Source organism: Photobacterium sp. TY1-4, assembly GCF_025398175.1.
Lineage (GTDB): Bacteria > Pseudomonadota > Gammaproteobacteria > Enterobacterales > Vibrionaceae > Photobacterium.
In genome coordinates, this window is the sequence record NZ_CP099734.1 from 2,300,145 (window position 1) to 2,357,815 (window position 57,671).

Here is a 57,671-nt window from a genome sequence, read left to right on the forward strand (position 1 = left end):
CCGGGCATTGCCGCTTCAATGATCAAAATTTCCAATACCATCATGTTCAACCGCCGCAACGTGGTTTGCCATGACATCCAAACGGCTGTCAGCCGGCTCGGGATCATGCGGGTGCGCGATATTGTGACAGCAAAAGCCATCGAAGATCTCAAGACTTATGGCCATTTTGACAGCCGGTGTAACCAGTTGCTCCAGCAAAGCGCTTTGCGTTCAAGACAGCTCGCAGCCACCATGGCGGTCATCAGCCAGGGCTTGCTGAGTCATCCGGACAGCACGGCACGGATCGAACCGGAAAAAGCCTTGCTGGCAGGCCTATTTGCCGACATCGGTTTATTCAGTCTGATTCACGAATATCAGGCCTATCTGGAAAATGGCAACTACCTGGACCTGAACGTCGCCAAGTTCGTGTTTGAACATTGCTGCCAGGACGCCAGCTTGCTGATCCTCCGGCACTGGGGCTTTGATGATGATTATCTGGAAGTTGCCTGCAACACCAGCATGCCTTATCGCCAGCAACAACCGGGGACCCGTTACCTGGATATCGCCCGGATGGCCAACCATTTGCTGATGTTCAAAAGCAATGACGAGGCCATTGACGATCACCATGTCGAACTGGACCTGGCCGGGGCCGACATCATGTATGACCTGACCAACATGCCGGAAGCTGAATTTAACCAACAGTTACGCGACGTCATTAAAGAAAGTGGATTCTAATCACCGCACCGCCATCAAAAACCTTTGATAGACAGCGGCTTATATTGACCTCTTCTTTCTGATACTGATAAGCTGCTTGTTTCATGGAATGAAAGCAGCTGATTGCCCTGGGTGATACCTGGACAAGCGATTCCCCCTCTCCCGACCCAATCAGCGTTGACCCCAACGATCGTAAGGATGCACATGTTTTCAGGAATGCTCTATATCTTCCTTCCGCTGGTGATCGGCTATCTGATCCCGGTGCACAAGGGATCCGTCATTGAGTTTATCAACGTCCAAACCAGCCGCCTGGTGCTGGTGATCCTCGGTCTCATGGGCCTCAGCCTGGCCGGACTTGATAACCTGGGACAAAACCTGAGCCAGATTCTCACCTATACCACGGTGTTCTTCCTGACCATCAGCGGATGCAACCTGCTGGCCCTGCCCGTGATCGATAAACTATGGCCGACCGAGACCAGTCAGGATCATCGCCGGCTGCCATTCGGCAAAATGATGATGGAATCCGTGAAGCTGATCTTCGTCGTCGCCGGCGGCTTGCTGGTTGGCCTGCTGTCCGGTATTGAACTGGGCTGGGTCGATCAGGCCAGCGAGATCATCCTGCTGTTGCTGCTGTTCCTGATTGGGATCCAATTGCGCAATAGCGGCATGACCCTTCGGCAAATCCTGTTGAATAAAAAAGGGATCACTATCGCACTGGTCATTGTAGCGACCTCCCTGCCGGGCGGTGTCATCGCTGCGGCTATCCTCGGGATCCCGCTCACCCATGGCCTGGCCATGGCTTCCGGTTTTGGGTGGTATTCGCTGGCCGGGATCCTGATGGGAGATGGCCTGGGGCCGATTTTCGGTGGCGCCGCATTCCTCAACGAGCTGCTGCGCGAACTGGTCGCCCTGACGCTGATCCCGGTCGTGATTGGTCGCTATCCCAGCACTGCTATCGGATATGCCGGCGCAACGGCAATGGACTTCACCTTACCGGTCATCCAAAACTGCGGCGGGATCCGCTGCGTCCCTGTTGCCATTGTCAGCGGGTTTATTCTCAGCTTGCTGGTCCCATTTCTGATGCTGTTCTTCCTGTCGCTCTAAACACGTAAACGGCAACACCAAAAAGGGAAGCCGAAGCTTCCCTTACTGATTGCGATCAAGACAAACCATCAGTTAGTGATTGCGGATCCACTCATCCATGTCCGACTTCAGGTTGTCCGATTTAGTCCCGAAAATCGCCTGCACACCACCACCGGCAACCACGACCCCGGCTGCGCCGAGTTTTTTCAGCTCTTCCTGATCGACCTTATCGATACTGGCAACAGCCACACGCAGGCGGGTAATGCAGGCATCCAGGCCGGTAATGTTGTCTTTGCCGCCAAAAGCCATCACCAGGGATTGTGCCAGTGCTGTACCCGTCGCCATTTCACCTTGCTCTTCGTCCGCTTCACGGCCCGGCGTTTTCAGATCCAGGGCACTGATCACCACTCGGAACACAACATAGTAAACAATGGCGTAAGCTACACCCAGAACCACCAGCAGCCCCATATTGTCAGCGTTTGGTGACTGCACCACAAAATCAATAAAGCCGTTGGAGAACGTATGGCCGTGCACCACGCCCAGCATATTGGTCAGGACATAGGCAAACCCTGCCAGCAGCGCGTGGATCACGTAAAGAACCGGCGCAATAAACAGGAAGGAGAATTCAATCGGCTCGGTGATCCCGGTCAGGAACGACGTCAGCGCCGCAGACAACATGATCCCGCCGACTTTGGCACGATTCTCCGGCCTCGCCGAATGCCAGATTGCAATCGCCGCCGCCGGCAGACCGAACATTTTGAACAGGTACCCCCCGGCCAGCTGACCGAACCCGTTCCCGGCAGCACGGGAGGCATCATCCGCGGTCAGGAAGCAGGTCATAATCCCGTTCACCACCTCACCGGACTTATTCACACACTCACCTGCTTCGTAAAAGAACGGTACATTCCAGATGTGGTGCAAGCCAAATGGGATCAGCGCACGCTCGACCACACCGTAAATCCCGAAAGCCGTCACCGGATTCTGGTTTGCGGCCCAGTCAGAGAAAGCGGCAATACCGGCACCGATTGGTGGCCAAATGAAAGAGAGCACAATACCCAGGGCAATGGCACAAAAGCCGGTGATAATCGGCACCGAACGCTTCCCGGCAAAAAAACCGAGATAGTCAGGGAGTTGGATTCGATAAAATCGATTAAATGCCCACCCGGCCAGGCCACCGACCAGGATCCCGCCCAGCACACCAGTATTGATTTCATCAACCCCGTAGGCACCCGCCATCACTTTCAGCGTGGCAACCATGATCCCGTAACCAACAATCGCGGATAACCCGGCGACACCGTCATTGTTGGTGAAACCCAGGGCCACACCAACGGCAAACAGCAATGCCATTTGGCCGAACACTGAGCCGCCTGCCTGCTCCATCAGATGAGAGACAATATCCGGCATCCAGCTAAAGTTCGCTGCCCCGACCCCCAACAGAATACCTGCGACCGGCAGAACCGAGACGGGCAGCATCAGCGCCTTACCGACTTTCTGCAGGTTCGCAAAAAGGTTCTTAAACATAGTGTGCTCCTGAATGAAACTGTTTTAGTTAGATATCAAGTCAGTGCAAGCCAACTATCCCCCGTAGTCATAATGCTAGCACCACTTTTATTTTTTATTGCCGCAAGAGTATAAAATGCGGCGCTAAATATAACTTGATACCTATCAATAACACCCACAGGTTACGAAATTAAATTTCACAAAAAAGGTTAAAATTCAGTCAAAACGTACAGCAACAACCAATAATCTGTTCATTTTCAGCGAATAAATCATTTTAGCGCTATCCATGGTTGGTAACTATATTTCAGCTTGGTAACTAAGCACCTTTTGATGAGTCACGACTTCAACGCCAGACATACTTAGCAAGCACCCAGTAACCCAGTAACCCAGTAACCCAGTAACCCAGTAACCCAGTAACCCAGTAACCCAGTAACCCAGTAACCCAGTAACCCAAGATTGTTTTTATGCACCACAAATTAAACTTGGTCTACTTTTTCAGGATGAAAAAAAAAGAGGGGAAATTTGCATCTTTAACCAACCAACTTCTTTTCCGACCATGAACAAGCTGCCGCAGACAGATACCTGAGTGGTAACGACGGATAGCGCTTATTCACACTGATGGCAGAAATGTAGGAAATGTAGGAAATGTAGGAAATGTAGGATTGGACCTGCGGCGGCTTGATTCGGCACCATCCGGGCCAAATAAAAAAGGAGCCGAAGCTCCTTTGGGTTCAGACAGAAAGTTCTTTTAGCGCTGGGCGCGCGAGAAAAGCGAGAAGAAATTCTCCGTGGTAACCCGCTCAACCTCTTCGACGGAAACGCCTTTGAGCAGAGCAATATACTCGGCGACCTCTCGGACATAAGCCGGTTGGTTTTGTTTACCGCGATGTGGCACGGGTGCCAGGTACGGTGAGTCGGTTTCCACCAGCAGGCGCTCTAGTGGGATCTGGTGAACCACATTTTTCAGTTCGCTGGCCTTGTTAAAGGTCACGATTCCGGAAATCGAGATGTAGAAGCCAAGCTCAATCGCGGCCTGGGCCATTTCCAGACTTTCAGTGAAGCAGTGCAGCACACCCCCACACTTTTCCGCCCCTTCTTCACGCAAAATACGCAGCGTATCTTCACGTGCCATTCGGGTATGGATAATCAACGGCTTGTTCAGCTCGACGGCTAAACGAACATGCTGGCGGAAAATCTCCTGCTGCTGCTCGGCCAGCTCCGGCTGGTAGTGATAATCCAGGCCGGTTTCACCGATGGCAACCACGCGCTCATGCTGTGCGTAAACCCGCAACTGTTCGTAATCAAAGCCGGCTTCAATATCCAGGGGATGCACACCACAAGTTGCAAAGACGTGCGGATAAGGTTCAATCAGTTCCATCATGGTCGGAAAGCTTTTCAGCGTCACCCCAACCGACAGGAAGTAATCGACACCTCTGGCCTTGGCTTTAGCCAACACATCATCAACCCCAGTATGTAATTGCTCGTAATCCAGTTTGTCCAGGTGACAATGTGAATCAACTAACACAAGATGCTCCTCAAATTTTTCGGACGGTTAATCGGGCATAAACCCGGTTAACCAGTTAACAATCAACAACTCTTCATTCAACCCGCTGTGGGTCTCCAGCTGCCTTTGCAAGGCATTGACCTGATGCGCCTGACGCAGCAGTACCGCCGGGCTGAGCTGGGCTGCGACAGCCTGTACCTTCGCGACGGATTCGCAATGGATCAAATGGGCACCAGCCCCTTGCTGAAGTTTAATACAGTCGACCAGGAAATAGCTGAGCCACTTCAGGCTGAGCGTGCCTTCAGCGACGCACATGCCCGCCACATCGTACAGGCCCAGATGAGGCGGCTTGGCAAACGCACAAAACGCGTCCAGCAGGTTGCCGTAACGAATGTCCTGCCCCTGCTCAATAAATGCGACCGTCGCCAGCGGCGAACCACGATTGAGCCGGATGACTTCCCGCTTGACGCTTTGCATCAACTGCTGTTCAACCCAACGCTGGGTTTGCCCTTCATCCGGGGTCGGCAGCCGCCATTGATTACACCGGCTGGTGATGGTCGGAAGTAAGCTGTCCAGCGAGTGGGCCAGCAACACAAACTGACATCCGGACGGCGGCTCTTCCAGGGTTTTCAACAGCGCATTGGCCGCAGACTCCCCCATCTGATCCGCCGGATCAATCATGATCACCCGCTGGCCCGCCAGCTGAGAGGTTTCTGTGGCCCAGCGGTTACATTGGCGAATTGCATCCACTCCGATCTGCTTGCCTGCTTGCGCCGGCGTCACGGCGTGGTAATCCGGGTGGTTCCCGGCATCGAAGAGCTGGCAGCTATGACAGTGTCCACAGGGATCCGTCTCACTGTGCTGGCACAGCACGGTTTTCGCCAATTGTCTGGCCAGCGCCTCGCGCCCACTGCCGCCCGGCGCCACCAGCAACACGGCATGATGCAAGCGGCCCTGACGCAACAATTGCTGCCAGTTTAGCCAGACAGACTCCTGCCATGGATACAACATGTTACTGCCGCTCCAGCCAGACGTTGAGTGCCTGGGTGATCGCAGCCGAGACGTCCGCGAGCGACTGCCCGGCGTCAATGATCACCACGCGCGGATCCTGCTCGGCCAGCGCCAGGAATCGCGCCCGGGTCCGGTGGAAAAAGTCGATATTCATTTGTTCGATCCGATCCAGCTCGCCACGACCGCGCGCACGCTCCAGGCCCAGCACCGGATCGATGTCCATGTACAAGGTCAGATCGGGACGGAAATCCCCCAACACGGTATCGCGCAGGTTCTCCATCACGACCGGATCAAAACCGCGTCCACCGCCCTGATAAGCCTGTGACGACATGTCATGACGATCACCAACTACCCAACGCCCTTGCGCCAGCGCCGGCTTAATCACATTGTCCACCAGCTGAATCCGGGCCGCATACAGCAACAACAGCTCCGCCATATCGGTCAGCGGCTCATCGGGATGCCCCTGTTTAACCAATGTTCGCATCTGTTCAGCCAATGGTGTCCCACCCGGCTCACGGGTCAGAACCGGCTCGGCAATCCCGTGCTCTTGCAGTACCTTGGCCACCAGGTTGATCGCCGTACTTTTCCCGGCGCCCTCAAGCCCCTCAATTACAATAAATTTACCAGTCATTTGTTTTGCTTTAGTGTTCTCAGATAATCGCGCACTGCCCGGTTATGCTCGCGCAGTGTCGTTGAAAATTTATGACCGCCTTTGCCGTCAGCCACAAAATAGTAATAATTGCTGGTTTGCGGATTCACGGCCGCCAGCACCGAGGCCTGGCTCGGCATCGCAATCGGCGTCGGTGGAAGCCCGAAAATGGTATAGGTATTGTAAGGCGTCGGCGTACGCAGATCCCGTTTGCGGATATTCCCATCGTAGCGCTCGCCCATGCCGTAAATCACGGTCGGATCGGTCTGCAACCGCATCCCTTTCTTCAGGCGGTTCATAAAGACGGAAGACACCACGGTTCGCTCATGATCGACCGCCGTTTCCTTCTCAATAATCGAGGCCATGATCAACGCTTCATAGGGATTTTTCAGCGGGATCGCCTCATTGCGCCCTTCCCAGGCTTCGGCCAGCAGGCGGCTCATCTGACGGTATGCACGGCGCAACAGCTCCAGATCCGTTGTTCCCGCCGTATAGTGATACGTTTCCGGCAACAAATAACCTTCGAGTTTCTCAACGTCCGCGCCAATCTCAGCGGCAATTTCAGCCTCCGTCATCGCTTGGGTGGCATGCACCACATAAGGTGCTTCCTTCAGCTGCGCACGCCAGTCGACGAATCGGTCGCCTTCCAGCAGGGTGATCGCAAACTGATGCTCCCGGCCGGACACCACCAGCGTCAGGAGATCATGCAAGGCCATGGTCGGTGTGATCTGGTAAGTCCCCGATTTCAAGCGGGACAGCTGCGGCTCAAGCCGTGGGATCCACCGGGTCCAGGTCGATGCCGGGATGATATTTTCCTGATCCAGTTGCGCCAGCAGACCACGGAAGGACGTTCCGGGTTTGACAGTCAGCAACATCTTGTCCTGGAGTGTGACCGGTTGGTTCAGCGAGGCTTTCACCTGCTGAAACGACCAGCCCAATCCACCTGCAACCGCCAACACAACCAATAAGATGACGATCAGCAACTTCTTTAGCACGCGTACAACCTCTCGTTCAGTTCACGCAGCAGCGTCTGCTCCGTAAACGTTGTTCCTGCAATTTCTGATATCGGCACCAGCGCCATGAGAGCATTAGTAATAAAGACTTCATCAGCGCAACGCAACTCATCCAGGGGGGATTTGACAAACTCTGTACAATACGGGCTCTGTTTAAGCAATGCCAGCACATGGGCCCGCATCACGCCATGCACACCGCAAGTCTCCAGAGACGGCGTATACACAGTCTGCCCTTTGCGCCAGAAGATATTCGAGGCCACCGTCTCCGCGACACAACCATTCGCGTCGAGTACCACCGCATCCAGCCAGCCCCGCTCCTGCGTTTCCTGTTTCAGTAACACCTGCTCCAGCCGGTTCAGGTGCTTTAATCCAGCCAGCATCGGACTCGTCGACAGCTGTTGCCGACAGACCCCCAGAGCGATGCCGTGCTGCTGCCACTGCTGGTACTGTCTCGGCCAGGCAAAATCAGAGACGATCACCTGGGTATCGAGGCAACCGGCAGGACTGTAGCCCCGCCCGCCTGCGCCCCGGCTGATCAGCACTTTTACTCCGCCTTTGTCCGCTTTGTCCGGAAAGGCGGCTGCAAGCAGATGAACCTGCTCGGCCAGCGCCTGCCAGTCCGGCGCCGCGATCCGCAGCGCCGCCAACGTATGTTGCAACCGCTGTAAATGTAACGGCCATAACCGAGGCTGACCCTGTTCAACGAGAATGGTGGTAAAACAGCCATCGCCATACTGCAACGCCCGATCGGCCACCGTTACCGTGTCCGTCTCTACACCGTTGATCAGAATCATCCCAGCCTCCAGATAAAAAAACGGCCCGGTGCAGTGCACCGGGCCGTGTCATCATAACAGGTTCTCGTCAGATTTTCTTAAATAGCAACGAGCCGTTGGTGCCACCGAAACCAAAGGAGTTACACAGCGCGTACTCCAGGTTCACCTGACGCGCTTCACCTGGTACGTAGTCCAGATCACAGCCTTCATCCGGGTTTTCCAGGTTAATCGTTGGCGGAACCGCCTGATCAATCAAGGTCATGGCAGTAATAATGGCTTCGACCGAGCCGGCAGCACCCAGCAGGTGGCCTGTCATTGACTTGGTTGAAGAAACCAGCACTTTATCCGCTGCCGCACCCAGGGCACGTTTGATCCCCAGCGTTTCAGCAACGTCACCGGCAGGCGTCGAGGTACCGTGTGCATTGACGTAACCAATGTCTTCTGCATTGATCCCGGCATCACGAATCGCCGCTTCCATCGCCAGCGCACCGCCTGACCCGTCTTCGCTTGGCGAGGTCATGTGGTAAGCATCGCCACTCATGCCGAAGCCAACCAGCTCGGCATAAATTTTCGCACCACGTGCTTTGGCGTGCTCGTACTCTTCCAGCACCATCATGCCGGCACCGTCGCCCAGCACGAAACCGTCACGGTCTTTATCCCACGGGCGAGAAGCCGCTTGCGGGTCATCGTTACGGGTCGACAGCGCTTTCGCCGCCGCAAAACCACCCATGCCCAGCGGGGTCGATGCTTTTTCAGCACCACCGGCCAGCATGGCATCTGCATCACCATAAGCAATCATACGCGCAGCATGGCCAATGTTATGAAGGCCAGTTGTACATGCCGTAGAGATGGCGATGTTCGGACCGCGCAGACCGTACATGATAGACATGTGGCCGGCGATCATGTTGACAATTGTTGATGGAACAAAGAACGGGCTGATTTTGCGCGGTCCTTTTTCCAACAGGGCTTGATGGTTGGCTTCAATCAGTCCCAGACCACCAATGCCAGAGCCAATCGCTACACCGATTCGTGGAGCGTTTTCTTCAGTTACTTCAATACCAGAGTCTTTTAACGCCTGTACGCCTGCGGCAATACCGTATTGAATGAACAAGTCCATTTTGCGAGCATCTTTCTTGGACATGTACTCTTCACAATCGAAGTCTTTGACCAGGCCAGCAAAACGGGTCGCAAATGCGCTCGCATCAAAATGCTCAATGTTGCTAATACCACTAGTGCCTGCCAGAAGGGCTTTCCATGAAGACTCAACAGAATTACCAACCGGTGATAGCATACCCATGCCAGTAACAACTACGCGACGCTTAGACACGATTTTTTCTCCGGGAATTGAGGATAAAACAGGATTTCGAAATTAAATCAGGCGGTCATGGTGACCGCCTGGAGGGAGTTCTTTAATTACTCAGACGCGCTAACAACGTAGTCGATAGCTGCTTGAACTGTCGTAATTTTTTCAGCTTCTTCGTCAGGAATCTCAGTATCGAATTCTTCTTCCAGAGCCATTACCAGTTCAACTGTGTCCAGAGAGTCAGCACCCAGATCGTCAACGAAAGATGCTTCGTTCTTCACTTCTGCTTCGTCTACGCCTAGTTGCTCAACGATGATTTTTTTTACGCGTTCTTCGATGTTGCTCATTAATCTATTTCCTTAAAACAAGAATTCGCTAATGCGATTTGCTGTAGTTTATTCATTACGGCCAAAGTTGCAATACTCAACACGCTGGTCAAACCACGAATTTCCGTGAAAACAAGACGAGTTTGACTTGCATCATCAAGTTATGCAACTTTTTTGTTTAAATCATGTACATGCCGCCGTTAACGTGCAGTGTCTCACCGGTTACATAACCCGCATCATCCGATGCCAGGAAGGCAACAGCTGCTGCAATTTCACGCGGATCACCCAGGCGACCGGCTGGAACATTGGCAAGTGTAGCAGCACGCTGGTCATCATTCAGCGCTTTAGTCATATCGGTTTCGATAAAACCAGGCGCAACCGCATTAACTGTGATCCCGCGCGCAGCAACTTCACGTGCCATCGACTTGGTGAAACCGACCAGACCAGCTTTCGCTGCTGCATAGTTAGTCTGTCCCGCATTCCCCATGATCCCCACCACAGAGCCGATGCTGATAATCCGGCCACTGCGTTTCTTCATCATTGGGCGCAGTACGGCTTTGGACAGGCGGAAGACAGACGTCAGGTTGGTGTCCAGAATGTCTTGCCACTCTTCATCTTTCATTCGCATCAGCAGGTTATCACGCGTGATCCCGGCGTTGTTCACCAGAATATCGATTTCGCCAAACTGCTCTTTAATCGCTTTCAGGACAGATTCGATTGACTCTGGAGATGTCACATTCAGTGCCATCCCGGTGCCATTATCGCCCAGGTAGGCGCTAATGGCTTCTGCACCGTTGTCAGAGGTTGCTGTTCCGATCACGGTTGCGCCGCGCTCGACCAGAATTTCTGCGATCGCACGACCGATACCACGGCTTGCACCGGTAACCAGAGCAATTTTACCTTCAAGGCTCATTGTGTTTCCTCTTCTATAAGGGAGTCTGGGGCCTGTCCCTTAGAGCATCTTCACGGTGCAGTCATCCGACTGGCCGGCTGAGACAGGCAACAATCTTACTTCGCGGCGTCCAGGCTTGCTGGATCGTTCACCGCGGCACCACCAAGGGCACGATTAATTCGTTTGGTCAAGCCGGTCAGGACTTTACCCGGTCCCATTTCCAGCAGCGTTTCGATGCCGTCGGCGGCCATGCGCTCAACAGACTCTGTCCAACGGACCGGACCGTACAGTTGCTTCACCAGCGCTTGCTTGATCGCCGCCGGATCGGTTTCAACCGCCACATCGGCGTTGTTGATCACCGGGATCGCCGGTGCATTGAACGCAACCGCTTCCAGCGCGACCGCCAGTTTCTCCGCCGCAGGCTTCATCAGCGCACAGTGGGAAGGCACTGAAACCGGCAGCGGCAGTGCACGTTTGGCACCCGCTTCCTTACACAGGACGTTAGCACGCTCAACGGCTTCTTTATTCCCCGCAATCACCACCTGACCCGGCGAGTTAAAGTTCACCGGCGAACACACCTGGCCTTGGGCCGCTTCTTCACAGGCTTTGGCAATGGCGTCGTTATCCAGACCGATAATGGCAGACATTGCACCGACACCGGCAGGAACGGCTTCCTGCATCAGCTGGCCACGCAGCTCAACCAGTTTTACCGCGTCTTTGAAATCCATCAGTCCGGCACACACCAGCGCCGAATATTCGCCCAGGCTATGGCCCGCCAGCACAGTTGGCTGCGCGCCGCCCTGCTGCTGCCAAACACGCCAAATTGCAACCGAAGCCGTCAGTAATGCCGGCTGGGTGCGGTGCGTTTCGTTCAGTGCTTCCGCTGGTCCGTTCTGAACCAGCGCCCACAGATCATAACCCAGCGCGTCAGATGCTTCGGCAAACGTCTCTTGCACAACAGCATACTGCGCAGCCAGCTCAGCCAGCATGCCAACGGCTTGAGAGCCCTGGCCCGGGAAAACAATCGCGAACTTAGACATTCGAGAATCCTTATTCTTACGTACTGATTTTTCAGTAGATTGACAAGAGATGTGTTTTTCGGACAACAGTAATCCAGTCAAGATTACCGGTCACGACACACCCCTTCCTAAACGTTATCGAATCCAGGCAGGTGCACTGCCGGATCAGAATTTGACCAGCGCCGAGCCCCAGGTAAAGCCGCCGCCGAATGCTTCCAGCAGCAGGGTCTGGCCACGTTGGATCCGGCCGTCACGGACCGCTTCGTCCAGCGCAGTCGGAACCGTCGCGGCCGAGGTATTGCCATGGCGATCTAAAGTCACCACCACCTGATCCATCGACATCGACAGCTTTTTGGCCGTCGCTGAGATAATCCGCAGGTTGGCCTGATGCGGTACCAGCCAGTCCAGTTCGGATTTATCCATATTGTTTGCCGCCAGCGTATCTTTCACCAGATTCGACAGCTGAGTCACGGCAACTTTAAAGACTTCGTTGCCGGCCATGTACAGCCACTTGTCGTCGCTGAAGGTCTGGCCGTGCTCCGGCACCGCCAGGCTCAGCAGGCCCCCGAAGTGTCCATCGGCATGCAGATGGGTCGAAATGATCCCCGGCGCTTCACTGGCACCGACAACCACGGCACCGGCACCGTCACCAAACAAGATAATAGTCGACCGATCCTCGGGATCACATTTATGAGACAGCGCATCAGAGCCAATCACCAAGACATTTTTGGCCATACCGGTTTTAATGTGCTGATCGGCAACGCTCAGGGCGTAAATAAAGCCAGAGCAAGCTGCGGCGATATCAAACGCCGGGCAGCCTTGAATGTCCAGCATCCCCTGCACCTGGCAGGCCGCAGACGGAAACGAATGGCTGGCACTGGTGGTGGCCACAATGATCAGGTCAATCTCTGATTTATCGATGCCCGCCATCTCAATGGCGTTCAGAGAAGCCTGATATCCCATGACCGCGACAGTTTCATCAGCAGCGGCGATACGGCGCTCGCGAATACCCGTCCGCGCGACAATCCATTCGTCGGATGTATCAACCATCTGTTCTAAGTCGGCATTAGAACGTACTTGAGCTGGCAGGTAGCTGCCGGTACCTAAAATTTTGCTATACATGAAGACTAATAATGCCTCTCGAGTAAGACTGCTTCCAAACGGTCACTGATTTTTGTCGGTATTTGCCGTTTGACCTCGTGTACCGCTTCGCCAATCGCATTTGAAAAAGCGGCAATATCAGCACTTCCATGGCTTTTGACCACAATACCGCGCAATCCTAACAGACTTGCGCCATTGTACTGGTCGGGGTTCAATCGTTTGAGGCTGACGAATAGGTCATTAAACAACCATTTAGCCACCAAACGCTTTATCGGGTTCCGGGTGATTGCATTTTTGATGCTATCAATAAACAGGTTGGCAACCCCTTCGCTGGTTTTCAGGCTGACGTTGCCGACGAAACCATCACAGACAATCACATCCGCCCGTCCGGAATAAAGTTCATTACCTTCAAGATAGCCGATGTAATCAATCTCGGGGGACTCGCACAGCAGCTCGGCGCAGCGCTTGACCAGATCGTTGCCTTTGATCTCCTCTTCACCGATGTTGAGCAGGGCCACTTTCGGCGGAACGGTTAGATCCTGTTCGGCAAGAACGGCGCCCATCACGGCAAACTGAAACAGGGTATCGGCATCGCAGGACACATTGGCGCCAAGATCCAGCAGCCAGGTTTTATGCTCAGTATTGGTCGGGATCGCAGAAACCAGTGCTGGTCGGTCAACGCCGGGCAGCAGCTTGAGGGTAAAGCGCGATAACGCCATCAGGGCACCGGTGTTGCCCGCACTGACACAGGCATCGGCCTGCCCGACGGCAACCGCTTCCAGAGCCATACGCATAGACGATCCCTGACTTCGGCGTAATGCCTGAGACGGCCGGGTATCATTGGCGATCACATGCTCACAGTGAACAATGCGAATACGGGGATGCTTGAGCTGATGAAGAAGGGATAGCTGCTCGGTGATCGCTTGCTGATCACCAAATAAAATCACGTTGAGCGATGGGTATTGCAACAGTGCCTGCACGGAGGCAGGCACTGTTACTTGAGGACCGAAATCCCCGCCCATTGCATCAAGTGCAACGGTTAGACCACTCAAGGCTCAACCTTATTTGTTGATAACCTTACGGCCACGGTAGAAACCGTCAGCTGTTACGTGGTGACGTAGGTGAGTTTCACCACTTGCAGAATCTACAGATACAGCTGCAGTTGTCAGTGCATCGTGAGAACGACGCATACCACGTGCTGAACGTGATTTTTTGCTCTTTTGTACGGCCATTAACCCTACTCCTGTTAAAATTACTTACTTCAAATTTTTCAATACTGCAAACGGATTCGGACGCTCATCAGCAACGGGGATTTCACCAAAAGTCATGTTTCCGCTGGCTTTGCAGTCAGCTTCATCATGCATAGCGACTTGAGGTAATTCCAAAATCAACTCATCTTCAACAATCTGAATCAGGTTGATCTCACCATTTTCGTCGACGTCAGCCGGCTCATAAGCTTCCGGAAACTCATCAACTGCCTCAGGCTTGAGGAGCGGACTATAACAGAAATCGACACTGTATTCGTGTTCGAATCCTTCCTGGCATCGCTGACAGGTCAACATCACAGCGACATCAGCGCGACCGCGCATGAAGGCCAGATGACGTTGGTCAAAGTCAAATGATAAGGTGACGTTTGCATCACGTATTACGCTCTGGGTGGATTCAGCCAGACGCTCAAGAATTTCGGCTTTGATGATGCCATCATAGTCGAGTTTTTTCTGAGCGGCGCGAACCGGATCTACCGTTAGCGGCAATTTTACCTTTTGCATAGGGCGCGAATATTAGCCTTCTAATCTGTTTGAGTCAAAGGAAATGTGCGCGAATTAACAGCTTTTGGCCAATTCGCCAGCTACCACACGGGCAGCCATCCCGCGGCCGGGTCACTTCCCCCCTATTGGTCGCTATCTGCCTGAGTGGTAACAGGTTGCCAGCCACTCACCAAACGAACAAATAACCACCGAAGACAGACGAAATCCTGACCAGTTTTGATACCGTCAGCCACCTTCTTAGTATGGTGCCGATTCGCCTGTTGTACCGCTTTTGTCACACCGGTAGCCGAGGGGCAGATTGCACGCTAGACTACCCGGCATTGAACTCCATACTTCCCAGAGCGAGTCCCGATCCCATGACCCAACCTTTGCTGCTGGCTTCGACCTCACCGTTTCGCCAATCCCTGCTGGAAAAATTCAGCTACCCGTTCGAAACTGCCAGCCCGAATATTGATGAAACAGCGCTGCCCGGTGAAACTGCCGAACAACTTGTCATGCGACTGGCCCAGGCCAAAGCTGAAGCCTGCGCCGCCAACCATGCCGATACGCTGATCATCGGCTCCGATCAGGTCTGCGTCATTGACGGCCAGATCCTCGGCAAGCCCCACACGGAAGACAATGCTGTCCGTCAGCTGCAAGCAGCCAGCGGCCAGACCGTCACCTTCTACACCGGCTTGTGCCTGCATAACGCCCGTACCGGTCACAGTCAGGTTGTCTGCGAACCGTTTCATGTCCACTTTCGCCCGCTGACAGACGATGAAATTCGCCGTTACGTGACGCTGGAGCAACCCCTCAACTGCGCCGGCAGTTTTAAAAGCGAAGGCCTCGGCATCGCGCTGTTTGACCGCCTCGAAGGGCGTGATCCGAATACCCTGGTCGGCCTGCCGCTGATTGCCCTGCGCGAGATGCTGGCCCGCGAAGGCGTTGCGATACTCTGAGCCGTCGCAACGTGCGAATCCGGCCAGGTATCCGGACCGGCACCGCAAACTGTAGCGGACCGTCGAAAAAGGCGAACCCATTCAGATTCGCCTTTCATCCTATCGCCTGTCACAGAGGCATCAACAACGACAGCCTTCGTCCTGAAAAGCAGACTTCCTCTCCGGCTCCCTTACGATGCCTGCCGAACCGGCTTCTTGCGCAGCTGCTCAATGGCGCGAACCAGCATCGGCTCCATCGGCGCATTAATTTCCATCTCCGCTTCTGTTTTCGGGTGACAGAACTTGATGTTCGCGGCATGCAGGAACAGTCGGTTGAGGCCCACTTTTTTCGTATACGCATCAAACCGCGGATCGCCATAGCGAGCATCCCAGGCAATCGGGTGACCGGTATACTGGCAATGCACGCGGATCTGGTGCGTCCGGCCGGTCACCGGGCTGGCCTGAACCAGCGTCGCCTGCTCCAGACGCTCAATCACTTTAAACCGAGTATCTGATGCTTTGCCGTTCGGGTTCACCCGCACGATGCTGTTCACTTCATTTTTAAGCAGCGGCGCAGTCACCTGCTTGCAACTGGCCTTCCACTCTCCCATCACCAATGCGAAATAGTACTTCTGTACGGTTTTCGCACGAAACTGAGCCTGTAAATGACGCAGTGCCGAGCGCTTTTTGGCGACCAGCAGGATCCCGGAGGTATCCCGGTCAATCCGGTGGACCAGTTCGAGGAAACGCGCATCCGGGCGCAGGGCCCGCAAGGCTTCAATGGCCCCGAATTTCAACCCGCTCCCGCCGTGTACTGCGGTTCCCGAAGGCTTGTTGAGGATCAGCATGTGATCATCTTCGTAGATAATGCAGTCTTCGAGCTCTGCCACTTTATTGAGCTTAGTACTGACCGGCGCCTGCGATTCACGCTCCGGCACCGTCACCGGCGGCACCCGAACCACATCACCGTCCAGCAGCTTGTACTCAGGTTTTATACGTTTTTTATTTACTCGCACTTCACCCTTTCGCAAGATGCGGTAAATCATACTTTTTGGTACGTTTTTTAGCCGGGCTCGGAGAAAATTATCGATCCGCTGGCCTGCAAAGTCATCAGTGATCTCGATGAATTGCACTTTTGGTTTATCATCTTTCATAGGTTTCATTCTAACATGCATGCAAAGCAGATTGCCGCAAAAAAGTCACCCTGCTATGATTGCCTGCAGGAGTGGGATAAAGTGCCTACTTCTGTAACATGGTGAACAGAATATCACCTAACTGACTATCATTCATACAGCTCGGCGAGAAAGCGCAGCACATGGCATAAGACGCGATGCTTTCCGGACTGTTTTTTAGCGTGCTCGATTATAGATTTTTTACCGGTGTAAAAGATACCGCCGCGTAAATCGGTGATGACAGCTGTATATTTTCTGATCTAATCATCTTGAATACCGCTGGACAATACGTGTAGCCAGATAGCACTCCTGAATTCCAGCCGTGAGGCTGCATTAACGAACAGACTTGGAGTCAGGCACCACCGGTACAAACTCGCTAATCGGACCGCTAGCACAACGACAAAAACGAGTACAAAATAATGAAGAGAATGTTGATTAACGCAACTCAGAAGGAAGAGTTGCGCGTCGCATTAGTTGATGGGCAGAAGCTCTTCGATTTGGATATCGAAAGCCCTGGCCACGAGTCTAAAAAAGCAAATATCTACAAAGGCCGTATTACCCGCATCGAACCAAGTCTGGAAGCCGCGTTCGTTGATTACGGTGCTGAGCGCCACGGATTCCTGCCGCTAAAAGAAGTTGCCCGCGATTATTTCCCTGCCGATTACTCTTACCAAGGCCGACCTAACATTAAGGAAGTGCTGAAAGAAGGCCAGGAAGTCATTGTTCAGGTCGACAAAGAAGAGCGTGGGAACAAAGGCGCAGCCTTGACCACCTTTATCTCCCTGGCCGGGAGTTACCTGGTCCTGATGCCGAACAACCCACGGGCCGGCGGTATCTCCCGTCGTATCGAAGGGGAAGAGCGTACCGAGCTCAAAGCGGCCCTGAGCACGCTGGAACTGCCGCAAGGCATGGGCCTGATCGTGCGCACGGCCGGGGTTGGCAAATCCGGTGAAGATCTGGAATACGATCTGAACTACCTGCTCAGCCACTGGGAGCGCGTGAAAGATGCAGCGGACTCTGCACCGGCACCTTTCCTGATCCATCAGGAAAGTAACGTCATTGCCCGCGCGATCCGTGATTATCTGCGCCGTGATATCGGTGAAATCGTGATTGACAGCAAGAAAATCTACGACCGTGCCCGCGAGCATATCCAGCAGGTGCGTCCGGATTTTCTGAGCCGCGTGAAGCTGTATGACCACAGCGATACACCGCTGTTTAACCATTACCAAATTGAAAACCAGATCGAATCAGCCTTCCAGCGTGAAGTTCGCCTGCCGTCAGGTGGCTCCATTGTGATCGATCCGACTGAAGCCCTGACTTCGATTGATATCAACTCCGCCCGCGCCACCAAAGGCGGCGATATCGAAGAAACAGCACTTCAAACCAACCTTGAAGCGGCCGATGAAATCGCCCGCCAGCTGCGCCTGCGGGATCTCGGTGGCCTGGTGGTGATTGACTTCATCGACATGACGCCGGTTCGTCACCAGCGTGAAGTGGAAAACCGCCTGCGCGAAGCTGTTCGTATGGACCGTGCCCGTGTCCAGATCGGCCGGATTTCCCGTTTCGGTCTGCTGGAAATGTCGCGTCAACGCCTGAGCCCGTCTCTGGCGGAAGCCAGCCACCATGTGTGTCCGCGCTGTAGCGGGACCGGGGTGATCCGTGACAGCGAGTCCCTGTCACTGTCGATCCTGCGTCTGATTGAAGAAGAAGCGCTGAAAGACAACACCTCGCAGGTGCTGGCCATTGTGCCGGTAGCGATTGCCTCATACCTGCTCAATGAAAAACGCCGCTCGGTGCAGCATATCGAGAAGTCTCACGGTGTCCGTGCCATTATCGTGCCGAATGCCGATATGGATACCCCGCACTTTGAAGTGGTCCGTGTCCGCACCGGTGATGAGCAGGATACCCTGTCCTACCACCTGCCGCGGGCGCTGGAAGCCCTGAAAGAAGCCGAGTCTGAGCCACAGCAAGATCGCATCATCAACAAGAAGCGCGAAGAGCCGGTACTGCAAGGCTTCGCGGCACCGACTGAGCCACCGAAGCGCAAAGCACCTGAAGCAGTTGCTGCGAAACCGGTTGAAAAGCCAGGACTGTTCAGCCGTATCTTTACCGCATTGACCAGCCTGTTCGGCGGTGCTGCCGAAGCGCAACCGGAGCCGAAAGAAACCGGCAAGCGCAATGGCCGTCGTGGTGAACGCCAGGACAGCCGCCGTGGCGAGCGTCAGGACAGCCGCCGTGGTGAGCGTCAGGACAGCCGTCGTGGTGAACGTCAGGACAAACGTCAGGACAAAGACAGCCGTCGCGGCAAAGATGACACCCGTCAGGGCCGCAAGCGTCAGGACACGGAACGTGATACCCGCAACGGTGAGCGTCAGCAACGTCGTCGCAGCGACAAACCGAAGCAAGAGCGTCCGCAGGTTGAAAAAGCAGCCAAGCCAGCGCGTCCGCAACGCGATGAAGAAGCCAAAGAGCTGAAACATCAGTCGCGCCGCGAAGAGATCCGCGCGCAGAAGAAACAACGTCGCCAGGAAACTCAAGAGGCCGCCGTTGAAACACCGGCCGTTGAAGAGCAAGCGGTTCCGCAGCAAGAGCAAGAGAAAGCGACCAAGGTGAAGCAACGCCGCCAGCGTCGTCAGCTGCAGAAGAAAATCCGCATCCTTGACGCTGAGGAAGCGCAAACTCAGCAGGTTGAAGACGTAACCGCCGAGAAGCAGCCGTCACCACTTCAGGAGTTGGGGACAGCCGTCGCCAAAGAAGCACAAGCCAAATCCGTCGAATCGGATGCAGCTGAGCAAAATGGCGAGCAGGAAAACGGCCAGCGCCGCAACCGCCGTTCACCACGCCACCTGCGTGCCAGCGGCCAGCGTCGTCGCCGTATCCGTGATACCCGTCCGGAGAAAGAAGGTGTTGATTCGGCCGTAACCGAAGCGGTCGGCCATGCCGTCGAAGCCGCCACCGAGACGATGGGCGATCTGGAGAACGTGGTTTCTGCGGTTGAAAAACCGAAAGCACCACGCCTGGCTTCCGGTGTTGCATCACCAGAAATGGCGATGGGCAAAGTTTGGGTTCCGGCCCAGAAGCCATCGGTTGAAGCCGTGGTGGAAACCGCGACCGAAGCACCGGCTGAGCCAGCTGTTGCAGCGACCACAGCACCAGCCCTTGGTGGTGTCGCCATGCCGGAACTGGCCATGGGTAAAGTGTTCCCGCAACGTGCACCTGAAGTTGTTGCAGAGACCACTGAGGTTGAAACAGCGGTAGCCGTTAAAGCACCAGCTGCAGAAGCCGTTGCAGTTGAAACTGTGGAAGCCCCGGTTGCAGCTACGGAAGTCGAAGCTGAGCCAGTGGTTGCCGACGTGAAGCCGGTTGAAGACACTGTCGTTGAAACAGCTACAGTTGAAGAAGCGACAACTGAAGAAGCTGTCGTTGAAGAAACGGTAACAGCTGAGGCCGAGGCACCCGCTGAAGCGCAAGCCGAGCAAGCAGATGTTGCCGCCCCGGTTGAAGCGGTAGCCCCTCAGGCTGAGGAAGCACCAGTGGTTGAAGCCCCTGCTGCTGCCACGGCTCAGGCTGACCGCCCGGCGACTCGCATCACGACAACAGCGCCACGTGGCCACCACACCACGTCACCGATGACCAAGGCACCGGCACCGGCTGCAACTGCGGACGTCTCTGTCGTCGCGATTGCACCGATGCGTGAGCAGCGTGCGGTTACCCGTCAGGCTGGTAGCCAGACGGCGACCAGCATTGCCGGCGCGCCGATGACCAAGCCATCGATGGACTAACCGGTCTGAAACGGAACGAAAGCCATGCATTTTGCATGGCTTTTTTTTCGCCTGATGTCGACCTGAAACCGACAGGCTGCTTTTGCACCGTGAACCTAATCAACATCAAAGTTTTTTACAATTGCAGCGAATATTGTGCTGAAATGGCGCTTGAAAGTTGAACCAAATCACATATTTCTGTAGCATTCGCGTCTTTCCCATGCTCTTTTTATAACCGAAGCTGATCAAAACTGAATAAAATGTTTGAATTCCCACAATTTTCGCGTCAATCCGTCAAAAATGACGTTCTTTCAGGGCTGACCGTCGCCCTGGCTCTGGTTCCCGAAGCCGTGGCATTTGCCTTCGTTGCGGGTGTCGACCCGATGGTTGGCCTTTATGCGGCCTTCATTGTCGGTCTGGTGACTGCTGTGATCGGGGGTCGTCCGGGCATGATTTCCGGCGCAACCGGTGCCATGGCGGTTGTCATGGTCAGCCTGGTGGCTGAGCACGGGATCCAGTACCTGTTTGCCGCTATTATGCTGGCCGGTGTTTTGCAGATCCTGGCGGGGATCTTCAAACTGGGTAAATTCATTCGCATGGTTCCGCACCCGGTGATGATCGGTTTCGTCAATGGTCTGGCCATTGTGATTTTCCTGGCGCAGCTGGGCCAGTTTAAGATCCCGGATGCCAATGGCGTCTTACAGTGGATGCAAGGCTCCCAGCTGTACATCATGCTGGGTCTGGTCGCCCTGACCATGGCCATTATTCACTTCCTGCCGAAGCTGACCAAAGCAGTTCCGTCTTCACTGGTTGCGATTATCACCGTGACCGCGCTGGTCCACGGCCTGGATCTGGAATCGCGGACCGTGATCGATTTCGTCCGCGGTATGAGCGGCGATGCTTCAGCAACGCTGGCCGGTTCGCTGCCGACCTTCGCCCTGCCAGAAGTCGGCTTCAACATGGAAACACTGCAAATCATCCTGCCTTACTCTGTTGTCCTGGCGGCTGTCGGCCTGATCGAATCCCTGCTGACGCTGACCGTGATTGACGAGATGACCGGTACTCGTGGCCAAGGCAACCGCGAGTGTGTGGGTCAGGGTGTTGCGAACATGACCTGCTCCGTATTCGGTGCCATGGGTGGCTGTGCCATGATCGGCCAGTCGATGATCAACATTAACTCCGGTGGTCGTGGTCGCCTGTCGGGAATCACCGGTGCCGTGGGCCTGCTGCTGTTCATCCTGTTCGGCTCATCGCTGATTGAAATGATCCCACTGGCCGCCCTGGTGGGCGTGATGTTCATGGTGGTGATTGGCACCTTTGAGTGGGCCAGCTTCAAAATGGCGCGCAAAGTGCCTAAGCACGACTTCTTCGCGATTATTCTGGTCACCAGCGTCACCGTTGTTGCGGACCTGGCACTGGCGGTGATCGTCGGGGTGATCTACTCGGCGCTGGTATTTGCCTGGGAACATGCCAAGCATATTTTCGCCACCAGCCATATCAACGAACAGGGTTCAAAGGTATACGAAGTGAATGGTCCGTTGTTCTTCGGCTCCGTCTCGCACTTTATGGCGCTGTTTGATGCCAACAACGACCCGAGTGATGTGATTATTGATTTCGCCAACTCGCGCGTGGCCGACCACTCAGCGATTGAAGCGATTGATACCATTGCCGAGCGTTATGCCAACCAAGGCAAAACCCTGCATATCCGCCACCTGAGCCCGGAATGCCGCTCATTGCTGAAAAAAGCCGGCAACCTGGTGGAAGTGAACGTGATGGAAGATCCAAGCTACAAAGTTGCGACGGATACCCTGGGTTAATTTTCCCCTTCAAAGACTCAACAACGCCCGCACCTGCGGGCGTTGTCATATTCAGCAGTTCGTTCTCAGCAAATCAGCCACGACTCAACCGGGCCAAGAACTGCTCGCTGGCCTCTTCAATCAGATCCAATACAGTCTCAAACCCCTGCGCCCCGCCGTAATAAGGGTCCGGGATTTCCTCAATGTCCGACGATGAATAGCTCATAAACAGCGCCAGTTTTTGCTGATGCTGCGCCGGGCACTGTGCCGCCAAATCCCGCAAGTTTGCATGATCCGCTGCCAGAATATAATCAAAGCGTTCAAAATCATCCGCCACCACCTGCCGTGCCCGAATGCCGCGAAAACTATATCCCCGCGCTTCACCGGCTGCCCGGGAGCGCTCATCCGGTGAATTGCCCTGGTGATACCCAATGGTCCCTGCCGAATCAATCTCCAGTGCGACACCGGCCTGCGCCGCCTTCGCCCGCAGCACCGCTTCTGCGGTTGGTGACCGGCAAATGTTGCCCATGCAAACAATGAGTACCTTCTCGGTTTTATTGACCATCGCCCCTCCTCTTTTTCTCAACGGCATCACGCAGTCGATAACACAACAGACTGCCACTCAGCCACTATACCTGCCCCGGTCGTCGAACTAAATGCTGCTTTGTCCGGTAGCAACGCACGGCCGAACTTTCCGTGTGTTGCCATTGCCTTCCGCGCTGTGCTGGCGCAAAATTCCTGCTCATCCGTTTTTTTGCATACTGGCCGTTTGGCCCGTGCGCTTGCCACTAACAGGGAGTATCGCCACCATGTTCACCATCACCGCGCCAGATACAACGCAACTCGCTCAAGTCCGGGATAAAATCAACCATAAAACCAAACCCCTCGGCGCACTGGGCCAACTGGAGGACATCGCAACGCAACTGGCTATGATCCAGCAATCCGATGAGCTGGTCATCTCCCAACCGCATTTGCTGGTCTTTGCCGGGGATCACGGCATCGCCCAACACGGGGTCAGCATCGCGCCCAGTGAAGTCACCACTCAGATGGTGATGAATTTCCTTGCCGGCGGCGCGGCGATTAACTGTTTCTGCCGCACCAGTGATATGGCGCTCCAGGTGATTGATGCCGGAACAAAATTAGAGCCGGACGACCACCCGCAGCTGATCAAGCAGCGCTTGGGAGCCGGCACTGCGGATTTCTCCCGGCAACCTGCGATGTCCAGGGACACCGTAACCCAGGGGCTGATGTACGGCGCCGAAGCCGTCGCCCGAGTCCATCAGCAAGGATGTAACCTGGTCGGCTTTGGCGAGATGGGTATCGGCAACACCAGCAGTGCCGCCGCGCTGATGGCTGCTCTGCTCCAGCTCCCGGCAGAAGCCTGTGTCGGCCGGGGAACCGGGATCACGGATGCGCAGTATGAACAAAAACTATCGCTGATCCGTCAGGCCCTACTGCAGCACGAGGCGGCATTCGATGATCCACTCAGCATCCTCGCCTGCCTCGGCGGTTTTGAAATCACCCAAATCACCGGCGGCATGTTAAAGGCTGCGGAACTTCAGATGACGGTACTGGTTGACGGTTTCATCGCCACCGCCGCCGCCCTGATCGCCACGGCAATCCAGCCCGAGGCCCGCCATTATTTTCTCTACTGCCACTGCTCCGAAGAGGCCGGGCACCAGCGGATGCTGGAGCATCTCGCCGCCAAGCCCCTGCTGGATCTGGGTCTGCGCCTGGGAGAAGGAACCGGCGCGGCGCTGGCGCTGCCTCTGATCCGCGCGGCCTGTGAGTTTTATAACAACATGGCAAGCTTCAGCGAAGCCGGAGTGAGCGTGTGAGCGAGATCCCCCAGCAGGCAGAAGCAACGCAATCAGCACCTGACGACGCGCAAACGCCCCCGGTCAAACGCCAATGGCAGATTTTTCTGGTCGCACTGGCGTTTTTCACCCGGATTCCGATCCCGGCGAAGACACCTTACTCGTCTGAGCGGCTCAATCAGGCCAATCGCTATTTCGGCGCGGTCGGCATTGTCGTCGGCGGGATTGCGGCGGCGGTCTACCTGGTCGCCCAATGGGCCTTTACGCCACCAATCGCGGTGGGGCTGGCAATCGTCGTAACCTTGCTGCTGACCGGCGCCTTTCACGAAGACGGCCTGGCCGATGTGTTTGACGGGTTTGGCGGCGGCTGGACCCCGGCACAGAAGCTGGACATCATGAAAGACTCGCGGCTCGGGGCCTATGGCGCGGCAGCGCTATTCATGATGCTGGGCCTCAAATGGGCCACCCTGAGCGCCCTGGCCGAAGACCAGCCACTCTACCCTGCGTTGGCATTGCTGGTATTACACCCCCTCAGCCGCATTTGTGCTGCCAGCCTGATTTTCTCCTACCCGTATGTCCGAGCGGACGCACTCAGCAAGGTCAAACCCCTGGCCAACCAGCAAAGCCAACAGGATTTGTGGGTTTTAATTACCACCGGATTGATTATATTACTCCTTTTGCCCCTGTCATCCGCGCTGGCACTCGTTGTCGTCATCGCGCTGGTACGCTGGGGATGCGGTTTATGGTTTCATCGCCAACTCGGCGGTTATACCGGGGACTGCCTTGGTGCGGCCCAGCAAATCTCAGAGCTGGCCGGCTATCTGGTGCTTCTGGCACTGATGTAATCCGAGCGCAACATCACCCGTCACCCCGGTGACGAATCACATTCAACAGACATAGGATCTCCCATGGTTGATCAATCCCAGAAGGACGAACGCTATAAAGCGCGTCAGCGAAAAATTAAAGCGGAAGTCGATGCCCGCGTCGATGCCGCCCAGGAAGAAAAAGGCCTGTTTCTGATCATCACAGGCAATGGTAAAGGGAAATCAACCTCAGGCTTCGGCACCATTGCCCGGGCGGTCGGACACGGCCAGAAATGTGGTGTCGGCCAGTTCATCAAAGGCACCTGGGACTGTGGCGAGCGCAACTTGCTGGAGAAGAACGGCGTTGATTTTGCTGTGATGGCAACCGGGTTTACCTGGGAAACCCAGAACAAAGAAGCGGACACCGCTGCGGCGCAGCAAACCTGGGCTGCCTGCAAACAAATGCTGGCCGATCCGCAGTACGACGTGGTGTTGCTCGATGAACTGACCTATATGGTGACCTACGGCTATGTCGAGCTGGACGAAGTGGCCAATGCAATCGCCAACCGCCCGCCGATGCAATCTGTCGTGGTCACCGGTCGCGGTGCACACCGTACGCTGATCGATATGGCAGATACGGTGTCTGAGGTACGCAGCATTAAGCACGCCTTTGAAAGCGGGATCAAGGCCCGCAAAGGCGTCGACTGGTAATCTCCGCCTGTGCCCGACCCGCTCGGGCACAACGCAACCTGATTCAGAAGCGCTGTGCAACCCGGCGAACCCGACCTATAATGTCGGCAAAAAGTCTTCTGTATTAGGACCCTTCATGCCTTCACATTTGCCCAAAACATTCACGCGTCCGTTTCTCAAGCTCTTCCATATCCTGGAAGCTGTCCTGCTGGTTGCCATCACGCTGGCGACCCTGGCCGCCATTATCAACGAATTCATCCACGTATATACCAACAAGCAGATTTTGCTGACCGATATTCTGTTGATGTTTATCTATCTGGAAGTGCTGGCCATGGTGCAGCAGTTTGTCGCCAACGGCAAAATTCCGGTGCGCTACCCAATCTATATCGCCATTATGGCCATTGCCCGCTATATCACCCTGGGGATGAAAGATCTCGATGGGATCTACGTGGTGTGGCTGGCGCTGGCCGCCTTTATTCTTGCCGCAGCGACCCTGATCATCCGTGTCGGCCACCATTACTGGCCGTACGAAGCAGTTACTGAACCGAACAAACGCCAGCCGGAAGACTGAGCCGTTCACTCGCGTTGCCAAGGCTGGCCAGAAAGCGAGTACAAACTTTCCCCGGAACGGCCTGTATAAACTACACGCACAAACAATACGCATAGACAACACGCATAAAAAATGCCGGCATGCATGGCATGCCGGCATTGAATGCGCCCCAGCTCAATGGCCAGGTCAGCGCGCTCTCTGCTATTTCATGGACACAGCCATCACACAATCACCTGCGCAATGGTGTAGCCAATCGTACAGGCTGAGACCACCCCGATCAGGCCCGGCATCATGAAACTGTGGTTAAAGTACCACTTGCCGATCTTGGTTGTCCCGGTCACATCAAAGTTACAGGTCGCGATATCAGACGGATAGTTCGGGATAAAGAAATAACCGTAGGTTGCCGGCATCAGGCCAATCAGCAGCGCCGGGTTCAGCCCCATCGCCAAGCCAACCGGCAGCATCATCCGCGCCGTTGCCGCCTGACTGTTCACGACCACAGATACGATGAACAGAGCCAGCGCGAAGGTCCACGGATAGTTCTGCACCATTTCCGTGATCCCGGACTTAAACGACGGCATCGCGTACTGAAAGTAAGTATCACTCATCCAGGCAATCCCGAATATCGCGATCGCTGCCACCATCCCGGATTTAAAGACCACCCCTTCCGGTACTTTCTGCACGTTGGTGCGCGTCACCAGCAGGATCAGGCCACCGAACGCCAGCATCATCATCTGAATAATCACCGACATTTTAATCGGTTTGTCATCACCAATGGTACGAATTTCCGGCACCATGGCCACCAGAACAATCGAAGCCAGCGCCAGGATAAACAGCAGCACGGCATGCTTGGCTGAAGCCGGTAGCTTCTCATCCAGAGACGTTGCGGTGGTGTGTTTGATTTTATCTTTCCACAGCGGATCTCTCAGTCGGCGCTGATATTCCAGATCCTCGCTCAGCTCAGCGCCGCGGCGCACACTGTACAGCGACAGCAGCAGAGTACCAATCAGCGTTGATGGCACTGTGACCATCAGGATGGTCAGCAGGTGAATATCATCCTGGATCCCAGTCAGCTGGGCCAGGTAGTAAACCACGGCGGCAGAAATCGGGCTGGCCGTGATGGCCAATTGAGAAGCAACAGACGAAGCGGCCATCGGGCGCTCCGGACGAATGCCGTTTTTCAACGCGACATCACCGATGATCGGCATAATGGAGTACACCGCATGGCCGGTGCCCAGCATAAACGTCATGGTATAGGTGACCAGCGGCCCCAGGAACGTCACTCGCTTCGGATTACTACGTAGAATTCGCTCAGCGACCTGCAACATGTATTTCAGGCCACCGGCGGCCTCCAGGATTGACGCACAAGTCACCACCGCCAGAATAATCAACATCACCGTAATGGGCGGCGATGTCGGCGGCATCCGAAACACAAATACTTCAATTAACAAACCCAGGCCGGATACGACCCCCAAACCAATGCCGCCAAACCGGCTACCGGCGTACAACACGAGAAGCAGGAATAAAAATTCCAGGTACAACATGCTCGCTATCTCCCTATCACAGCGTCAATCCCAGCACGGGATCGCTAAAACTTTGGAGGTAGACTGCCAGTAAATCGGTGGGGTCGCTATTGATGAATGTCAACGAATCGCAGCAAAATACGACTCGATCGGGGAAATGTGAACGAGTGCTGACAAATGACGGGACGCGTAAATATATGTGCTACAAGTTTTACTGCATCATTTTACTTTTCATCTAATAATATGTAACACAGTTAGCAGCAGAAGAAGGCCCACGATCGTGGGCCTGCGGAAAGAAACAGCTAAACGCCACTTTCTTTGGTCGGAAGCGGGCATTCCTTCACGTGGCACAAATCAGCGTTAATATCCTGATTTCCCAGCAAGCGCAGCCACAATGCCGGTAAATGTTTCGGCCGCACATTGGGACTTTCCAACTGCACCGGGTGATCGGCTTGCCAGCCACCATCGGAGGTTTGGTGGGCCAGCACAAATCGGAACGGCAGGTAATCGACAATCCCCAGACGCAGATCCGTCGCCAGCAGTGCATCACCCTCCTGCTCATACTTCACAAACTGGTGGGTAAACTGCTCCAGCACCTGCAAATGTTTCGGTTTATCATCCCACGGCCACTGACCGCGCGATTTGGCAATAAAATCTATCGTCGGATCACGGTCCATCAGCGAGGTCAACCCTTCCCAGTAGGTCTCGCCATCGAGCACAATCACCCGCCACAGCACAGTGTTAACCGGGGTCGGCGTAATGAACACCGGGCGCTCTGCCAACGGCGTATTCGCCAACTGGGTTTCAACCCGGTTTTCAACAATATTCAGGGCAATCACGGACCAGAGCAGATAACAGCCGGAAATCGCCAGGCCGATCCCGCACAACTTCGCCATGTTGCGCCGCCACAGCAGGCTGGCGAGCACCATCAGCACCAATGGCACGGTGTAGAGCGGATCGATGATAAAGATACTGGACACGGCAACGCTGACCGGCAGCGGCCAAAGCAGTTGGGTGCCGTAAGCAGTAAACGCATCCAGCAACGGATGGGTGATCAAACACCCGGCAATCAGCAGCCAAAGACGACTGAATTGCCACCCGCTTCGGCCTGCCCGGAACTTGTACCACAACCCGGCCAGCAACAGTGAAAACGGCAGTAAGACCAGCAGGGAATGGCTGAACCCGCGGTGCTTTACCATATCCGACACCGGATCCCCGTAGCGGATCATTACATCCAAATCCGGGAGCGTGCCTAATGCTGCCCCGGCCAGCAGGACTTTCGGCGAACATTGCCTGCCTGCAACCAATCCTGCTACCGCAGCGCCTAACGCGGCCTGAGTCACTGAATCCAACGTTTTCTCCTTATTCTGTTCAATGTCGCCGGTCTGTCCGTGCAGCACCGACTCACTGGGGCACACCTTACCAAAATTACGACGTCAGCGGGATAAAAGCGTGTAGCTCGGGTCGGCATGAAACCCAAAAGTATGGAACCGGTCGCAGTACACCGGAACTGAATTGGTTACCTTCAATCAGGCAACATCCATTCACGCTGACCAAGGGAAGATGTCCATGCCAAAAAAAGTTTCTGAGTACATGACCCGGAAAGTCATCACGATTGAACCGCAAGCCGGTTTACGTGAAGCCTTTTTTCTGATGCGCGATGAAGCCATTCGCCATTTACCCGTCACTTCAGCCGATGGCGCGCTGATTGGAATTATCAGTGACCGCGAGCTGCGGCGGCCGGGCTGGGTTGATGAGTCCCCGGAAATCGGCCATGAATACCAGCTCACCGACGACCTGCACGTGAGCGATGTGATGATCACCGATGTCATCTCGGTCCATACTTACGAAACGCTGACCAAAGCCGTGGGCATATTGCTTGAGCACAATGTCGGCGCCCTGCCGGTGCTGGACAAAAACGGCGATTTGGTCGGCATGCTGTCCGCCGTGGATCTGTTGCGGGCATTCAAGCACAGCCTCGATGCCCAGAAATATGATAAAAAGAAAAGAGCGGTGGCGTCTTAGTCCAAACCGCACACAATTCAGTACCAATCCGAACACGCAACAAGGCTTGCCACCGGGCAAGCCTTGATTTTGTCGCCCATCGGGTTCGCTACCGGACTCCGTTCAGTTCAGTAGTTGTGGCGCAACCATAGTCGTTTATGTACGTTTGACCGTGTGTACAGGCACCCACCCAATTTCGTCCGTTGATCTCGATACTCGATACCAAGAATTGAGCTCAAAAAGTACTGATAGTTTTTCACCTATAACAGTATTGAACTCCAGATTATCATAATCTTGAAGCATGATACCCGTAGCGCTACCCTCGACATTTTCGATATATTGAATTGGGGCCCAAGCCTGCTCACCCGCATCACTGGTTATAAAAACCCAATTGGGAAACTCATCATCCATTACACCTAGAGCGACTTTATCGCCACGCTTCAAATACAGCGGATTGGGGTATTCAGAGACATGCCTTTCAGTTACAACCACTTCCATATTTTTCTCCAAAGTATAAAACGAATGATAAGGACTCTCCCTCATCAGGCTTTGCCACACTAGGTAAGTCTGAAACCATCATCATCGGAGGCCACTTTGTCAGTATCCACGGAGAGGATTATCAAGGCAAGGTATTGATCTACAAAATAATACCGCAGTCAACAGCCCTCTCGACGTTTGCCAATATCCCACCGGCGATAGTCGGGTTGGGAGCCCGTGGCGCTTTTCAGAATATGTGCCAATGGAACCCGAATTTAGGCGCCAACCCATTGAAGTGAAACACACTGTGGTCACTTCCCGGCTGCGCTCGTCCTGGAGAAAGCCGGGGGCGCAACCGGTAGTGTTCAAAGTTTTGTGTCTTTTCCTACACTTACTGAAAAAGGGAGAGACACATCATGGCTGATAAATACGAAATCGATATCCAGGCCTTTGCTAAGGCACTCCAATCCGGTCAAAATCTCAATGGCAAGGATGGCCTGCTCACGCCGCTGATCAAGCAGATCACTGAAGCTGCTCTGGGGGCAGAGCTGGACGAACACCTGACTAAAGAGACCTCGACCAACCGCAGAAATGGCTCATCTAAAAAGACCGTCAAGACATCTTCTGGTGAGTTTGAGTTGGAAACACCGAGAGACCGAAACGGCTCATTCGAGCCGCAGACGGTCAGGAAATACCAGACCCGCCTGACAGACGAAATGGAAGGTAAGATCCTCTCCCTGTTCGCTCTGGGTAACAGCTATCAGAACATCCGAGAGCATCTCTTAGATCTATACGGCATGCGCATCTCAAATGGCACGATCAACGCCATCACCGACCGCCTAGTGCCTGAACTCAGAGCATGGCAGGAAAGGGATCTGGAGCCGCTTTATCCCTTCGTCTGGTTAGATGCAATTCACTATAAAATCAAGGAGAACGGTCGCTTCATCTCCAAAGCTGTATACACCATTTTGGGCCTGACCGTTGAGGGCAAGAAGGAGCTTCTGGGACTGTATCTGTCTGAAAATGAAGGTGCACATTACTGGCTCAGTGTATTGACCGACTTGCAGAACCGCGGCGTTAAAGACATTCTGATCGCCTCAGTTGATGGCCTGAAAGGCTTCCCTGAAGCAATCGAAACCATTTATCCCGAGACAGAGGTGCAGGTCTGTGTCATTCACCAGATCCGCAACTCCATGAAGTACGTCGCTAGCAAAAACCAGAAGGCCTTTATGGCCGATCTCAAGTGTGTCTACAAGGCTGCAACACAGAATGCTGCGGAGCAGGCGCTGGACGAGCTGGAAGCAAAATGGGGCAAGCAGTACCCGTTAGTCATCAAATCCTGGCGCAGCAAGTGGGACAATCTGTCGGTATACTTCAAGTATCCCGAGCAGATCCGGCGGGCCATCTACACTACCAATGCGGTTGAGGCGGTGCACCGGCAGTTCCGCAAGCTGACTAAAACCAAGGGCGGATTCGCCAACGAAACCAGCTTGCTGAAGCTGCTCTATGCGGGGATGTTGAAGGCCTCCGAAAAGTGGACGCATCCGGTTCAGAACTGGAACCTGACACTATCCCAGTTGAGCATCCACTTCCCGGACAGGGTCGATCAATATGTGGATCTGTGACTTACACTGACACAGAACTATGAACACCCTCGCGCAACCCCCACCGAATCCCAAACGAGCAATTTGCTTAATAAGGCCGTCCGGGCTTGTTCAACACCCGGATAGAAGTGTCGGCTACGCGACACGTATCCTTATTTGTTAGCCCTGTGGTGAAAATATGCTCTTAATATACTTAGAAAACTCTCTAGGTTTCTCTTGTGGCAACATGTGGCTTTCACCACGGATTTCTTTTAGTTCCGCATTGTTTAATAGCTCTGAAGTTTTAACTGTAACCAGCTTAAAAATATCACGGGTTTTTTCGCCATAACCAAGGATAATTGGAGTACTGACTCCTGATATTGAGTCTGTATCTATCGAAGACTTCTCTTGCTGATTAAGCTGATGAACCAAAGTATAACTTTTAGCAAGTTGCAGTTCTTTTGCTTTCTTACTTTGATTTTGAAAGTATCCTTGCTTGTTTCCAGAACCATCAATCAATAACTCTACGGCCTTCTCAAGATTACCATTAGAAAAATGCTCAAAGACTGGGCCGAACATCTTGTCAGCATCAAGCTGCCAAGCACTCAAGTGAGGCTCCTGCAAGCAACCGGGATAACCTGGCTCATAAAGAAAAGCTCTCGATACGGGCAAGTCTTGCTTTGCCAGTGCATTCAGCACCACATCCGCTCCATAAGACCAGCCTACTATATTTACTGATTTATCTCTGGAGAGTTCATTAACTAAATTTGCTAAGTCTACAGCGTGAGTATTTAAACCAAAGCCCCCTACATCAGTTTCATCAAAACAACGTAGAGTAATTGATACTACTTCAAAATAAGACGATAGATACTCTAAATGGTCGTTCCACATTGAGTTATCAGCAAGCGCCCCATGCACCAAAACAAGGTAATCTCCGCTACCTTCTCGTGTAGTTTTCATTATAATTCCCCTTTAAGGGCTAACAGTGTATTAGGCTGCATGCTCGACAACACGCACTCCATCCTGATGCCATTTTAACCACCGTCGTATAAGTATCAAGCAATATCAGACACTTAAGCTATACCATGGTATCTAATAGTAGCTGTACGATTGGTAACAGCGAGCATGCTTGTATAACGAGACCTCATATGCACTCACCAATATAAAATAATACTCTTATTTTCAGTAGTATAAGGTATTAGGCCACCAGCAAAGAGCGTGGTTTTTGTCTCGTTAATACGCGTGATATCGGAAAATTTCGGGAGTTTTTACTTATAACTGTATATAAGCACAGTACTTATCAGGCTAGAGAAATTGCACGTGAATGACTGGGGGAACTTCGCACAACTGAAAAAAGAAAAAGTAAGACAAAATCAGAGGGAACAGACATAGAATCAGCGTTGACTCTAATCAGGAAGGGGCAAAACCAATAAGCGCAACCTGCCAGCTCAAATCAAGGGCAAGAAACTGACAGATTGCATCCAAGTGGTTCAGTAGAGCATTTAGTTAAACAAGCCCAAGCCTTCCAGCAGCTTATCCTTCACTTTCTGGACCTCCTCATCTTTGGCTTTCTCGCCGAGGATTTTCTCCAGTCCGCGGTCGAGTTCTTTCTTGGCTTTCTGCTCCAGCTCGTTGTTGCGCGCGAGTAAGCGCTTCATATCCAGCGACACTTTGGGCTCGGTCCAGTTGCCTTTGATATCAATCGGCACGGTGATATCAGCCACTTCATCGACTTGCTTGCCGCCCTGGCCTTTACTGGTCGCCACCAGCGAAGTATCCAGTCCGAAATCAATGGTTTCTTTCACCAGACTGGTTTCACCCGCACCGTCGACTCGCAGCAGCGGCGAATCAATATCCAGGTTGTTGGTTGACGCAATGCCTTTGCCCAGCTGGATGGTTGCCGTCATTGCCGAGAAGTCGGTTTTCTTGGCTTCATCCTCAAGCTCATCCCGCTTGCCTTTGAGGGTCGCTTTGGCTTTGCGGATCATCGCCGGAATGTTGATGCCATTGATGGCCCCGTCAGCAAAGCTGATATCGACGGTCCCGGCCACGTTCTGACGAATGCGGTTTTCGGCCAGCCCGGTTCCCCCCAGCTTGATCAGAATATCCCCTTTACCCGCCAGCACATCATTGTCGACCAGATCCACCAACAACGGCTGAACCTGAACGCCGGTGATCGTCTTGGTGACGAAGTAACGCGGCAGCTTGCCATTGGCATCGATGGTCGCTTCAGCACGGATATGACCATCATACAGATCAGCATCGAGCTGCTTTAACGTCAGTACGCCTTTGTCGATTTTGACATCCATCAACACGTTGGCCAGCTTGGCATTGGCGGCTTTCAACTTGCCCAGGCTCACGGTACCAGCGACATCCAGGGTTTTCAGCGCGGACAAGTCCGGTTCCTGGTTTTTTGCGGCCTCAGCTTTCGCCGTGTCGCTTGCTGGTGCGTCAGATGGCGTTTCTGATGACGCTCCGTTCGTTGCCGCCGTTTGCGCTTCGGCTTTGGCTTGATCCAGGCCGAGGAATGCATCCAGGTCAATGTTGTCGCTGCTCAGTGCAAACCGAATCTGCGGAATCGCTGCATTCTTGAATGAACCATTACCGGTCAGAGCCAACTCATCAACTGAGGTTTCGAAGCGGCTCAGCGTCGCCAGGCCCTGCTGCACATCATATTGCAGATCGGCATTGAGCTTTACAGCCATTTCCGGACGCGGCAACGTCGCGCCTTGCAACTTAGACGATAACACCAGCCCTTCCAGCATGACATCATTCATCGCCTGGTTGAGCTTGAGTCGGGTCTGGCCTTCGGCATCAAATGCCAGATCCGGCACCGCGCCTTTGGCTGCAAAGGTCAGGGTTGACCAATCACCCGCCTTGAACTGATCCATAGTCAGCGACGCCGATTCAATGTTCATCGCGGCATCTTTTGCTGTTGCTGCGAACTGGACATTTTTCAGCTCGGCATTATCCAGCGTCGGCACGATCAAGAGTTCGGTTTCACCCTGAGCAGTGAACGCCAACTCCCCGTTCTTGCCGGCCACATCAAAGTTCGCCTTTGCCCATTCGCCCGGGGCGAAGCGGCTGAGGGCAAAGTTCAGCGCGCTGACTGAGGTTTCGGTTCCGGCCTGATCATCGCGGATCACGGCGCTGGCATTGACCAACTCCACCCCTTCCAGGCTGATGCTCCATGGCTGGACGGCTTCTTCCGAGGCAACCGGCGCTTCCGTGACCTGCGGCTCTGCTGCCGGGGTCTCAGCCGCTTCCTGCGCAGCCTGACCCAAGCCATCCAGGTTACTGATACCGTCCAGCCGCGTCTGGATGAAGACCCGGCTGTCTTCCAGCCGAACATTGCCGATTTCCAGATGACGGGAGAGCAGCGGCAATACCGAGACCGACAGTTCCGCACTGCTGATCTGGACTAAATTCGGCTCCGCGAAACCGTCCGGGTTACGAAACTCGGTTTTGCCCAACGCCAGACCAATACTGGGGAAGAAACGCCAGCTGAGATCGCCACTAATCACCAGATCCCGTCCGGTGGCTTTCTTCACCTGCTCGGTAATTAAAGGTTTAAACTGATTAGGGTCGACCAGCGCCAGTAAAGCACCGATCCCCACCACAACCACGATGATGATCGCGAAAACGACATACAAAAGTTTTTTCATTCTGTCCTCGTGTTATCCCCACTGACGCGCAATTCGCTCAAAGCTATGATCTATGGATCTTGAGCCATAAGCCATAAGCCATAAGCCATAAGCCATAAGCCATAAGCCATAAGCCATAAGCCAGCCCGATATGAGCTATCTCTCTATGGTAGCGAATATTTTTTAAAATCATAACAGGACGTGTGAATGCCCTAAATAAAACGGGCAGCCATTTGGGCTGCCCGTTCAATCTTTTCAGCGAATGCTAAGTCGTTTGCCTGAATGGCAGCTTACGCACGAAGCAACTTCGCAATGTGTGCCTTCAGAACATCGATCGCGATACGGTTTTTACCCCCGCGCGGTACAATGATGTCGGCATATTGCTTGGACGGCTCAATAAACTGCATGAACATTGGGCGAACCGTCTTCTGATATTGTGCCAGAACCGACTCCATGGTGCGGTCACGCTCCGCAACATCGCGTTGCAGACGGCGCAGCAGACAGATATCCAGCGGCGTATCCATGAACACACTCGCATGCATGATGTTACGCAGACGCGGATCCGTCAGCAGCAGGATCCCTTCCAGAATGATCACCTTTTTCGGTGTCATGGTGGTGGTTTCCGCCATGCGCGTATGCTCGCTGTAGCTGTAACGTGGGACTTCGACCGCATTGCCCGCAATCAGCTGCTCCAGATGATCACACAGTAAATCGTGATCCAGCGCATTCGGGTGGTCGTAATTTGTTTTGACCCGCTCTTCCATGGTCAGGTGGCTTTGATCGTTATAGTAACAATCTTCCGTGATAACACCGATCTGGTGATCGCCGACTTTTTCTTTTAGCTCTTTATAAACTGTGCTGGCGATCAGACTTTTACCGGACGCAGATGCGCCTGCGATACCGATAATGACGCATTGGTGTGAGTGTTCAGACATATCAGAATGCACCTGTAAGACAACGTAGCGAGGTGGAAATACTTTTAAAACAACCTGCTGTGCTATCTACGAAGGCAGAAAACAGCGCGAACAGGTCTAAATAAACCGCCTGATTATAGGGGCTCGTCCCGCCAGATGCCAGTAAAAATGAGACATCCGGCTCATTTTGGGACGAAGCCGTTACATCGTTCACATGAAAAGGTTTACATCGTACGAATTGTGATCTGCTCGGCGACGGGCTCTCCCTGCCAGTACAACCGGCTGGCCACTTGCCCGGCCAATTCAATATAGGCCGCAGCATGTTCCGACTCCGGCGACGCTGCCACGGTCGGTTTCCCGCGATCGATATCTTCACGGATCTGAATATGCAGCGGTAACTGGGCCAGCAACGGCACGGCGTATTCCTGCGCCATCCGCTCTGCCCCCCCGGTGCCGAAAATGGCTTCGTGGTGACCACAATGGCTACAGATATGATAGCTCATGTTCTCAACCACCCCGATCACCGGCACATGCACTTTGTGAAACATGCTGACGCCTTTAATGGCATCGGCCAGAGCCAGGTCTTGCGGCGTGGTGATCACCACCGCTCCCGTGACCGGAATTTGCTGCGCCAGGGTCAACTGAATATCCCCGGTGCCCGGCGGCATATCCACCACCAGATAATCCAGATCCGGCCACCAGGTTTCATTGATGATTTGCGACAGCGCTTTCGACGCCATCGGTCCACGCCAGATCATCGCATTCTCTGCCGGCACCAGGTAGCCCACGGAGTTGGTATACAAACCGCACGATTCAATCGGCAGCATCATCTTGCCGTCCGGTGACTGAGGCTTCTCATCCACGGTTCCCAGCATCATCGGGACGGACGGGCCATAGATATCCGCATCCAGCAAGCCGACCTTAGCCCCTTGCGCCCGCAGCCCTAGCGCCAGGTTAACGGCGGTGGTGGATTTCCCGACCCCACCCTTGGCTGAGCTGACGACAATGATATTCTTCACGCCTTTCAGCGGTGCTTTCTCTCCGCTCGCCAACGGCGCAACCCGGATGTTCACCGTGAAGGTTTGCTGCTGGGCGACATGATTCATCTCCTGCTGGGATACAATCCACTGCTCGAGTAATTCCGCCACCGAGGCGGCCGCGAACGGCAAGGTGATCACCACCTCTCCGGCCGGGGTCACCGAAACGACATTCGCCGCCTCAGCCCACTCGTGATGCAGCCATGGATGTTCAAACTGATTCAGCCAGCGACAGATATCCGCCACACTTTCAAACCGGGTTTTCGGTTCATTTACCATACTTCACAGCGCTCCATTGATAGACTCCCTTTTGATCCTATCATTTATCTGTAGGCCACGCTGCTAATTGGGTTGATATTCTCCTTGCGGCGCTAGGCATTAGATGAACCATCAGGTACTATTTGGGGCTTGATATCTTTTTACCCATCATGAGCGAAATAAGAAACTATGGCTGCAAATCCAAGAAAAATTCTGGTGACCTGCGCCCTGCCGTATGCAAACGGTTCTATTCACCTGGGCCACATGCTTGAGCATATCCAGGCGGATATCTGGGTACGCTACCAGCGCCTTCGCGGCAACGAAGTCCATTTCATCTGTGCGGACGATGCCCACGGAACTCCAATTATGCTTAAGGCCCAGCAGATGGGTATGGAGCCTGAGCAAATGATCGCCGAAGTCAGCAAAGAGCACCAAACCGATTTTGCCGGTTTTGATATCAGCTTCGATAACTACCACAGTACGCACTCCGAAGAGAACCGCGAGCTGGCTTCTTTTGTTTACACCCAGTTGAAAGAGAAAGGCTACATCACCAGCCGCACCATCTCTCAGCTGTTCGATCCAGAAAAAGAAATGTTCCTGCCGGATCGTTTCGTCAAGGGCACCTGTCCGAAATGTAAAGCCGAAGACCAATACGGCGACAACTGTGACAGCTGTGGTGAAACCTACAGCCCGACCGATCTGATTAATCCGAAATCTGCCGTGTCCGGTGCGACGCCGGTCATGAAGGATTCTGAGCACTTCTTCTTCGACCTGCCGCAGTTCGAAACCATGCTGCAAGCGTGGACCAAGTCCGGCGCCCTGCAGGATGAAACCGCGAACAAGATGCAGGAATGGTTTGATTCCGGCCTGCAACAGTGGGACATTTCCCGCGATGCGCCTTACTTCGGGTTCGAGATCCCGGGCGAGACCGGCAAATACTTCTACGTCTGGCTGGACGCACCCATCGGCTACATGGGCTCGTTCAAGAACCTGTGTGACAAGCGCGATGACCTGAACTTCGACGAATTCTGGAACAAAGACAGCGCAACCGAGTTGTACCACTTCATCGGCAAAGACATTGTCTACTTCCACAGCCTGTTCTGGCCAGCGATGCTGGACGGTGCCGGTCTGCGTAAACCAAACAACGTCTTCGTCCACGGCTACGTGACGGTGAACGGCGCGAAAATGTCGAAATCAAAAGGCACCTTCATCAAGGCGGCGACGTATCTCAAGCACCTGGATCCGGAATGCCTGCGCTACTACTACGCAGCCAAGCTGAACAGCCGAATCGATGATCTGGATCTGAACTTGGAAGACTTCACCCAGCGCGTCAACAGCGATGTGGTGAACAAGATCGTCAACCTGGCTTCCCGTAACGCCGGCTTCATCAGCAAGCGTTTTGACGGCAAACTGGCCGACACCTTTGCCGAGCCGGCACTGTACGATGAATTCGCTACGGCGGCCGATCGCATTGCCGAGCTGTACGAGAGCCGTGAGTTCGGCCGCGCCATCCGTGAAATTACCGCGCTGGCCGACAAAGCCAACCAGTATGTCGATGAGAAGGCTCCTTGGGTACTTGCCAAGCAAGAAGGCAAAGATCAGGAGCTGCAAGAAGTCTGCTCGGTGGGCATCAACCTGTTCCGCGTGCTGATGACTTACCTCAAGCCGGTCATGCCACTACTGGCTGAGCGGACCGAAGCATTCCTGAACGAAACCCTGAGCTGGGAAAGCGTTGCCGAACCACTGACCGGTCACGAAATCACCAAGTTCAAGGCGCTGTTCAACCGTATCGATCCGAAGCATGTTGAAGCAATGATCGAAACCTCGAAAGATGACGCCGCAGCGGAAAAAGCCGCTGCCGAGCAAGCAGCCAAGCCAACCGGCCCACTGGCAGAAGAGCCAATTGCCGATGAGATCGAGTTTGACGATTTTGCCAAAGTTGATCTGCGGATTGCCAAGATCGTGGCTTGTGAAGCAGTGCCGAAAGCGAACAAGCTGCTGAAGCTTCAGCTGGATCTGGGCGGTGAAATCCGCCAGGTCTTCGCCGGCATTAAGTCTGCTTACAGCCCGGAAGATCTGATCGGTAAGCACACCGTAATGGTGGCTAACCTGAAACCACGTAAGATGAAATTCGGCATGTCCGAAGGCATGGTGCTGGCTGCCGGCCCGGGTGGTCAAGATCTGTGGATTCTGGAGCCGCACGAAGGCGCCCAACCTGGCATGCGTGTGATGTAATCACCGTCAGATGACAAAAAAGGAGCTTCGGCTCCTTTTTTGTTTGCCCCGCCGCCTTTTGCCAACAATTCAACTCAGCTTCCTCCCTTCCCCCCTTCACTGAAGATGTCTCACATCACTCAGAATAGTTTCACAAACGAAACAAGAGTCATCCTTCCGGGCACTCGCTCGACAATTTCTGTTCCGAAGAACTATTTTTATCTAAACAGAGTTTGATGCTGTTATCGGGAAATCACGTTTTTCGCTTCAGCCAGGGTCGGAAGATCAACAAGTTCGCCGGATGAATCCCGATGAACCGCTGAACGCGCTGTGGAACCCCTGATCCCTTCGCGACAAATTCCCGAGGCGACCGTCTGCTGACTAACATCTGTCAATACAGTGGGCAGCATTTCATCTCGCCGAAATACGGCATTGCGACTGATCATTTGCGCCTCGCCCTGCTCCAAAACGGACAGAGTGAAGTATGAGAAGGAGTATGTATTTCATGCTTACGCAAAGTAGAAAACTATCCCTGACCGGCCGGGTGATCCTCGGGATGGTGCTCGGGATCTTCACCGGATTCATCATTCGCTCCCTTTTTTCTGAAGCCTCCTGGGTTCACGAATATCTGGTCAACGGCCTGTTCGATGTCGGTGGCGCTATCTTCATTGCCAGCCTGAAAATGCTGGTTGTGCCCCTGGTGTTCATCTCCCTGGTTTGCGGGACCAGCAGCCTGAGTGATATCAGTACGCTGGGACGGCTGGGCGGGAAGACCATTTTGTTCTATCTTACCACCACCGCGGTGGCCATCACGCTGGCCCTGACCATGGGCAGCCTGTTCCAGCCCGGTGCCGGTGCCGATCTGTCTGCCGCCACCAGTTTCAGCGCCAGTGAAGCCCCGTCGCTGGGCGAAGTCATTATCGGGATGTTCCCAACCAATCCGATTAACTCAATGGCGCAGGGCAATACCCTGCAAATTATTGTGTTCGCGATTCTGTTTGGGATCGCCATCAGTGCGGCAGGCTCGGCGGGCGAACGCATTGCGGCTATTTTTACCGACCTCAACGAAGTGATCATGAAGCTGGTCGCTTTGCTGATGCACATTGCGCCGTTCGGGGTCTTCTTCCTGATGGCGAAGCTGTTTACCAACATCGGTCTGGATGCCATCTTCAATCTGCTCGGTTATTTCCTGGTACTGTCAGCGACCCTGCTGATCCATGGTCTGGTGGTGTATAGCCTGATGCTGAAAGTCTTCTCCGGGTTGAGCCCGAAAATCTTCCTCAAGAAAATGGAAGATGCCGTGATGTTTGCCTTCTCGACCGCCTCTTCCAACGCCACCATTCCAATCACGATGGAAACCGCCACCAAGCGCCTGGGTGTGAGTAACCGGATTGCCTCGTTCACCATCCCGCTCGGTGCCACCATCAATATGGACGGAACTGCCATCATGCAGGGGGTCGCCACCGCCTTTATTGCCCAAGCATTTAATATCGACCTGACGATGGGTGATTACATGGCTGTGATTGTCACCGCGACCCTGGCGTCTATCGGCACCGCGGGTGTGCCGGGTGTGGGCCTGATCATGCTGGCGATGGTCCTGAATCAGGTGGGCCTGCCGGTAGAAGGGATTGCCATTATCATGGGCGTGGATCGGCTGCTGGATATGATCCGCACGGCGGTGAATATCACCGGTGACAGCTGCGTCACCTGCATTGTCGCAAAATCAGAGAACGCCATGGATATTGCCTGTTTCAATGATCCGCAGGCTGGTGCCAAAGTCGAGCAGGTTCATCTGAACCCGCATCCGAAAGCCAGTCACATCGATTAACCGCAGGCACCTCAGCTCGAGCAACGCACCTCAGCTCGAGCAACGCACTTCAATCATCATTCCCCGGTTCGCCGGGGATCTTGGCGGTTGCTTTGCCCTCAATTTATGCACTAACGCACCAATCGGGAGCATAGTGAGTCAAATCTGTCGCTAATAACCCAATAACTAATTGATTTATAAAAGAGTTGATACAATTGTCATTCAAGGTTTTCCGGGTACAGTTCTTGCAATTTTCTTCACAGGAAACAGCAAGACCTGCCGGAGGACATCATGCTCATCATCACGATATTTATCGCCCTGTTGCTCGGGCTGGGCTACTACAGCTACCGTTCACGGCAAACCCAGGCACTGCTGGAAAGCCGGTTTAACCAGGTCATTGGCCTGCGCCAGCTGATCCACCTGCTGCGCTTTCATCGCCGCAAAACCCATCAAGTGCTGAGCAACGGGGAAAGTCGCCAACCGACATCGGCCCCGTTAAATGAAGCGCTGGCTATCCAGAGCCTGCTCAAGGCCCTCAACAATCAGGCTGAGCCGGCACAAAAGCCGATGTATCGTATTTTACGCAAGCGAACCGGCCACCTGCTCGACAGCTGGCCGAATTATTCGCTCAAACGAAACCAGAGCACCCACGGCAAAACCATCCGCCATGTGCTCTACCTGATCGATGATACCATTACCCAAAGCCTGCTGGCGGCCGATGAAGAGAAGCTATTCCAGCAATACCAATCAGCCTGGCCCGTCACCCTCAACGCAATCGACAGCCTGAGCCGGTTTCGCCATGCCATCCACAGTTTTTCGCCGGGCTCAACCAAGGTGCAGCGCGAGATGCGGCTCCACATTCAGATCCTGCACCGACGTCTGGGGCAAATGGCATTGATGAGCAGCCAACAGGTTCCGACTGTCGTGCTGGATACTTTATTTGAACAGTTTGAGCAGATAAACATGCAAAGCCAACCGCCGGCGGTCGTCAAAGCCGAATTGTATCAGCTATCGCTCCAGCTCTCGGATACACTGTTCAGCCTGTTCGATCTGGTCTTAGCCGATATCGGTGACGCGCTGTCGATCCGGCTGCCGGAGCTACCGACCGAGGCGCTCAATATCATCCAGATGCCGCATACGGCGCTGACCGGGCAGCATTACCAGAACCATAACTCCGCCAGTTAACCCGTTTCATGAGCAACGTAATCACCCAGCCCAAACGACAAAACCCGGCAGATGCCGGGTTTTATCGTCAGGTGCAACCAATCGGTCATTAACCGATGTGCGTGACACCATTCATGTACTTACGCAGCACGTGCGGGATCTCGATGCGACCATCGGCCTGCTGGTAGTTTTCCAGAATCGCGACCATGGTACGGCCAACCGCCAGACCAGAACCGTTCAGGGTATGCACCAGCTCAGGCTTCTTCTCGCCTTTACGACGGAAACGTGCCTGCATGCGGCGTGCCTGGAAGTCACCCACGTTCGAGCAAGAAGAGATCTCACGATACGTCTCTTGCGCCGGTACCCAAACTTCCAGATCGTAAGTTTTCGCCGCGCCGAAGCCCATATCACCCGTACACAGAATCACTTTACGGTAAGGCAGTTCCAGCAGCTGCAGCACTTTCTCCGCGTGACCGGTCAGCTCTTCCAGGGCTGCCATGGAGTCTTCCGGGCGAGTGATCTGAACCAGCTCAACTTTATCGAACTGGTGCATGCGGATCAGCCCGCGAGTATCACGACCGTAAGAGCCGGCTTCAGAGCGGAAGCACGGCGTGTGAGCGGTCATCTTGATCGGCAGGTCGGCTTCTTCAACAATCTCATCGCGTACCATGTTGGTCAGCGGTACTTCTGCTGTCGGGATCAGCGACATGCCCACGCCTTCTTCCGTTGCCGGCTTGGTGTGGAACAGATCTTCGCCGAATTTCGGCAGCTGACCGGTACCGTACAGGCTGTCCTGGTTGACCAGATACGGCACATACATTTCGGTATAGCCGTGCTCTTCGGTGTGCAGATCCAGCATAAACTGAGCAATCGCACGATGCAGACGCGCAAACTGGCCTTTCATCACGATAAAGCGTGAGCCGGACAGTTTCACTGCGCTGGCAAAATCCAGACCGTCACCCATTTCACCCAGATCGACGTGATCTTTCACCTCAAAGTCATAAGCCTTCGGCTCACCCCAGCGTGAAATCTCAACGTTTTCGGCTTCGTCTTTCCCGGTCGGTACCGACTCATCCGGTACGTTCGGTACAGACAGCGCAATGGCTTTGATTTCTTCCTGCAAGTCGGCCAGTGCTTTCTTGGCGTCATCCAGGTCGTTGCCCAGCGTGGCTACTTCAGCCAGGATTTTCTCAGCAGCTTCATGATCGCCTTTCGCTTTGGCCTGACCAATGGACTTCGATCGGGAGTTACGCTGTGCCTGAAGCTCTTCAGTTGTCACCTGAAGGGACTTACGTTGTTCTTCTAGGGTACGTAGTTTTTCAACATCGAGGGTAAAACCACGGCGCGCTAATTTTTCGGCTGTTGCGTCCAGCTCAGTTCGAAGTAATTTAGAATCTAGCATGCTAATCCTGTGCTCATAATGTTCTAAAGTGCACGTTATTCAGCCAACCTGGTGGCTAAATCATATTAATTCAGAATGCGTTAAAGGAACTAACGCAGACCTTAAACAATACCCAAAAAGCCTTATTATTGATAGCGCTTTAAAGCGCTTTTTGCATCTAAAGAAGCAAGATACGCCAGCTTTTCAGCGATTTTAGTCTCCAGCCCCCGATTTGTCGGGTGATAATAGCGTGTTCCGGCCAGCTCCGGCGGGAAATAACACTCGCCGGCCGCATAGGCCCCAGTCTCATCATGGGCGTAACGATACTCCTCGCCATAGCCCATCTCTTTCATCAACTTGGTTGGGGCATTGCGCAAATGCACCGGGACCTCATAGTCCGGATGGTTCTGCGCATCCGCCTTGGCCTGCTTAAAGGCGGTATACACGGCGTTGCTTTTCGGCGCGCTGGCCAGATACACAATCGCCTGGGCAATGGCCCGCTCCCCTTCGTAGGCCCCGACCCGGGTAAAGCAGTCCCAGGCTGAAATCGCCACCTGCATCGCCCGGGGATCGGCATTGCCGATATCTTCCGAAGCAATCGCCAGCAGACGCCGGGCGACATACAGCGGATCACACCCCGCCTGGAGCATGCGGGCGAACCAGTACAAGGCACCGTCCGGACTGGAGCCACGGATCGACTTATGGACGGCTGAGATCATGTCGTACCAAAGATCGCCCTTGTTATCGAACCGGGCGATCTTTTCTCCGGACACTTCCGCCAACAACGCCAGGCTGATGTGCTTCATCCCGGCACTGTCTTCATCCGCCATGTCGATCAGCTGCTCAAGATAGTTCAGGGACATCCGCGCATCCCCGTTGACCAGAGTCGCCAGCTGCACCTTCACATCATCCACAAACACCAGCTTCTCGGTGTCGCCGACACCACGTTCGGTATCCGCCAGCGCCTGCTCGATCACGGCCAGCACTTCGTCCTGCTCCAGAGATTTCAGCTTGTACACCCGGGCCCGGGATAACAAGGCGTTATTGAGCTCGAACGACGGATTTTCCGTGGTTGCCCCGATAAAGGTCACCGTACCGTCTTCGATGTGCGGCAGAAAGGCATCCTGCTGACTTTTGTTAAAGCGATGGACCTCATCCACGAACAGGATGGTCCGCCGCCCGGCCATTTTGTTTTCACGGGCTTTCTCAATCGCTGCCCGGATCTCTTTCACCCCGGAGGTGACGGCAGAGACCCGCTCCACTTCGGCGTTGGCATAGTGCGCCGCCACTTCCGCCAGCGTTGTCTTCCCGGTTCCCGGCGGGCCCCAGAGGATCATCGAATGCAAATGACCGGCTTCCAGCGCGCGCCTGAGCGGCTTCCCTTCTCCCAGGATGTGGCGCTGGCCGATGTACTCCTCGACCGTTCTGGGCCGCATCCGGGCCGCCAACGGGCGAAAATCTGAGGAAAAATCCAGGCTGAAATTATTCAAAATCGCCACTCCTTAAACGAAATTAGGCGGCATCGAAATGCCACCTAAATAGTCAAACAATGTCTGTCTCTTGGTTGAGCTTAGTTTCGTTGATCATCCAGCTCCACCCCTGTCGGTGGGGTAAAGGTGAACAGATCCCGCGACGGCTGACGCGTACTGAAGCGGCTGAACGTGAAGTTGCTGCGTTGACCGTCCTGCTCCACCACAGAAAAACTCCGGACCTGACCATTTTTCGCCACAGTCACGACAAATTTCCCCATCGACGACGTCGGATCTTTCGGCGTCAGGGTAAACGTATCCGCAGTCTGAACCACATGATATTTGGCCCAGTCCGCAGCACTGTTACGGGTCAGCAGCACAAACGGCGTTTGCTCGGTAGCATCGTTCAACCACATGGCTGTGACCTGCTCGATAAACGGGCTGTAGTACCACAGTGTTTTGCCGTCGGAAATCAGGAGGTTCTCATCCGGCAGCTCAGTATTCCAGCGAAACAGGTTCGGACGGGTGATTGCCACATCCCCTTCCCCTTCCACCAGCAAATCGCCTTCCGGACTCACCACTTTCTGCTGAAAATCCGCACTGAATGCGTTGACCTTGCCCAAGCGCGTACTCAACTCCTGCTGCGGGTTGGCCCAGGCCGTCGTTGCAAGTAAAAATGGCGCTGCAACCAGCAAACGCATCACAAATTTTTTAATCATTCTTATTCACCTAAGTGTTTTCGGGCGCGTCACGCTTCCCCGATCATATCCGTTGGCTGCTGTGCCATGACGAAGCAACAGTCGCGACAAATGACAAGCTGTAACGAACCAACTGTTGCTACCGACAAACTGTTACAACCAACAAACTATTGCAGCCAACAAACAGTTCATCCCAAACCGCCAGGCCATTAGTCCTGCGGTGGCGGCGGTGCCAGCACTTCCCGGTTGCCGTTATGACCCGGTGGACTGACAATGCCATGTGCTTCCAACTGCTCAACAATACGAGCCGCGCGGTTATAACCAATCTTAAAGCGGCGCTGGACCCCGGAGACCGAGCCACGGCGCGACTCTGCGACAAAGGCAGCGACCTGATCGAACAGCTGATCCAGTTCATCATCTCCGCCAACCGGTGCTTCACCCGGCAGCAGCCCTTCCGCACCCTGATCCGCTTCCAGAATACCTTCAATGTATTGCGGCTTACCGCGGGCCTTCCAGTCATTGACCACGTTGTGAACGTCGTCATCTGATGCAAACGCCCCGTGAACCCGGATCGGATGGTTCTGACCCGCCGGCAGATAGAGCATATCACCCATCCCCAGCAGAGATTCTGCCCCGCCCTGATCCAGAATGGTTCGCGAATCGGTTTTGGTCGATACCGTGAAGGCCATCCGGCTCGGAATGTTCGCCTTAATCAGGCCGGTGATCACATCCACAGACGGACGCTGCGTCGCCAGCACCAGGTGGATCCCGGCTGCCCGCGCTTTCTGCGCCAGACGGGCAATCAGCTCTTCGACTTTCTTACCCACCACCATCATCAGGTCGGCAAATTCATCGACCACTACCACGATGCTCGGCATCTTCTCCAGCAACGGCGGAAACTCATCCATGCTGTCACCCGGCTTCCACAACGGATCGTGGATCGGGTGACCGGCTTCTGCTGCTTCTTTCAGCTTAGCGTTAAAGCCCGCCAGGTTACGTACGCCACAAGCCGCCATCAGTTTATAGCGGCGCTCCATCTCACCCACACACCAGCGCAGGGCGTTGCCTGCATCTTTCATATCGGTGACCACTTCGGTGAGCAGGTGCGGGATCCCTTCATAAATCGACAGTTCAAGCATTTTCGGGTCGATCATGATGAAACGACAATCTTCCGGCTTACACTTGTACAGCAAGCTCACAATCATCACGTTGACCCCGACCGACTTACCCGAGCCGGTGGTACCGGCCACCAGCAAGTGCGGCGTCTTGCTCAGATCGGCGACAATCGCTTCCCCGGCAATATCATAGCCAAGCACGATTGGCAGCGCCCCTTTCATCTTCTGGAACCGCTCGCTGCCTACAACTTCTGACATGTAAACGGTCTCGCGGTTCACATTCGGCAGTTCCAGACCGATATACGGCTTGCCCGGGATCACTTCCACCACCCGCACCGCCGAAGCCGACAGCGCACGAGCCAGATCTTTGGCCAGCCCGGATATCCGGCTGACTTTCACGCCCGGCGCCAAATCCAGCTCAAACCGGGTAATCACCGGTCCCGGATATACCCCGACGACCTTGGCTTTAATCTTATAATCCGCCAACTTGGCTTCCACCAGCATGGCGGTTTGCTTGAGTTCTTCCTCGCTGGCCGGCTCCACGGATTGCCGTGCCGGCGCCAGCAGATCCAGGGTCGGCATCGGTGAAGTCGGCACCGGTAAATCCGCTTCTCGTTTCATCAGGAACGGGTTATCCAATCCGGCGGCATGCGCCTGTGCTTTCTGCGCTTCTCGAATTTTTTGCAAAAACGCTTCTTCGTCACTCAGATCGCCGTCATCGGTGTCCGCCAGGCCCTGCTCGGCCCGCTCCAGCTCAGACATGCCGTCATGGACCCCGATTTCAATCGCGTTGCCGTCAAACACCGGCTCGGCAGCGGGCGAATTTGACTCAGAGCTTACGGATGCCGTCTGAACGGCAGGTGAATCTTCCGGTTGGGCCCGGTTCAGATCAGGTGCGGAAGCTGGTTCGAACACAAAGTCAGCCTCGGATTCTGCATCCATTGCCGGATGTTGCGAACGGGCCGGTATCGGCGACGCCTCAATCCATGGCACGTCCTCGGCATCTCCCGACCCAGCTTCCGGGCTGAGCTCGGCTCCAGCGCCCTGCTCTGTCGCCTGCCACGAGGATAAGTCCCCGATCGATGGCTCAATGTGCGTCGTTCCACTTGATAAGGTGTCTTCCCGCGTGGCGGTCTTCGGAGCTACAGCTCCTTGAACAACAGCTTCTTGGACAACGGCTTCTTGAACGACAGCTTCCGGTTCAACAACATCTGAAGCGACGACATCTGGCGCCCCAATATCTGGCGCAACAGCGTCTGTCACCATCGCACCCGAAGCTGCTGCAGTTAACCCGGCAGGATTTTCTGTGACCGAGCCCGAGGCAGCCTCCGGCTCCGACGTGGCTGAAAATGCCATGTCGGAGCCCTGATGAACCGAGAAATTCTCATCCCGCTCCAACTCGCGCTCAAGCTCGGCGATGGTCATACCGCGAACCGGGCGCGTCGCTGCCATCTCTGCAGGACTGATTGAGGCCGCGTGGTGGGTTGTCGGCGATGGCGCCGCTACTGTCGCTGCCGTCGTCGCTGCCGGAGGGACTGAGGCAGCAGGGGCAACCGGTGCGGCTTTTACCCGCTCCGGCATCACGATCTTCAGTTCAGTCTCTTCCGGTTGCCAGTCTGTTTCTGTCTGCAACGGCTCCGATGGCGCCAAAGAGCTCGGCGCCATGCTCGGCATGACTTTCGGTGTACTGCTGGAAGCCAGTAACACATCATCCGCATCCGGCGTCTCTGCTGCCGCGGATGGATTTAATTGTTGCGCATAGGCGGTTTGCTGCTCCTCCGGAATGTCAGCAGCAAACGGGGTCAGGTTTTCCGACTTGTCAGAACGGACTTTGTTCAACAGCCAAGCCAGAGAGCCAAGCGTCGTCTCCCCCAGTGTATCCACAATCGTCAGCCAGGAAATGCCGGAGAACAGCGTAAAGCCCACCGCCCAGAAGAACATCAGTACCAATGTGGCACCCAGCAGATTGAACAGCGGCAACGCCATGTTGGCGACGACATCCCCGACCACACCGCCGGAAGAGAAATACCAGATATCATCAAAGTTCAGGTCGGCAAGGCCACAACTGGTCAGGAACAGCAGCAACAAGCCCAGCAGACGGGTGCCGTAGATCATAAAATCGATGCCATTGTGCTCACCGCGGCGACGAAACAGCACCCAGGCACCGAGGATAATGGCCAGGGGCAGCGGATAGGCCAGCGATCCCAAAGTAAACAGAAAGGTATCGGCGACCAGGGCACCGAGGGCACCAGCCTTATTTTGTACCGGCCCTTCCCAAGCCGTTTGGGACCAGGATGGGTCGGCAGGGTCGAAACTGACCAGGGCGACCATGATAAATATCGCGGCGAGAATGCCGATAATCAGGAAGCTTTCCAACAGACGCTGGCCGCCCGACAGACGGACTCTAGGCTGTTTGCCTTTTACTTTCCTCAAAAAACACTCCGGTGTAACGCTTAGTTTCTGTGCAATCACAGCAGCCGTTGCCATCCATCGGACTGCGCTCCTTCACCAGGATCGCACCGTAGGAACCACTGCTGTTTGGGATGGGTTGAAATTCTTGCCTTATCTTATACTACTTGCCGCACTTTTTTGACACATCAGACAAAACTGGGAGCAAAGCACTCTCTGGCGAATCTCTCGCCATAGGCGTAGGGCTATTGTAACGGTGTTGGTCCGAGAAATATTCATCGCAGTGTTAAATTGACATGATAAGCGACTGAATTTTGAGCAGACGGGGCATGATTTGCAGGGCAGAAAACAAGTCAAGCGGCAAAAGCCGCTTGACGATGCGATCCACGTATTACGGCAACCGCCGAATTAACGCGTTTTGATCACCAGGTTGTTGGTCTGTTTGACCTCTTCCATCACCACATAGGTACGGGTATCGTTCACGCCCGGCAAACGCAGCAGGGTTTCACCCAGCAGCTTCCGGTAGGCCGACATATCCGATACCCGTGTTTTCAGCAAGTAGTCAAAATCGCCGGAAACCAGATGACATTCCTGAATATCTTCTAATTCCTGAACGGACTTGTTAAATTGCTCAAACACATCCGGCGCACCGCGGTTCAGCGTGATTTCAACGAACACCAGCAGTGATGCATCCAGAAATTGCGGATTCAGAAGCGCTGTATAGCCACTGATATAGCCCTGACGCTCCAGACGACGCACCCGCTCAAGACACGGCGTCGGCGACAGACCCACCCGCTTTGACAGCTCAACGTTTGAAATACGACCGTCTTTTTGCAGTTCATTCAATATGTTACGGTCAATTCTATCCAATTCCTTGGATGGTTTCTTCTTGGTATCTACCATTTTTTATTCCACCTTCTTACTTCCTTGCAAAAAAATATACTACAACTTTCTAATATTTAGAATCCAATACTCTGATAGTCAAACTATACTGCCAATAGATCCGCAGTTACAACCTTGTCAATAGCTATTCATTCTATCAAGCCAAGGAGATGCAGGATGATCATTGGTGTTCCCAAAGAAATCAAAAATCACGAATACCGCGTCGGGCTTGTCACCAGTAGTGTTCGTGAACTCGTTTCATTAGGCCATCAGGTTCTGGTTGAGACCCAAGCCGGGATCGGGATCGGACTCTCGGATTCAGATTATCAAACTGCTGGCGCCACAATTATTTCGACTGCTAAAGAAGTTTTTACCAGATCAGAGATGATTGTTAAAGTAAAAGAGCCCCAGGCAGAAGAGCGAGCCATGCTCCGTGAAGGCCAGATTTTATTCACTTATCTGCATCTTGCCCCAGATTTACCACAAACTAAAGAGCTGATTGACAGCAAAGCCGTCTGTATTGCCTACGAAACCGTCACTGACGCCCATGGCCGATTACCCTTGCTGGCGCCGATGTCGGAAGTCGCCGGCCGCATGTCGATCCAGGCCGGCGCCCAGGCGTTGGAGAATTCAAGTGGCGGCCGCGGGCTGTTGTTAAGTGGCGTGCCCGGCGTCGAACCGGCGAAAGTCATCATTCTCGGCGGCGGTGTGGTCGGCTCGAACGCTGCGCGAATGGCTGTGGGGATGCGGGCGGATGTCACCATTCTCGACCGCAGCCTCGAAACCTTGCGCGCGTTGGATATCGAGTTTCAGGGCAAAGCCAAAGTGGTGTATTCAACCAAAGAGATCATTGATCGCCTGGTTCCGGAAGCCGACATTATTATCGGTGCGGTCCTGATCCCGGGTGCTGCTGCCCCAAAACTCATCACCGCAGCGCATGTGAAGCAGATGAAGCCGGGTTCTGCCTTGGTCGATGTGGCAATCGATCAGGGCGGTTGCTTCGAGACCTCCAAGCCAACCACCCATACCGAGCCGACCTATCTCGTCGATAATGTGGTGCATTATTGCGTCGCCAATATGCCCGGGGCCGTCGCCCGCACCTCTGCCTTTGCCTTAAACAACGCCACCCTGCCCTATGTCATCAAGCTGGCCGGGCAAGGGTATAAAAAAGCCTTGTTGGCCGATCCGGGGTTTCTGGCCGGGTTGAATGTGATCTACGGCAAAGTCACCTGCAAAGAGGTCGCCGAAGCCTTCAACCTGCATTATACCGACCCTGAAGTTGCCATTAGTATGCATTAATTCCTGCTGCCTTCCCTTCCCGACTCCGGCCGGGAAGCCTGCCTGATCACCGAGCTCTTTCTTTACGTCTTCAATTTACCTACAATCAGTCCTCTATATGACGAAATTCTCATTCAGCCTGGAGAAGTAATGAGTAACGTAAGACATTGTAAACTGCTCATCCTTGGTTCTGGTCCTGCCGGCTACACCGCCGCTGTCTATGCTGCCCGCGCGAATCTCAACCCGGTAATGGTGACCGGAATGCAGCAAGGCGGTCAGCTGACAACCACAACCGAAGTCGAAAACTGGCCAGGTGATGCAGAAGGCCTGACCGGACCGGCACTGATGGAGCGAATGAAAGCCCACGCCGAAAAATTCGATACCGAAATTATTTTCGACCACATTAACGAAACTGACTTCAGCCAGCGCCCGTTCCGCCTCAAAGGCGACAACGGTGAATACACCTGTGACGCCCTGATCATTGCCACCGGTGCCTCTGCCAAGTACCTGGGCATGGCATCCGAAGAAAACTTTAAAGGTCGCGGCGTCTCAGCCTGTGCGACCTGTGACGGATTCTTCTACCGCAATCAGAAAGTCGCAGTTGTCGGTGGCGGCAACACCGCGGTTGAAGAAGCCCTGTACTTGTCGAACATTGCTTCTGAAGTCCACCTGATCCACCGCCGTGATTCATTCCGCTCAGAGAAAATTCTGATCAAGCGTTTGATGGATAAAGTCGAAAACGGCAACATCATTCTTCACACCGACCGTGTGCTGGATGAAGTGCTGGGCGATGACATGGGCGTGACGTCTGTACGCATCAAAGATACCCAGTCTGACGCGACCGAAACCCTGGAAGTGATGGGTGTCTTCATCGCCATCGGCCACCAGCCGAATACCGGGATCTTCGAAGGTCAACTGGAAATGGCTAACGGTTACATCAAAGTTCAGTCCGGCACGGAAGGGAATGCAACGCAAACCAGCGTCGCTGGGATCTTCGCCGCCGGTGACGTGATGGATCATACCTACCGTCAGGCAATCACCTCTGCCGGCACGGGTTGTATGGCCGCGCTGGATGCAGAGCGTTACCTCGACGCACTCGAAGAACAATAATCACTGATTGTCCGACCGCTGCCTTCTGGCAGCGGTCGCTTTTCGCCTTCTTCATTTCTGCGCGTTGCAACTTGCAGCTCAAGATGTCTTATGGATAAACAAAAACAACGCGACTTAACCAAATGGTTAAAGTCACAAAGCAAGCTCGCCAAGCGCTGGCTGATGCTCAGCGTCGGGCTCGGGTTTCTTTCGGGATTGCTGTTAGTCGGTCAGGCTGCGCTTCTGGCTCACATTCTTCACCAGCTGATCATTGAGCATACCGACAAAGCCGAGCTGGTCGGCCACTTTATCAGCCTGATTGTCATCGTCGGCCTTCGGGCGGCCTGTAGCTGGGGTCGCGAAATATTCGGCTATCGCTGCGGGGAGCAAATCCGGCTTCATATCCGTCAGTTGATCCTGAACCGCCTGCATAAGCTGGGACCGGCCTATATCAAGGGTAAACCCGCCGGTGCCTGGGCCAGCCTGGTGCTGGAGCAGGTCGAAGAGATGCAGGACTTCTTTTCCCGCTACATTCCGCAAATGTCCATTGCCGTGCTGGTGCCGCTGATCATTCTGGTCGCCGTCTTCCCGCTCAACTGGGCTGCCGGACTGATCTTCCTGATCACCGCCCCGCTGGTGCCAATCTTCATGGCCCTAGTCGGTCTGGGTGCGGCCGATGCCAACCGACGTAACTTCAAGGCACTGCAACGTCTGTCCGGGCACTTCTATGATCGCCTGCAAGGCCTGGCGACTCTGCGCCTGTTCAATCGCACGGAAGCCGAAGCCGAGAATCTGCACGCAGCGTCCCATGTACTGCGCAAACGCACCATGGAAGTGTTGCGTCTGGCTTTCCTGTCTTCTGCCGTACTGGAGTTCTTCTCTGCCATTTCCGTCGCCCTGGTGGCGGTCTACTTTGGCTTTGCCTTCATCGGCGAACTGAACTTCGGCCATTACGGCGCACCATTGACCCTGTTCACCGGCCTGTTTGTGCTGGTACTGGCGCCGGAGTTCTATCAGCCGCTGCGCGATCTGGGGACGTTCTACCATGCCAAAGCTTCCGCGATTGGGGCAGCCGAGTCTATTGTCGAATTTCTGAACGCCGAAGCCGATGAGATGAGCAAAGGCGATACCGAGTTGCCGTCTCCGGAAACCATCCGGATCAGCGCGCGCGACTTGGAAGTGCTGAGCCCACAAGGCCAGGTCCTGGCCGGCCCACTCAGCTTTGACATCAATCCGCATGACCAGGTGGCGCTGGTCGGCCCGAGCGGCGCGGGGAAAACCAGTTTGCTCAATGCCCTGCTGGGCTTTCTGCCGTACCGCGGCAGCCTGATGATTAACGGCATTGAGCTGAACCAACTCGATCACAGTGAGTGGCGTCAGACCATCAGTTGGGTCGGCCAAAACCCGCTCCTGGTGCATGGCACCGTGCGGGACAACATCACTCTGGGCAATCCGCTCGCCACCGATGAGCATGTCACCCAAGTGGCGCAGCAAGCCTATGCGGATGAGTTTATCCGCCGTCTTGAAAAGGGCTATCAGCATCAGGTCGGTGATCGTGCCGGCGGGTTGTCCGTCGGTCAGGCCCAACGGATTGCCGTGGCGCGTGCCATGTTGCAAAACGGTGCCTTCTGGCTGTTGGATGAGCCGACGGCCAGCCTGGATGCCAATAGTGAACATCTGGTGCTGGAAAGCCTGTCGGTCGCCGTCAAAGGTCAAACGACGCTGATGGTCAGCCACCGACTGGATCAACTCACCGCCATGGACCGCGTTCTGGTGATGGAAAACGGCCTGCTGGTTCAGAACGGTCCTTTTGATGAAATTCGCCATCACGGCCTGCTGGCCGATATGCTGGCTCACACGGATAAGCGGGATCTCGATGCGTGATTTAATCCCTTACCTGAAACTCTACCGCAAGCATTGGTTCGGCCTGACGCTGGGCATGCTGCTCGGCTTGGCAACCCTGTTGTCGGCGCTCAGCCTGCTAACCCTGTCCGGCTGGTTTATTGCCGCTTCCGCCGTGGCCGGTCTGACCATTGCCCGGGAAACGTTCAACTATATGCTGCCGGGTGCCGGGGTCCGCGGCTTCTCAATGGCCCGGACGGCGGGTCGTTGGGGGGAGCGGGTCGTCAGCCACAACGCCACGTTTAAGCTGCTGGCCGATTTGCGACTGTTTTTCTTCCGCAAGCTGGCACCGCTGATCCCGGGCCGCCAGGCCAACCTGCGCGATGCCGATCTGCTCAACCGTCTGGTGGCAGACGTCGATGCGATGGATCACGTCTACCTGCGGCTGGTGAGTCCGCTGGTTATCGGGGTGATCGGCCTCGTTGCGATCACCGGATTTCTGGCCTGGTTTGATCTGACGATCGGCCTGACCCTGGGGACAATTCTGTTGGTCCTGATGTTCACCTTACCGGTCGTGTTCTACCGCCTGGGCAAAAGCAATGGTGAGTCTCTGACGTATGCCAAAGCCAACTATCGCATCAAGCTGCTGGACTGGATCCAGGGCCATGCCGAGTTGCTGCTGTTCAATGCCGAATCGCGTTATCGCCAGGCGGCACTGGCTCAGCAAGATGAGCTGCTGCTGGCACAACGGAAAATGGCCAGCCTGACCGGCCTTGCCAATGCGGTGCTCATTGCGGCGACCGGCTGGGCGCTGGTCCTGATCCTCTGGCTGGCGGCGGATGGTGTCGGGGGCAACACGCCTGATCCATTCATTGCCATGGTTGCTTTTGCCACCATGGCCAGTGTCGAGATCATGATGCCGGTCGCTGGTGCCTTCCAGTATCTCGGCCAGACCCTGACCTCCGCCCGACGCCTAAACGAAATTATCCAGGCCGAGCCGGACACGCCGTTTGATCCTAACGGTCATTCGAAGCGCGCCCGGGGTGATATCCGTCTCGACAAGGTTAGCTACACCTATTACGGCAGCGATCAACCGGTGCTGCGGGATGTCTCGCTAGAACTCAAGCAGGGTGAAAAACTGGCGCTGCTGGGACGGACCGGCTGCGGTAAATCGACGCTGCTCCAACTGCTGACCCGGAACTGGGATCCGCAGCAAGGCAGCATTAGCATTGACGGCATCGCCCTGCCAACCTGGCAGGAAAAGGCGCTGCGTGAGTCCATTACCGTCGTCAGCCAGCGCGTTGATGTGTTCAATGGTCCGCTGCGTGAAAACCTGCTGCTGGCCAAACCGGACGGCACGGACGATGAATTCAAAGCGGTGCTGAATCAGGTTGGTCTGAGTACCCTGCTGGATGGCCAGGGGCTTGACACCTGGTTGGGTGACGGGGGTCGTCAGATTTCCGGTGGTGAGCGTCGCCGGATCGGGATTGCCCGTGCCCTGCTGCACGATGCGCCGATCTTGTTGATGGATGAGCCGACCGAAGGGCTTGACCGCCGGACCGAACAGCAGATTATCAACCTACTGCTCGAGCACGCCAAAGAGAAAACCGTGCTGTTTATTACCCACCGCTTGGTGGGGCTGGAGCAAATGGATCAAATCTGCCTGATGGACGAAGGGGAGATCATCGAACGTGGCCAACATGCCACACTGCTGGCCCAAGGTGGCCGGTACGCTGAGTTATGTAAGCGGATTTAACCACGCTCATCGCACACCCACTGAAAAAGCGAAAGGCCCGGCCTTTCGCTTTTTTCATGCTTTCGGCCTTCACCGGAGGCTGCAAACCAACCGATGCCGCAGGCCCCCAGCGCCCTTGCCTCCAAAAATTCAGAACGTTTTATCGACCCGGACCCCATCGCGAAAATACAAGATTCGGATTGGATCACCGCGTTGGAACAGCATCTGCAGATCAACATCCTGGATCACATCAATCAGCCGTCCGCCTTCGGTTTGGATCAACAACTCAACCAGCTGGCTGTGCACCATGATCTGCCGAGCCTGTCTATGATGGGCCACAGAAGCGCCAGCAACAGCACCCACTGCAGTTGCCACCTCCCGCCCGGTACCGCTGCCGAACTGGCTCCCGACCAAGCCACCAATCACCCCACCAAGCAACGTCTTCCAACCATCCCGCTCGGATGCCCGTATCTCCTGCTGGGTAATGTAACGGACGGATTCAACCTCCCCAAAGACCACCTGCTCGACCGGACGCGCCTGGTTGCGCGGATACGGTGCTGCGCTCGCCAGTGAAGGAAACCAGATCAGGGGCAATAACAGTAACAATAATATTTTTCTCATCATATAATTTCCCCAGTACGTCTTTTTCTTATTTCGTCTCGTACCCTTGCGACAACAGTATTATGGCTATTTATCTACCGGAGCTGGATCCGGCAACCACACATTTTCCCGTCATTGAAACTGCACTGGATGAGCCCAACGGCTTACTGGCCTTTGGCGGTGATTTGCGACCAGAGCGCTTGGTTGCCGCATATCGCCAGGGGATTTTTCCCTGGTACTCCGAAGGTGAACCCATCTTATGGTGGAGCCCGGCACCTCGGGCGGTGTTCGTGCCGGCACAGTTTCAACCCAGTAAAAGCCTGCGTAAGTTTCTGCGCAAGTCAGGGTATCGGATCACCCTGAACCATGCCTGTCCGGAAGTGATCCGGCTGTGCGGCGACAGCCG

Annotated in this window: 48 protein-coding genes (2 of these 48 cut by a window edge); 19 read left to right on the top strand and 29 right to left on the bottom strand. The window is 54.5% G+C overall.

Translation table 11 applies throughout. The features are described 5' to 3' along the window. Both NH461_RS10750 and NH461_RS10755 read left to right on the top strand, forming a co-directional pair. On the top strand, positions 1-714 hold the 3' portion of the coding sequence (locus tag NH461_RS10750; RefSeq protein ID WP_261600348.1) for an HDOD domain-containing protein. The gene continues 210 nt to the left of window position 1, outside the view; only the last 714 of its 924 coding nucleotides appear in the window; the start codon falls outside the window, past its left edge; it ends in the stop codon at positions 712-714. A 183-nt stretch (positions 715-897) separates the two neighbouring features. Then, positions 898-1,797, top strand: a complete 900-nt coding sequence (locus NH461_RS10755; RefSeq protein ID WP_261600349.1) for a lysine exporter LysO family protein — start codon at positions 898-900, stop codon at positions 1,795-1,797. Positions 1,798-1,869: 72 nt separating this feature from the next. Here the strand turns inward: NH461_RS10755 and ptsG are convergent, their stop codons facing one another. The 14 genes from ptsG to yceD all read right to left on the bottom strand — a co-directional run bounded on the left by ptsG (position 1,870) and on the right by yceD (position 14,636). Further along, complete coding sequence (gene ptsG, locus NH461_RS10760) at positions 1,870-3,297, bottom strand: PTS glucose transporter subunit IIBC (protein ID WP_261600350.1); 1,428 nt, start codon at positions 3,295-3,297, stop codon at positions 1,870-1,872. Between the two features lie 727 nt (positions 3,298-4,024). Then, positions 4,025-4,801, bottom strand: a complete 777-nt coding sequence (locus tag NH461_RS10765) for a TatD family hydrolase (RefSeq protein WP_261600351.1) — start codon at positions 4,799-4,801, stop codon at positions 4,025-4,027. 27 nt (positions 4,802-4,828) lie between these two features. Continuing rightward, positions 4,829-5,791 carry a DNA polymerase III subunit delta' gene (holB, locus tag NH461_RS10770; RefSeq protein ID WP_261600352.1) on the bottom strand — a complete coding sequence of 321 codons (963 nt, stop codon included), beginning with the start codon at positions 5,789-5,791 and terminating at the stop codon, positions 4,829-4,831. Between the two features lies 1 nt (position 5,792). Next, a complete protein-coding gene (tmk, locus tag NH461_RS10775) occupies positions 5,793-6,422 on the bottom strand; it encodes a dTMP kinase (protein ID WP_261600353.1) in 630 nt (209 codons plus the stop codon). Then, entirely contained in the window at positions 6,419-7,435 is a 1,017-nt protein-coding gene (mltG, locus tag NH461_RS10780; protein WP_261600354.1) for an endolytic transglycosylase MltG, read from the bottom strand. Before mltG ends, tmk begins: the two co-directional genes overlap by 4 nt. Beyond that, positions 7,429-8,247 (bottom strand): aminodeoxychorismate lyase, encoded by an 819-nt coding sequence (pabC, locus tag NH461_RS10785; protein WP_261600355.1) that lies wholly within the window; start codon positions 8,245-8,247, stop codon positions 7,429-7,431. Before pabC ends, mltG begins: the two co-directional genes overlap by 7 nt. 67 nt (positions 8,248-8,314) lie before the next feature. Then, entirely contained in the window at positions 8,315-9,553 is a 1,239-nt protein-coding gene (gene fabF / locus NH461_RS10790; RefSeq protein WP_261600356.1) for a beta-ketoacyl-ACP synthase II, read from the bottom strand. 86 nt (positions 9,554-9,639) lie between these two features. Beyond that, positions 9,640-9,876: an acyl carrier protein gene (gene acpP, locus NH461_RS10795; RefSeq protein ID WP_002541727.1), complete on the bottom strand. Its 237-nt coding sequence runs from the start codon at positions 9,874-9,876 to the stop codon at positions 9,640-9,642. Positions 9,877-10,033: 157 nt separating this feature from the next. Then, a complete protein-coding gene (fabG, locus tag NH461_RS10800) occupies positions 10,034-10,768 on the bottom strand; it encodes a 3-oxoacyl-ACP reductase FabG (protein WP_261600357.1) in 735 nt (244 codons plus the stop codon). Positions 10,769-10,863: 95 nt separating this feature from the next. Continuing rightward, a complete protein-coding gene (gene fabD / locus NH461_RS10805) occupies positions 10,864-11,787 on the bottom strand; it encodes an ACP S-malonyltransferase (RefSeq protein WP_261600358.1) in 924 nt (307 codons plus the stop codon). A 144-nt stretch (positions 11,788-11,931) separates the two neighbouring features. Beyond that, complete coding sequence (locus NH461_RS10810) at positions 11,932-12,888, bottom strand: beta-ketoacyl-ACP synthase III (RefSeq protein WP_261600359.1); 957 nt, start codon at positions 12,886-12,888, stop codon at positions 11,932-11,934. A gap of 5 nt (positions 12,889-12,893) precedes the next feature. Then, a complete protein-coding gene (gene plsX / locus NH461_RS10815) occupies positions 12,894-13,919 on the bottom strand; it encodes a phosphate acyltransferase PlsX (RefSeq protein ID WP_261600360.1) in 1,026 nt (341 codons plus the stop codon). Positions 13,920-13,928: 9 nt separating this feature from the next. Beyond that, positions 13,929-14,099 carry a 50S ribosomal protein L32 gene (rpmF, locus tag NH461_RS10820; protein WP_039468809.1) on the bottom strand — a complete coding sequence of 57 codons (171 nt, stop codon included), beginning with the start codon at positions 14,097-14,099 and terminating at the stop codon, positions 13,929-13,931. A gap of 24 nt (positions 14,100-14,123) precedes the next feature. Next, the gene (gene yceD / locus NH461_RS10825) at positions 14,124-14,636 is read right to left on the bottom strand and encodes a 23S rRNA accumulation protein YceD (protein ID WP_261600361.1); all 513 of its coding nucleotides are present in this window, start codon (positions 14,634-14,636) and stop codon (positions 14,124-14,126) included. Positions 14,637-14,992: 356 nt separating this feature from the next. Here yceD and NH461_RS10830 point away from each other — a divergent pair, with 356 nt between their 5' ends. Next, the gene (locus tag NH461_RS10830; RefSeq protein ID WP_261600362.1) at positions 14,993-15,574 is read left to right on the top strand and encodes a Maf family protein; all 582 of its coding nucleotides are present in this window, start codon (positions 14,993-14,995) and stop codon (positions 15,572-15,574) included. Positions 15,575-15,744: 170 nt separating this feature from the next. Here NH461_RS10830 and rluC read toward each other — a convergent pair whose 3' ends face one another. Then, positions 15,745-16,707, bottom strand: a complete 963-nt coding sequence (gene rluC / locus NH461_RS10835) for a 23S rRNA pseudouridine(955/2504/2580) synthase RluC (protein ID WP_261600363.1) — start codon at positions 16,705-16,707, stop codon at positions 15,745-15,747. Positions 16,708-17,144: 437 nt separating this feature from the next. On the opposite strand from rluC, the gene rne reads away from it, so the two are divergent. Beyond that, positions 17,145-20,507, top strand: a complete 3,363-nt coding sequence (gene rne, locus NH461_RS10840) for a ribonuclease E (RefSeq protein ID WP_261600364.1) — start codon at positions 17,145-17,147, stop codon at positions 20,505-20,507. A gap of 239 nt (positions 20,508-20,746) precedes the next feature. Next, the gene (locus tag NH461_RS10845; RefSeq protein WP_261600365.1) at positions 20,747-22,303 is read left to right on the top strand and encodes a SulP family inorganic anion transporter; all 1,557 of its coding nucleotides are present in this window, start codon (positions 20,747-20,749) and stop codon (positions 22,301-22,303) included. Positions 22,304-22,376: 73 nt separating this feature from the next. Here the strand turns inward: NH461_RS10845 and NH461_RS10850 are convergent, their stop codons facing one another. Next, a complete protein-coding gene (locus tag NH461_RS10850; protein ID WP_261600366.1) occupies positions 22,377-22,847 on the bottom strand; it encodes a low molecular weight protein-tyrosine-phosphatase in 471 nt (156 codons plus the stop codon). A 244-nt stretch (positions 22,848-23,091) separates the two neighbouring features. Between NH461_RS10850 and cobT the strand changes: the two genes are divergently transcribed. The 4 genes from cobT (at position 23,092) to NH461_RS10870 (ending at position 26,163) form a co-directional block, all read left to right on the top strand. Continuing rightward, positions 23,092-24,120 (top strand): nicotinate-nucleotide--dimethylbenzimidazole phosphoribosyltransferase, encoded by a 1,029-nt coding sequence (gene cobT / locus NH461_RS10855; protein ID WP_261600367.1) that lies wholly within the window; start codon positions 23,092-23,094, stop codon positions 24,118-24,120. Between the two features lie 5 nt (positions 24,121-24,125). Then, positions 24,126-24,944: an adenosylcobinamide-GDP ribazoletransferase gene (locus NH461_RS10860; RefSeq protein WP_261602887.1), complete on the top strand. Its 819-nt coding sequence runs from the start codon at positions 24,126-24,128 to the stop codon at positions 24,942-24,944. 63 nt (positions 24,945-25,007) lie between these two features. Then, positions 25,008-25,613 (top strand): cob(I)yrinic acid a,c-diamide adenosyltransferase, encoded by a 606-nt coding sequence (gene cobO, locus NH461_RS10865; protein ID WP_261600368.1) that lies wholly within the window; start codon positions 25,008-25,010, stop codon positions 25,611-25,613. Positions 25,614-25,728: 115 nt separating this feature from the next. Then, positions 25,729-26,163, top strand: coding sequence for a phosphate-starvation-inducible protein PsiE (locus tag NH461_RS10870; RefSeq protein ID WP_261600369.1), 435 nt, complete (start codon positions 25,729-25,731; stop codon positions 26,161-26,163). Positions 26,164-26,363: 200 nt separating this feature from the next. Here the strand turns inward: NH461_RS10870 and NH461_RS10875 are convergent, their stop codons facing one another. Together NH461_RS10875 and NH461_RS10880 are read right to left on the bottom strand one after the other, a co-directional pair. Beyond that, positions 26,364-27,686 carry an anaerobic C4-dicarboxylate transporter gene (locus NH461_RS10875; RefSeq protein WP_261600370.1) on the bottom strand — a complete coding sequence of 441 codons (1,323 nt, stop codon included), beginning with the start codon at positions 27,684-27,686 and terminating at the stop codon, positions 26,364-26,366. 281 nt (positions 27,687-27,967) lie between these two features. Then, positions 27,968-29,017 carry a metal-dependent hydrolase gene (locus tag NH461_RS10880; RefSeq protein WP_261600371.1) on the bottom strand — a complete coding sequence of 350 codons (1,050 nt, stop codon included), beginning with the start codon at positions 29,015-29,017 and terminating at the stop codon, positions 27,968-27,970. A 217-nt stretch (positions 29,018-29,234) separates the two neighbouring features. Here NH461_RS10880 and NH461_RS10885 point away from each other — a divergent pair, with 217 nt between their 5' ends. Then, a complete protein-coding gene (locus NH461_RS10885) occupies positions 29,235-29,690 on the top strand; it encodes an HPP family protein (protein ID WP_261600372.1) in 456 nt (151 codons plus the stop codon). Between the two features lie 135 nt (positions 29,691-29,825). Here NH461_RS10885 and NH461_RS10890 read toward each other — a convergent pair whose 3' ends face one another. Next, positions 29,826-30,167, bottom strand: coding sequence for a hypothetical protein (locus NH461_RS10890; RefSeq protein ID WP_261600373.1), 342 nt, complete (start codon positions 30,165-30,167; stop codon positions 29,826-29,828). A 395-nt stretch (positions 30,168-30,562) separates the two neighbouring features. Here NH461_RS10890 and NH461_RS10895 point away from each other — a divergent pair, with 395 nt between their 5' ends. Further along, positions 30,563-31,771 carry an IS256 family transposase gene (locus tag NH461_RS10895; RefSeq protein WP_261600374.1) on the top strand — a complete coding sequence of 403 codons (1,209 nt, stop codon included), beginning with the start codon at positions 30,563-30,565 and terminating at the stop codon, positions 31,769-31,771. Between the two features lie 138 nt (positions 31,772-31,909). Here the strand turns inward: NH461_RS10895 and NH461_RS10900 are convergent, their stop codons facing one another. From NH461_RS10900 to apbC, 4 genes are all read right to left on the bottom strand, one after another. Then, positions 31,910-32,689, bottom strand: a complete 780-nt coding sequence (locus NH461_RS10900) for an alpha/beta fold hydrolase (protein WP_261600375.1) — start codon at positions 32,687-32,689, stop codon at positions 31,910-31,912. 542 nt (positions 32,690-33,231) lie between these two features. Beyond that, positions 33,232-35,394 (bottom strand): AsmA family protein, encoded by a 2,163-nt coding sequence (locus NH461_RS10905; protein WP_261600376.1) that lies wholly within the window; start codon positions 35,392-35,394, stop codon positions 33,232-33,234. Between the two features lie 269 nt (positions 35,395-35,663). Further along, on the bottom strand, positions 35,664-36,308 hold the full coding sequence (gene udk, locus NH461_RS10910; protein WP_261600377.1) for a uridine kinase: 645 nt from the start codon (positions 36,306-36,308) through the stop codon (positions 35,664-35,666). 203 nt (positions 36,309-36,511) lie between these two features. Continuing rightward, on the bottom strand, positions 36,512-37,603 hold the full coding sequence (gene apbC / locus NH461_RS10915; protein ID WP_261600378.1) for an iron-sulfur cluster carrier protein ApbC: 1,092 nt from the start codon (positions 37,601-37,603) through the stop codon (positions 36,512-36,514). A 168-nt stretch (positions 37,604-37,771) separates the two neighbouring features. On the opposite strand from apbC, the gene metG reads away from it, so the two are divergent. The 3 genes from metG (at position 37,772) to NH461_RS10930 (ending at position 42,788) form a co-directional block, all read left to right on the top strand. After that, entirely contained in the window at positions 37,772-39,817 is a 2,046-nt protein-coding gene (gene metG, locus NH461_RS10920; protein ID WP_261600379.1) for a methionine--tRNA ligase, read from the top strand. A 484-nt stretch (positions 39,818-40,301) separates the two neighbouring features. Next, positions 40,302-41,624, top strand: coding sequence for a dicarboxylate/amino acid:cation symporter (locus NH461_RS10925; protein ID WP_261600380.1), 1,323 nt, complete (start codon positions 40,302-40,304; stop codon positions 41,622-41,624). A gap of 270 nt (positions 41,625-41,894) precedes the next feature. After that, positions 41,895-42,788: a hypothetical protein gene (locus NH461_RS10930; protein ID WP_261600381.1), complete on the top strand. Its 894-nt coding sequence runs from the start codon at positions 41,895-41,897 to the stop codon at positions 42,786-42,788. A gap of 88 nt (positions 42,789-42,876) precedes the next feature. Here the strand turns inward: NH461_RS10930 and serS are convergent, their stop codons facing one another. The 5 genes from serS to lrp form a co-directional block, all read right to left on the bottom strand. Next, the gene (gene serS / locus NH461_RS10935; protein WP_261600382.1) at positions 42,877-44,169 is read right to left on the bottom strand and encodes a serine--tRNA ligase; all 1,293 of its coding nucleotides are present in this window, start codon (positions 44,167-44,169) and stop codon (positions 42,877-42,879) included. 125 nt (positions 44,170-44,294) lie between these two features. Beyond that, positions 44,295-45,638, bottom strand: a complete 1,344-nt coding sequence (locus NH461_RS10940) for a replication-associated recombination protein A (protein WP_261600383.1) — start codon at positions 45,636-45,638, stop codon at positions 44,295-44,297. Positions 45,639-45,718: 80 nt separating this feature from the next. After that, entirely contained in the window at positions 45,719-46,336 is a 618-nt protein-coding gene (lolA, locus tag NH461_RS10945) for an outer membrane lipoprotein chaperone LolA (protein WP_261600384.1), read from the bottom strand. Positions 46,337-46,524: 188 nt separating this feature from the next. After that, the gene (locus NH461_RS10950) at positions 46,525-49,863 is read right to left on the bottom strand and encodes a DNA translocase FtsK 4TM domain-containing protein (protein ID WP_261600385.1); all 3,339 of its coding nucleotides are present in this window, start codon (positions 49,861-49,863) and stop codon (positions 46,525-46,527) included. Between the two features lie 384 nt (positions 49,864-50,247). Then, positions 50,248-50,742, bottom strand: coding sequence for a leucine-responsive transcriptional regulator Lrp (gene lrp, locus NH461_RS10955; RefSeq protein ID WP_007467256.1), 495 nt, complete (start codon positions 50,740-50,742; stop codon positions 50,248-50,250). A 156-nt stretch (positions 50,743-50,898) separates the two neighbouring features. Between lrp and ald the strand changes: the two genes are divergently transcribed. The 4 genes from ald (at position 50,899) to cydC (ending at position 56,686) form a co-directional block, all read left to right on the top strand. Next, positions 50,899-52,020, top strand: a complete 1,122-nt coding sequence (ald, locus tag NH461_RS10960) for an alanine dehydrogenase (protein WP_261600386.1) — start codon at positions 50,899-50,901, stop codon at positions 52,018-52,020. Between the two features lie 129 nt (positions 52,021-52,149). Beyond that, a complete protein-coding gene (trxB, locus tag NH461_RS10965) occupies positions 52,150-53,109 on the top strand; it encodes a thioredoxin-disulfide reductase (protein WP_261600387.1) in 960 nt (319 codons plus the stop codon). A 90-nt stretch (positions 53,110-53,199) separates the two neighbouring features. Further along, positions 53,200-54,972, top strand: coding sequence for a heme ABC transporter permease/ATP-binding protein CydD (gene cydD, locus NH461_RS10970; protein ID WP_261600388.1), 1,773 nt, complete (start codon positions 53,200-53,202; stop codon positions 54,970-54,972). Further along, positions 54,965-56,686, top strand: a complete 1,722-nt coding sequence (gene cydC, locus NH461_RS10975) for a heme ABC transporter ATP-binding protein/permease CydC (protein WP_261600389.1) — start codon at positions 54,965-54,967, stop codon at positions 56,684-56,686. The genes cydD and cydC overlap by 8 nt, the downstream gene beginning before the upstream one ends. A 129-nt stretch (positions 56,687-56,815) precedes the next feature. Here cydC and NH461_RS10980 read toward each other — a convergent pair whose 3' ends face one another. Continuing rightward, entirely contained in the window at positions 56,816-57,286 is a 471-nt protein-coding gene (locus NH461_RS10980; protein WP_261602888.1) for a glycine zipper 2TM domain-containing protein, read from the bottom strand. Positions 57,287-57,348: 62 nt separating this feature from the next. Between NH461_RS10980 and aat the strand changes: the two genes are divergently transcribed. Beyond that, positions 57,349-57,671, top strand: partial view of a leucyl/phenylalanyl-tRNA--protein transferase gene (aat, locus tag NH461_RS10985; RefSeq protein ID WP_261600390.1) — the 5' portion only. It continues 403 nt past the right edge of the window; the window shows 323 of its 726 coding nt (coding positions 1-323); its start codon is at positions 57,349-57,351; the stop codon falls past the right edge of the window.

Coding starts and splice junctions, on each gene's coding strand:
- apbC (WP_261600378.1), bottom strand. CDS start 37,603: ATGGTAAATGAACCGAAAACCCGGTTTGAAAGTGTGGCGGATATCTGT.
- cydD (WP_261600388.1), top strand. CDS start 53,200: ATGGATAAACAAAAACAACGCGACTTAACCAAATGGTTAAAGTCACAA.
- ald (WP_261600386.1), top strand. CDS start 50,899: ATGATCATTGGTGTTCCCAAAGAAATCAAAAATCACGAATACCGCGTC.
- metG (WP_261600379.1), top strand. CDS start 37,772: ATGGCTGCAAATCCAAGAAAAATTCTGGTGACCTGCGCCCTGCCGTAT.
- udk (WP_261600377.1), bottom strand. CDS start 36,308: ATGTCTGAACACTCACACCAATGCGTCATTATCGGTATCGCAGGCGCA.
- NH461_RS10845 (WP_261600365.1), top strand. CDS start 20,747: ATGTTTGAATTCCCACAATTTTCGCGTCAATCCGTCAAAAATGACGTT.
- rpmF (WP_039468809.1), bottom strand. CDS start 14,099: ATGGCCGTACAAAAGAGCAAAAAATCACGTTCAGCACGTGGTATGCGT.
- rne (WP_261600364.1), top strand. CDS start 17,145: ATGAAGAGAATGTTGATTAACGCAACTCAGAAGGAAGAGTTGCGCGTC.
- NH461_RS10980 (WP_261602888.1), bottom strand. CDS start 57,286: ATGAGAAAAATATTATTGTTACTGTTATTGCCCCTGATCTGGTTTCCT.
- tmk (WP_261600353.1), bottom strand. CDS start 6,422: ATGACTGGTAAATTTATTGTAATTGAGGGGCTTGAGGGCGCCGGGAAA.
- NH461_RS10830 (WP_261600362.1), top strand. CDS start 14,993: ATGACCCAACCTTTGCTGCTGGCTTCGACCTCACCGTTTCGCCAATCC.
- NH461_RS10810 (WP_261600359.1), bottom strand. CDS start 12,888: ATGTATAGCAAAATTTTAGGTACCGGCAGCTACCTGCCAGCTCAAGTA.
- NH461_RS10885 (WP_261600372.1), top strand. CDS start 29,235: ATGCCAAAAAAAGTTTCTGAGTACATGACCCGGAAAGTCATCACGATT.
- pabC (WP_261600355.1), bottom strand. CDS start 8,247: ATGATTCTGATCAACGGTGTAGAGACGGACACGGTAACGGTGGCCGAT.
- cobO (WP_261600368.1), top strand. CDS start 25,008: ATGGTTGATCAATCCCAGAAGGACGAACGCTATAAAGCGCGTCAGCGA.
- NH461_RS10850 (WP_261600366.1), bottom strand. CDS start 22,847: ATGGTCAATAAAACCGAGAAGGTACTCATTGTTTGCATGGGCAACATT.
- NH461_RS10870 (WP_261600369.1), top strand. CDS start 25,729: ATGCCTTCACATTTGCCCAAAACATTCACGCGTCCGTTTCTCAAGCTC.
- NH461_RS10890 (WP_261600373.1), bottom strand. CDS start 30,167: ATGGAAGTGGTTGTAACTGAAAGGCATGTCTCTGAATACCCCAATCCG.
- NH461_RS10900 (WP_261600375.1), bottom strand. CDS start 32,689: ATGAAAACTACACGAGAAGGTAGCGGAGATTACCTTGTTTTGGTGCAT.
- lrp (WP_007467256.1), bottom strand. CDS start 50,742: ATGGTAGATACCAAGAAGAAACCATCCAAGGAATTGGATAGAATTGAC.
- lolA (WP_261600384.1), bottom strand. CDS start 46,336: ATGATTAAAAAATTTGTGATGCGTTTGCTGGTTGCAGCGCCATTTTTA.
- NH461_RS10930 (WP_261600381.1), top strand. CDS start 41,895: ATGCTCATCATCACGATATTTATCGCCCTGTTGCTCGGGCTGGGCTAC.
- NH461_RS10895 (WP_261600374.1), top strand. CDS start 30,563: ATGGCTGATAAATACGAAATCGATATCCAGGCCTTTGCTAAGGCACTC.
- cobT (WP_261600367.1), top strand. CDS start 23,092: ATGTTCACCATCACCGCGCCAGATACAACGCAACTCGCTCAAGTCCGG.
- yceD (WP_261600361.1), bottom strand. CDS start 14,636: ATGCAAAAGGTAAAATTGCCGCTAACGGTAGATCCGGTTCGCGCCGCT.
- NH461_RS10925 (WP_261600380.1), top strand. CDS start 40,302: ATGCTTACGCAAAGTAGAAAACTATCCCTGACCGGCCGGGTGATCCTC.
- serS (WP_261600382.1), bottom strand. CDS start 44,169: ATGCTAGATTCTAAATTACTTCGAACTGAGCTGGACGCAACAGCCGAA.
- holB (WP_261600352.1), bottom strand. CDS start 5,791: ATGTTGTATCCATGGCAGGAGTCTGTCTGGCTAAACTGGCAGCAATTG.
- NH461_RS10875 (WP_261600370.1), bottom strand. CDS start 27,686: ATGTTGTACCTGGAATTTTTATTCCTGCTTCTCGTGTTGTACGCCGGT.
- fabD (WP_261600358.1), bottom strand. CDS start 11,787: ATGTCTAAGTTCGCGATTGTTTTCCCGGGCCAGGGCTCTCAAGCCGTT.
- fabG (WP_261600357.1), bottom strand. CDS start 10,768: ATGAGCCTTGAAGGTAAAATTGCTCTGGTTACCGGTGCAAGCCGTGGT.
- cydC (WP_261600389.1), top strand. CDS start 54,965: ATGCGTGATTTAATCCCTTACCTGAAACTCTACCGCAAGCATTGGTTC.
- NH461_RS10755 (WP_261600349.1), top strand. CDS start 898: ATGTTTTCAGGAATGCTCTATATCTTCCTTCCGCTGGTGATCGGCTAT.
- rluC (WP_261600363.1), bottom strand. CDS start 16,707: ATGAAAGATGATAAACCAAAAGTGCAATTCATCGAGATCACTGATGAC.
- ptsG (WP_261600350.1), bottom strand. CDS start 3,297: ATGTTTAAGAACCTTTTTGCGAACCTGCAGAAAGTCGGTAAGGCGCTG.
- trxB (WP_261600387.1), top strand. CDS start 52,150: ATGAGTAACGTAAGACATTGTAAACTGCTCATCCTTGGTTCTGGTCCT.
- acpP (WP_002541727.1), bottom strand. CDS start 9,876: ATGAGCAACATCGAAGAACGCGTAAAAAAAATCATCGTTGAGCAACTA.
- NH461_RS10905 (WP_261600376.1), bottom strand. CDS start 35,394: ATGAAAAAACTTTTGTATGTCGTTTTCGCGATCATCATCGTGGTTGTG.